Genomic DNA, 57472 nt, shown 5'->3' on the forward strand with positions numbered 1-57472 from the left:
AGAAATAGAAGCGGCTGTTGGGAAGATCGATCAGCACCGCCTGGCTTGGCGCGCCAAGGCCGCGGTTCCAGCGCACGAAGGGCAGCAAGTAATAGACGCCGAGGCAGAATGCCATCAGACCCCATTTGATGCGGCGGAAGGTGCCGGAAATACTTTGGGGATACACCTTCTTCTGGGCTACGTAGAGCGGCCCGCCGTCGTCGTCCGATGTGAGTTCGTTCGGGTTCACGGTCTTGTTCATCGCTCTAGAACTTCTCGACAAGGTGCGATTAAACCTAGACCCGACGCAGCTGCGTCAGTTGATCCAGCTCAAGCGGGGGCGGTTTTGTTCGCCCCCGCTTGTTGTCGTCAGGCTACTTTCCGCCGCCCAGCGAGTGGACATAGACCGCCATCGCCTTGATCGTGGCGGGGTCGAGCCGCCCTTCCCAGGCCGGCATCACCCCGGCGCGGCCCAGGCTGATGGTCTCGATCAGGGTGGCCTCGTCCGAACCGTAAAGCCAGATCTTGTCGGTCAGGTTGGGCGCGCCCATCTCCGGATTGCCCTTGCCGCCGTCGCCATGGCAGGCGACGCAATTCTCCGCAAAGATCTTCTCGCCCTTGGCGGCGTCATAGCCCTTGCGGGTCGGAAGGCCCGCCAACGCGCGGACATAATTGGCGACCGTGACGATCTCGTCGCTCTTCAGCACGCCGTCCTTGCCGAAGGCCAGCATCTGGCCCTCATGCGCCTTGGCGTGGCCCGAGCGGGCGCCGAACTGGATGGTCTGCATGATCTGCTCGAGCGTGCCGCCCCACAGCCAGTCGTCGTCGTTCAGGTTCGGAAAGCCCTTGGCGCCGGCGCCGCCGGAGCCGTGGCATGGCGCGCAATTGTCGCCGAACACGGTCTTGCCCTTGGCGCGGGCGAGCGCCAGCAAGGCCGGATCCTTCTCGATGTCGGCGAGCGGCGCCGCCGCCAGCGCCACCATCTTCTCGCCGCGGACAGAATCGAGATTGGCGAGCTCCACCGCGAGGCTGGCGCGCGTCGAGTAGCCGAACAGCCCGGTCGTATTGCCCGAGATCAGCGGCCAGGCCGGATAGACGATCCAGTAGCCGATCGCCCAGAGGATGGTGAGATAGAAGCAGATCACCCACCAGCGCGGCAGCGGCGTGTTGAGCTCCTTGATCCCGTCCCACTCATGCCCGGTCGTGGACCTGCCGGTGACGGAATCGATGTCGCTATGATGATCGGTCATGATCTCTTACTCCTCCCGCAACGGCAGGTGGGCTGCTTCGTCGAAGGCGGCCTTGTTGCGAGGCCAGAATGCGTAGGTGATGATCGCGAGAAAGATCGCGACGAAGACCGGCGTCCAGATCGTGGTGACGAGACCGGACGCGAGATTGTCGAGTGTCAGGATGGCTTTCATCGTTGATGCCTTCTCAGCGAAGATTGGCTTTCTCGTTGTAGATCTTGAAGTCGACCAGCGTGCCGAGCATCTGCAAATAGGCGATCAGCGCGTCCATCTCGGTCGGCGTTCCCGTTTTGCCGTCGAAATTGCGCACCACGGCCTTGGCGTAGCGCTTGCTGAAGGCATTGCTGCCGGCATTGTCGGGATCGGCCTGCGCCTTCATGTCCGCACCGGCGTTGGCGATCTGGTCGTCGGTGTAGGGCGTGCCGATGGCCTTGAGCGTCTTCATATGGTCGGCGATCGTATCGGGATCGACCTCCGTTGCGCTGAGGAACGGATAGCCGGGCATCACCGATTGCGGCACGATCGCGCGCGGGTTGGTCAGATGGGTGACGTGCCAATCGTCGGAATATTTTGCGCCGACGCGGGCAAGGTCCGGACCGGTACGCTTGGATCCCCATTGGAACGGGTGGTCGTACATGCTCTCGGCGGCGAGCGAGAAGTGGCCATAGCGCTCGACCTCGTCGCGCAGCGGCCGGATCATCTGGGAATGGCAGAGATAGCAGCCTTCGCGGACATAGACGTTGCGTCCCGCAAGCTCCAGCGGCGTGTACGGCCTGACGCCGTCGACCGCCTCGATCGTGCTCTTGAGGTAGAACAGCGGCGTGATCTCGACGAGACCGCCGATCGCGATCACCAGCAGGATGCCGACGATCAGGATGATCGAGTTCTTTTCGAAGATTTGGTGGCGTGTCCAGAACGACATGGAAAACTCCTCATTCCGCCGGCTGAAGCGCGACGGGCATCTGGACTTCCTGTTCGCCGACGCGAACGGTCATCCAGAGATTGTAGGCCATGATCAGCGCTCCGATCAGGAACAGCCCGCCGCCGGCGGCGCGGATGATGTAGAAGGGATGCATCGCCTCGACGGTCTCGATAAAGGAATATTCGAGGAAGCCGAGCGAGGTATAGGCGCGCCACATCAGGCCCTGGAGAATGCCGGACACCCACATCGCCGAGATGTAGAGCACGATGCCGAGCGTCGCGATCCAGAAGTGCCAGTTGACGAGTTTCAGGCTGTAGAGGCCCTTGCGATTCCACGCCCATGGCACCAGGCAATAGAGCGCGCCGAAGGAGACGAAGCCGACCCAGCCGAGCGCACCGGAATGCACATGGCCGATGGTCCAGTCGGTGTAGTGGCTGAGCGAGTTCACCACCTTGATCGACATCATCGGGCCCTCGAAGGTCGACATGCCGTAGAAGGCGACGGAGACCACCAGCATGCGCAGCACGGGATCGGTGCGCAGCTTGTCCCAGGCTCCCGACAGCGTCATCAGGCCGTTGATCATGCCGCCCCAGGAGGGCATCCACAGCATGATCGAGAAGGTCATGCCGAGCGTCTGCGTCCAGTCCGGCAGCGCCGTGTAGTGCAGATGATGGGGACCTGCCCAGATGTAGAGGAAGATCAGCGCCCAGAAATGGATGATCGAGAGGCGGTACGAATAGATCGGCCGCTCGGCGCGCTTCGGGATGAAGTAGTACATGATGGCGAGGAAGCCGGCGGTCAGGAAGAAGCCGACCGCGTTGTGGCCGTACCACCACTGGAACATCGCATCCTGGATGCCGCCCCAGGCGACGTAGGATTTCGAGCCGAACACCGAGACCGGCAGCGCCGGGTTGTTGCCGAGATGCAGGACCGCGATCGTCACGATGAAGGCGAGATAGAACCAGTTCGCGACGAAGATATGCGGCTCCTTGCGCTTGATGAGCGTGGCGAGGAAGACCAGCAGGTAAGTGACCCAGACAATGGTCAGCCAGAGATCGGCATACCATTCCGGCTCGGCATATTCCTTCGACTGGGTCACGCCGAGCAGATAGCCGGTGCCGGCGATCAGAATGAAGAAGTTGTAGCCGACCACGACGAACCAGGGCGCGAGATCGCCGGCGAGGCGAACGCGGCACGACTTCTGCACGACGTAGAACGACGTCGCGATCAGCACGTTGCCGCCGAAGGCGAAGATCACCGCCGAGGTGTGCAGCGGCCGCAGGCGGCCAAAACTGGTCCAGGGCAGATCGAAATTCAGCGCGGGCCAGGCCAGCTGCGAGGCGATGATGAGGCCGACCAGGAAGCCGGCAATGCCCCAGAACATCGCCATGAAGGAGGAGAACTTGATCGGGCCCATATTGTAGTTGGGCCGCCCGTTGATCTCGGCCTGCGGCAGCGCCGCCGGGCGATCGAAGTAGCGGTTGACGATGCAGAACACCGCAGCGAGGCTCGCCGCCGCGCTGAGCGCGGCATGGAAGGCGAAGGGCGTATCGACCGCCTTGGCCGCGGCGATCACGCAAAGGAAGGCGGTGACCGCGAACACGACAGCCAGGCCGCTTTCGCCTGTTGTCATCGATTTGGAGATGGAGGGTTGGCTCATCGCGGATTCTCTTTCGAAAGAACACGCCGCCAGAAACCACATTTACCCTCGCGGGGAATTGATTGAAATCAAGGGAGATGGATTTCTGTTAATGTGAGCAATGCAGCGCCAGTTGAAGTGCCCTCTCCCCTTGCGGGAGAGGGCAGCGAGGACGGTGCGGCAATCTCATTAGGGTGAGGGGTTGGCTCCGCAGCGAAGGTCTCTCCGCGGAGAGAGACCCCTCATCCGGCGCTTCGCGCCACCTTCTCCCACATGGGGAGAAAGGAAAAGTCAATCGGTCGCCGTCGCCTTCAGCGCCTTGATGACGTCCTCGCGGGCGATGATTCCGACCAGGTTCTGCGCGCCGTCGAGCACGATGATGCTCCGGATGCGGTGCTCGACCATGATCTGGAGCACGCGCGTCAGCCGCGTGTCGGGGCTGACATAAATGAACTCCGGGGTCATGACGTCGCCGATCTTGCGGCTCATCAAATCATGATAGCGCGGCAGCATCTGGCTCGGCGTGAAAGCAAAACACTTGAGGATGTCGAACTTGGTGACGATGCCGACCACCTGCCCGTCATCCTGGACCGGATAGGAGTTGAAATCGTCGCGCTCGAACATCTCGCTGAGCGCGAGCAGGTCCTGGTCCCGCGGCACTGTCCTGACATTGCGGGTCATGTAGCCGTCGACGGTCAGTTCGAGAAACTTGTACACGGCGCGTCCTCCTCGAATAGCTATTAGCCGGCCGTCAGTGCGACAGCAGCACGCTGCGCACCGGTTGCGTGACCAGATGCTGGGTGACGCCGCCCAGGATCAGCTCGCGAAACCTCGAATGACCATAGGCCCCCGCCACGATCAGGCCGGCGCCGACGTCGCCGGCAACCTTCTCCAATTGCGCCGCGGCGGTTTCGCTTCCGGAGGCCTCGCAGATGCGCGCGCTCGCGGTGACGCCGTGACGGGCGAGCCAGGCGGCGACGTCGGTGACGCCGGCCATCACGGCCGAGCGGTCGTCGCCCTGCTCCGGAATTTCGACGATGGTGATATCCCTCGCCTTGCGGAGCATCGGCAGCGCATCGGCCACCGCGCGCCGCGCCTCCGGCGTATCCTTCCACGCCACCAGCACGCTGCGCAGGTCGAGCCAGTTCACATTGTCAGGGACCACCAGAAGCGGCCGTCCCGCCTGTATCACCAAATCCTTGGGGCTTGCGAGCGCAAACGCGTCGGAGAAGGCCGGGCTCTGCCCGCCGCTGACGATGATGTCGGCGCAGCGCGCCTGCACCAGTGCGAATCGCGCCGGAAAATCCATGGCGCTGCGCCACTCCGCGCGCCCGCCACGAGTCTTGGTCGCAGCGCGGAACTGGGCCTCCAGATCGGCAAGGCGCCGCTTGACGGAGGCTTCGCCCTCGTCGATCAGCGACTGGGCCTCGGCGCCGTCGGTGAAATAGAGCGGCGGCGTGAACCGGGCCGCTGCGACACCCACAATAACAGCCTCGAATCGCTCGGCGAGCTCACCCGCGACTTGAAGACGCGCCTCGTTGGACTGATCGAGCGCCAGGCTGACCATCACGGTCGCGTATGTCATCGGGAGTCTCCGCACAGCAATGAACTGGCGTGAAATCTAGCCTCGCCGTGACAAGGCGAGATGAGGTAGATCAAATCGCCAGACGGCCCCAGCAGGAAATCCGCCAATGGAATCAGACATCCGAACTTGCCTCCGGCCCGGCCATGAGCGAAATTGCCGTCATGTTCGCGGCACCTGAGGACCGCAAGAGACGAGGAGCAATCGATTGTCGCCGACCCGTGTAACGCATCCGCCGGACGATGGCCGCGGTGAGCATTTCCGGGTCCGGATCGAAGGGTTCGGCGTCGGCACCTGGGATCTCGACCTCAAGACGCGCGAACTGGACTGGTCCGATACCGCAAGGGCCCTGCTCGGCATCGAGCCAAACCAGCCGGCCAGTTACGACCTGTTCCTGTCACGCCTGGAGCCAGGCGACCGCGAACGCGTCCAGAGCGCGATCAAGCGCGTCAGCGAAGGCGGCGGCGGCTTCGACGTGTCCTTCAAGGTGGCCGATGCGTCCGGCGGGGGACAGTGGATCCGCGCCCGGGCCGGACTCATTCGCGACGATTCCGGCGCCGCCCGTCATCTTAGCGGCATCTTCCTCGATATCGACGCGGAGAAGCAGGTCGAGGAGACGCTGCGCACGCGCGAGACCCACCTCCGCTCCATTCTCCACACCGTCCCCGATGCCATGATCGTCATCGACGGCCAAGGCATCATCCAGCTGTTCAGCACGGCGGCGGAGCGCCTGTTCGGCTTGTCCGAGCAGGAGGCGATCGGCCAGAACGTCAGCATCCTGATGCCGGAGCCTGACCGTGCCCGCCACGACAGCTACCTTGCGCGCTATCGCACGACCGGCGATCCGCACATCATCGGCATCGGCCGCATCGTGACCGGCAAGCGCCGCGACGGCACCACCTTCCCGATGCATCTGTCGATCGGCGAGATGCAGTCCGGCGGCGAGCCCTATTTCACCGGCTTCGTCCGCGACCTCACCGAACACCAGCAGACCCAGGCGCGGCTCCAGGAGTTGCAATCCGAGCTCGTCCACGTCTCGCGGCTGACCGCGATGGGCGAAATGGCGACCGCGCTCGCGCACGAGATCAACCAGCCGCTGGCGGCAATCAGCAATTACATGAAGGGCTCGCGGCGGCTGCTTGCCGGCAGCACCGATCCCAACACGCCGAAGATCGAAAGCGCGATGGATCGTGCGGCGGAGCAGGCCTTGCGCGCCGGCCAGATCATCCGGCGCCTGCGCGATTTCGTCTCCCGCGGCGAATCGGAGAAGCGGGTCGAGAGCCTGTCCAAGCTGATCGAGGAGGCCGGCGCGCTCGGCCTTGCGGGTGCACGCGAGCAGAACGTGCAGCTCCGCTTCAGCCTCGATCCGGACGCCGATCTCGTCCTCGCCGACCGCGTGCAGATCCAGCAGGTGCTGGTCAATCTGTTCCGCAACGCGCTCGAGGCGATGGCGCAATCGCCGCGGCGCGAACTCGTGGTCGCCAACAAACGCGTCAGTGACGACATGATCGAGGTGGAAGTCTCCGACACCGGCTCCGGCTTCCAGGACGGCGTCATTCCAAACCTGTTCCAGACCTTCTTCACCACCAAAGACGCCGGCATGGGCGTGGGACTGTCCATCAGCCGCTCGATCATCGAGGCTCACGGCGGCCGCATGTGGGCAGAGAGCAACGCATCGGGCGGCGCGACATTCCGCTTCACTCTTCCGGCAGCCGACGAGAACTGATCAATGGCGACCAAGGGACATGTCTACGTCATCGACGACGACGCCGCGATGCGGGACTCGCTGAACTTCCTGCTGGAGTCCTGCGGCTTCGGCGTCACGCTGTTCGACAACGCGCAAGGCTTCCTCGACGCCCTGCCCGGCCTCACCTTCGGCTGCGTCGTCTCCGACGTGCGTATGCCCGGCCTCGACGGCATCGAGCTGTTGAAGCGGATGAAAGCGCGGCAAAGCCCGTTCCCGATCCTGATCATGACAGGTCATGGCGACGTGCCGCTCGCGGTCGAGGCGATGAAGTTAGGCGCAGTCGACTTTCTCGAAAAGCCGTTCGAGGACGACCGCCTCACCGCCATGATCGAGAGCGCGATCCGACAGGCCGAGCCGGCAGCCAAGAACGAGGCCGTCACGCAGGATATCGCCGGCCGCGTCGCCTCCTTGAGTCCCAGGGAACGGCAGGTCATGGAAGGGCTCATCGCGGGCCTCTCCAACAAGCTGATCGCCAGGGAATACGACATCAGCCCGCGCACCATCGAAGTGTACCGGGCCAATGTCATGACCAAGATGCAGGCGGGCAGCCTCTCAGAACTGGTCCGGCTGGCGATGCGCGCCGGCATGCTGGGGGATTGAGGCAAGTCAAGTTCGCCGCTTTTGGCTGTGATAGCCAAGGCTGCATGATCGAGATTGGCTCGCACCCTCAGCGGCTCCCAATGGCGTCAGCGGCAAAGCCCACAATCTACGTGGTCGACGACGATGCCGCCGTGCTGGGCTCCCTGCAATTTCTGTTGGAAACCGACGGTTTTGCCGTGCGGACCTTCAGGAATGCGACGGCGCTGCTCAATGCCAGCGGCGCGCCGGGCGCCGATTGCTACGTGATCGACTACAAGATGCCCGACATCAATGGCATCGAGCTGGCCGGCCGGCTGCGCCAAGCCGACGGCGATATCCCGGTGATCCTGATCACCGGGTATCCGGACGGTAATATCTCGGCCCGTGCGGCGGCCGCGGGCGTCAAGGACGTCATCTTGAAGCCGCTTCTGGACGAAAACCTGGTCAAACGCATCCGCCACGCCATCCAGGGCCGTCGGCGAAATTGACCTACGGGGTTCTACGTAGGTAAACCTCCCTAAGATATCTCGCGAAATTTTCGAAGCATCTGTTACCGCGTACCAAAGCGTCATCACAACGGAGATGGCGCAGATGCTGACCCAGACGCTCAACACCCAGGCGATCAACACGCAAGTTCGTGGCAAGATCGCCCCTGCCCATCCCGTGTCCGACCAGTTCGGCGCGATCGCCGGCCATGCCGGACTTGTCGCCACCGAGTTCTCCTACCGCAAGGACGAGGAGATCTATGGTGAGGACGAGCCGGCCGAATATGTCTACCAGGTCGTGTCAGGCGCCGTGCGCAGCTACAAGCTTCTCTCCGACGGCCGCCGTCAGATCGGCGCCTTCCATCTTTCCGGCGACGTGTTCGGCCTCGAATCCGGCTCCACCCACCGCCTTGCCGCTGAAGCCATCATCGACACTAATGTACGCCTCGTGAAGCGCGCCAGCCTCGATAAGGCAGCCGGCACCGACGTGCTGGTCGCCCGCAAGCTATGGGCGATGACGGCTGGCGAGCTGCGCCACGCCGAAGACCACATGCTGCTCTTGGGCCGCAAGACCGCGATGGAGCGCGTCGCGACCTTCCTGCTCGAAATGGACCGTCGCCTTGCCGTTGCCGGCATGATGGCGCTGCCGATGTGCCGCCGCGACATCGGCGACTATCTCGGCCTTACCCTCGAAACCGTGTCGCGCGCGCTGTCGCAACTTCACGCCCAGGGCATTTTAGGTTTTTCCGGCGCCCGCCAGATCGTACTGCGCAACCGGGCGCGCCTGCACAATCTCGACGCCTGATTTTTCGATCTTCCCCCACTTACGGCCGGTTGAATGCGTTCAGCCGACCATTTCTTTCGTCGCGATCACGCCCCTGCGCCGCGTCTCCGGCATCACCAGCAAGATCAGAAGAAACCCCGTCGCAGCGATGCTCGACAGCCCGAAGAAGGCGGTGGCATTGCCGAACTTGTCGCTGACATAGCCGCCAAGCGCCGTGCTCAGCGCCGCGCCGATGCCCGTTGCCGTGCCGACGATGCCCTGCGCGAGATTGAAATGACCGCTGCCGAAGGCGACGTCGGCCACGATCAGCGGGATCATCACCGCGAATACCGCCGCGGTGAAGCCGTCGAACACCTGCACCGCCACCAGCAGATAGGGATCGCGCACGGTCGCGAACAACACGCCGCGAATCGTCAGCGCGGCGAACCCGATCAGCAGCAGCGGCCGGCGGCCCCAGAGTTGCGCCTTGCGTCCGACTGAAGGGGATAGCAGCGCCACGATCACCTGCGGCACGACGATGCAGAAGGCGACGAGCACCGTCGCCCACTGGCTCGACCGCGCCGTCACCGCGCTTGCCATCAGCGGCATCATCGCGGCGTTGGCCAGTTGCAACAGCAAGACACTCAGCGCAAAGACGATCAGCGGCTTTTGCCGGATCAAATGCCAGATATTGGTATCGCCACGATCCTCCGCCTCGCGCGGCATCGCGCCGTGACAGCGCGCGATGTCGACCTCCTCCTCGCGGATGCGCGACAGCGCGATCAGGGTCGGGATCGCCAGCAGGAAGGTGACCAGGAATACCGAGCGGCTCGACAGCAGATAACCGGCGGTGCCCATCACCGCGGCGGCGACGCCGTTGCCGAGCGATGCAAAGCGCGCATTGCGGCCGAGCCGCTCGCCGATCGCGAACGGACCGACGAGGCCAAGGCTGATCGCCGCGATCGCCGGGCCCAGCACGCAGCTTGCCGCGGCGTGCAGGGTGGCGGCTGCCACCACCACCGGGAAGATTGGCATTGCGGCATAGGCGAGTGCACAGCAGCCGATCGTCGCAATGGCAAGTCCCGCCACCAGCCGCTCCGATTTTGCGGCATCGATGATGGCGCCGCCCGGCATCTGGCCGATCAGCGCGACGATGCCGCCGATCGACAGCACGAGGCCGATCTCGACCTGGGTCCATTTTTGCGTCGTAAGATAAACCGCGATGAAGGGCCCGAACCCGGTCTGCACGTCGGCTAGGAAGAAGATGAACCAGTCGAGACCGCGCAGGCTTTGGCGCGACGGCGCCGGCATGCCCGCAGGCGGCCGCGCGACGACGTTGTCCTGTTCAACGCGCCCCTCGCGATCCGCACGGTTCGGCTTCGACAAAAGCACAGGCGATCAGCCCTCCCGGCGCCTCACTGAACAGCTTGCAGCGGTTGAAGGCTGCCGGACGCGCCGAGCACGACCATCGGCATGTCTTCCTTGTACTCAGGCGCGGCCGCGACCTGCGCCTTGGTCAATTCCAGCGTGATGCTGTCCTTCTTGTTGGCGATCTTGCCGAATCGCATGGCGTTCCAGTCCACCACGATCTTGCGGCTGCCGACGCCGAGAAAGCCGCCGAAATCGATCACGGCGGCGCGGACATGGCCGGTCCGGTCGACGACGACGTCGACGATGCGGCCCATGTCCTCGTCGGCAGCGCTGCGCACGTCCCGGCCGAGCACGCCATGAGCATCGCTCGCACCGATGATGGTCACCGACGGCGGCGGCGCGGCATCCTTCGGCGTGACGGTCACAGTGGATGCCGGCGGCTGCACCGTGGCCGGCGCATTCGCTTCACTCGGAGGCGTCGTGGGAGCCGCCGCAGGCGTCTCCTCAGCCGCACGCGATACGGCGCTCGTCAAGCCCGCGACGAAGGCCACGCTCAGGATCAACGCTCCGATCGTACGCATGGTCCCTCCTTGCGCGCCGCTAGCGCGCCAGCACGATCGACACCTGGATCTGGCCGCGCGTGCGCAGCACTTCCAGCGCCACGTCGTCGCCGTGGCGGCTGACGCGCAGATCCACGGCGGATTCGCCCAGCCGCAGATCCCGCAGGATGACCTCGTTCAAAAACGGCGGCAGATGCGGGTTGCGCAGGCGGATCTCGCCGCGCGCCACGTCGAACTCGATGCCGAGCGCCGCCTCCAGCAAGGTGAATGGCGTCGCGCTGGCCCAGGCCTGCGGGGCGCAGGCGACGGGATAGAGCGTCGGGCCGCGCCGCTTCTCGCGGCGGAAGCCGCAGAACAATTCGGGCAGCCGCCGCAAATCCATGTAGCTGGCGGCGTCGAACAGCCCCTTGAAGACATGCGCCACCGAATGCTTGAGGCCGTAGCGCGCAAGCCCGAGCGCGATCAGCGCGTTGTCGTGCGGCCAGATCGAGCCGTCATGATACGACATCGGGTTGTAGCGCACCTCGCCGACGGCGACGGTGCGGATGCCCCAGCCCGAGAAGAAATGCGGCTGCATCAAATCGGCGGCCACGAGGCGTGCGCGGTCCTCGCGGATCATGCCGCTGAACAGGACCTGTCCGGCGTTCGAGGTTCGCACCTTGCAGGGACGCTTCTTGCCGTCGAGGGCCAATGCATAAGTGCCGAGCTCCTCGCACCAGAACGCCTTCTCGAAGCGCTCGGCCAGCGACTTGGCTTCGGCCTCGAGCTTGCGCACGCGATCCGGCTTGCCGAGCCGCAGCGCGCAGCGCGCGGCCAGCTGCTTGGCCGCGTAGACGTAGCCCTGGACTTCGGCGAGCGCGATATTGCCTTCCGCTAGCTGGCCGTCGGCATGGAAGATCGCGTCATAGGAATCCTTCCAGCCCTGGTTGGCGAGCCCCTTCTCGGTGGCGCGCTGATATTCGACGAACCCGTCATTGTCAGGGTCGCCGGGGCCGTCGATCCACGCCAGCCCCGCCTCGATGGCAGGCCATAGCTCGATCAGTGTCTTTTCGTCGCCAGTCCGTTCGAAATAGCTTCCGGCGAGCAGCACGAACAATGCCGTGGAATCCACGCTGCCGTAATATTGCGAGAACGGCACTTCGTGCAGCGCCGCCATCTCGCCGCCGCGCATCTCGTGCAGGATCTTTCCGGGCGCAGCGTCAGCGAGCGGGTCGACCTCACTCGCCTGAAAATGGGCGAGTCGCCTGAGCACGCCCTTGGCGACGCGCGGATCGACCCACAGCATCTGGAGCGCAGTGATCAGCCCGTCGCGCCCGAACGTCGTCGAGTACCAGGGAATGCCGGCATAGGGATAGCGGCCTTGCGGCGTCTCCGTCGTCAGCATGTTGAGGTCGGCCATGGCCTGGCACAGCACCTCGTTGAAGATGTTGTTGGAGGTCTCGATGCTGGCCGCGCCCATCGTCGACTGCCGCATCTCGCGGCGATGGGCGAGCAGGCCGCGGAAGAAGCGCGCCGGCTTCTCCGCGATCGGCCGGTTGCAGGACGCAGCCACGAACAGCGATTTCGACTGATGCGGGTCCAGCTCGATCTCCCACGTCGCTGCGTTCACCGAGAGCCGCGTCGGGCGTGGATCAAAATGCAGCCCCGTGGTGCGCGCGGCATCGTCGAGACCGCGATATTCGAACAGCACGTCGGTCGGCCCGAGCAGCTTGCTGGTGCCGGTGCCGCGGCGCGGGCGGCGTTCGCCGCGGACCTCGAACAGATCGGCAAAATCATTGTCGAACAGCAGCGTCAGCCCGAAGCTCGTACGCCGGTCGCCGTGGTTCTGTACGCCGATGCGTTGATAGGCGGTGCCGCGCCACAAAAAGATCGTTCGCACGATGTGCAGCAGATCCTTTTGCAGCACGAGACTGCCGTCGCGGTAGATGTCGGGGTTGGTGAGATCGACGGTCAGCGCCGAATTGTCGTCGCGTAAGTTCGAGCCGAGCAGCAGCGGCTGGAGATCGTCGAGGACCAGCTCCAGCCGCGCCAGGTAGCGCGTGTCGTGGTGAAACAGGCCGTCCGGCCCGCCGGCCGATGCGCCGATGTCGCCATGGCTGTCGAGCACGATGAAGGTGTCGTCGTGCTTGAGCGAGCGCCGGGGCCGCGCCGACGGCCCCGTCATCGGGATATAGAACGGCTGCTCCGCGACCTGCTCCACGGTCCGCGCCACGGAGACGAGCTTGGTGACGACTTCGGCTGCCATGAGCGGCTCCCCTGCTCCTGTTTCGAGACGCGACCAACGCGAACGCGACTGTTGGGTTTACGCGGCGAATTTTGCGAGCCGGCTCATCTCCTGCGTGACGAGCTCACGATAGGGCCCGTGGCCCTGCATCAGGCGATCGGGCGCGCCGTCCTCGATGATCTTGCCATGCCTCAGCACGATGACCCGGTCGAAATTGCGCAGCGTCGCGAGCCGATGCGCAATCGCGATCACGGTTCGGCCGCGCATCAGGCGCGACAGCGCCTCGCGGATCGCTTCCTCGGATTCGCTGTCGAGCGCCGCGGTCGCCTCATCCAGCAACAGGATCGGCGCGTCCTTGAGGAAGGCGCGCGCGATCGCGATGCGCTGACGCTGGCCGCCTGACATCTTGACACCGCGGTCGCCGACCATGGTGTCGAGGCCGTCCGGCAGGCTGTCGATGAAATCGCAGCGCGCCGCGATTGCCGCGCGCAGCACCTCGTCGTCGGTGGCGTTCGGGCGGCCATAGCGGATGTTCTCGCGAATGGAGCGATGAAACAAGGAAATGTCCTGCGGCACGACCGAGATGGCCTCGCGCAGGCTCAGCTGGGTCACCATGGAAATGTCCTGGCCGTCGATGGTCACGCTGCCGTCGTCGACATCGTAGAAGCGCTGAAGCAGCGTGAACAGCGTCGACTTGCCGCCGCCGGACTGGCCGACCAGGCCGACGCGCTGGCCGGGCTGCAAGCGCAGGCTGAAGCGCTCAAAAATCTTCGCAGCGCCGGGATAGCCGAAGGTGACGTTGTTGAAGGCAATCGCGGCGCCGCTCTTGACCAGCGGTTCGGCCTCAGGGTGATCGCGCAGCTCGTGTGGAGTCAGGAGCGTCGCGATCGCCTCGGTCAGACGCGCGACATGCTGGGTGACGTCGACCAGCGCCACCGCGAGATCGCGCGTTGCACTCAGGATCGAAATGCCGAGCGTACAGACCAGAACGACGTCGCCGGTGGTCGCCTCGCCCTGCTGCCAGAGTGTGACCGCCCAGGCCATCAGCGCGATCGTCAAGAGCACGGTCACGGCGGCATGCATGAGCCGTAGCTTTTCGAGATAACGCAGGCTCCGTCCGCGCGCGTTGACTTCCCGGTTAACAGTGGCATCGAACCTTTCATGCTCGTGGCCGATCCCGCAGAAGGCACGAACCAGCGGCATGTTGCTGATGACGTCGATCATCTCGCCATCGACGGCGGCCGCCTTGTCGGCAAAGTCGTCGTGCAGCGGCTTGCCGGCGGCGGCGAGACGGAACATCGCGACCACCATGCCGCCGGCGACCACGATCAGGCCGAGTGCCATATAGGGACTGACGGTTCCAATCAGCGCGATCGCCGCAATTGTGGCGACGCACGGCGGCAACACATTCCAGACGAACATGTTCTCGACCGTGAACACGGCGTTGGATGTGGCGGTAATCCGGCTGGTCAGCATGCCCGGCATGCGGTCGGAGAAGTAGCTCGGCGAATGTCCCGTGAGATGACGAAATATGTCACGGCGTAAGTCACCCGTGACACGAACGAAGGTGAAGCTCGCGGTCCAGCTCGCGATCCGCCACAAAAAATTGTCGGCGGCGATCAGCGACATGAGCAGAATGAATGCCAGCCATACGCTGCCGCCGTGCGAGGTTCCCGCGGACAGACTGTCGACCAGCGACTTGACGCCGTACTGCGTGCCTACCGAGCAGGCAACCGCTGCAACGACAGCGGTCAGGATCACCAGATGCGATGCCAAACGCTTCCGAAGATAGCGCAAGACAAAGGCAAATGGCCTGCGCGCATATCCAGCAAGATGATCCATGTGACTGCAACCCCGTCGTGATGATTCAAATTGTTCTTGGCTGATCGACTGAACATCGACCGCTTCGCCTCGGTTCCCGGGCAAGGCCATCACGACATGCGGATGCGGACGATGTGGGAAGAGGAGATGGCATCATCGCGGCCAAGCTGACGTGTGTCGAAGAAGTAACGTTCACTAAAGGAACTTCGCAAATGCGAGAACGTTCCCCTCCCGGCATGCCGGTGCCGACATACGGCGGGGGCTTTTGACTTCCATGATCGCACAGAGGAGATGGTAAGATGCGCATCGCGCAGGTAGCTCCGTTGACCGAAGCTGTTCCACCCAAGCTGTATGGCGGCACCGAGCGGGTGGTGCACTGGTTGACGGAGGAGTTGGTTGCCCTTGGACACGACGTGACGCTGTTCGCCAGCGGCGACTCGCAGACGTCGGCGAAGCTCGATGCATTATGGCCGCGGGCACTTCGCCTCGACGGTTCCGTGCGCGATCCCAACGCGCTGCACATGGTGCTGCTGGAGCGCGTGCGGCAGAAATGTGACAACGAGGAGTTCGACTTCCTCCACTTCCATCTCGATTATTATCCGTGGTCGCTGTTCCACCGGCAGCCGACACCGTTTCTCACCACTCTGCACGGCCGGCTCGATCTGCCCGAGCATCAGCCGGTGTTCAACACCTTCTCGAAAATGCCCGTGATCTCGATCTCGAACGCGCAGCGGCGGCCGGTGCCGCAGGCGAACTGGGTGACGACGATCCATCATGGCCTGCCGGAGAAATTGCTGACGCCAAAGCCGGCGAAACAGGAATATCTCGCCGTGCTCGGCCGCATCGCACCCGAGAAAGGCGTCGACCGCGCCATCAAGATCGCCATGCATTGCGGCATTCCGCTCAAGATTGCAGCCAAGGTCGATCGCGCCGACCAGGATTATTACGACGAGCTGATCAAGCCGATGATCGCAGGCAATCCGCTGGTGGATTTCATCGGCGAGATCAGCGATCATGAGAAGTCCGATTTCCTCAGCGGCGCGCTCGGGCTGCTGCTGCCGATCGACTGGCCGGAGCCGTTCGGCCTCGTCATGATCGAGGCCATGGCCTGCGGCACGCCGGTGATCGCCTTCAACCGCGGCTCGGTGCCGGAGATCATCGACGAGGGCCTCACCGGCTTCGTGGTCGAAGACCTCCTCAGCGCCGCCGGCGTCGTCAAGCGACTGCCGCAACTGGACCGCGCGGCGATCCGCAAGCAGTTCGAGGAACGTTTTACCGCGCGGCGAATGGCCCTGGATTATCTCGCGGCGTATCGCAGTTTGCAGGAGGCGCAGGCACCGCGGATCAAGCTGGTGAGCAGCGCGGAGTAAGGCTTCTACATCGCTGCCAGTCGAAGTGCCCTCTCCCCTTGTGGGAGAGGGCTTCGAGGCGGAGCGGCAAACTCGCTCGGGTGAGGGGTTGCTGCCGCATATAAAAGCTTATCCCGGGAAAGAGACCCCTCATCCGGCGCTTCGCGCCACCTTCTCCCACAAGGAGAGAAGGGACGAAGCAGGAGCGGCAATGACGGAGGACGTGGTGCGCGACTTGCCTACACCACCACCGTCCGCTTCGGCTCCACGATCTCGAACATCCGCGGGAATTCGTCCATCAGGCCCATCAGCTCGGCGAGCCGCATCGGGTTGCCTGAAAGCTTGACCTTGCCGGCAGCGACCGCTTCCGGAAAGCTCGTCAGTTTTGCAATCACCTCGTCGAGCGTCGCGCGCGCCAGCGTAAAGCTGGCATCGGCGCCTTCGGCCTGCACGCCTTCGGTATAGGTCAGTGCGCAGTTCTCCAGATTGAGTACGAACGTCTCGCCGGTGTCCGAAAAGCTCCAGTTCAGCACGATGTGCTTTCCTTCGGCCTTCGGACCGTTGAGGCGAATGCCCAACACGTCCCACAGCTGTGAGGTGCGCAGTGCGGCCAGCGTCTCGCGCGGCATCGGCGGGCGCGGCGGGGTCTTTGGCATGCCCTGTCGCAATTCCTGCGCGCCGAACAGATAGGCGTTTCGCCAGGTCGAGCTCTCGGCGGCATAGCCGAGCTGCTCCAGCGTATCCGCCAGCAGGCTACGTGCCGCCGCATTGTCGGGCTCGGCGAAGACGAGATGGCCGAGTGCCTGCGCGACGAAACGAAACTCGCCCTTGCCAAAATCCACTCGCGCCCGCGTCAGGATCGCGTCAGCGCCGCCCATGTATTCGACATACTTCTTTCCGGACTCGACCGGCGGCAGTGGATCGAGATTGACCGGGTTGGCGTCGTACCAGCCGAGATATTTCTGGTAGATCGCCTTCACGTTATGGCGGATATGGCCGTAATAGCCGCGGCCGTGCCAGGCGCCGTCCAGGCTCTTCGGCAGCTGGATCGTCTCGGCGATCTCGGTGGCGGTGAGGCCGTGGTTCATCAGGCGGATGGTCTGGTCGTGCGCGAATTTGTAGAGGTCGCGCTGCTGGCGGATCATGGTGCCGATGCGCTCGCCGCCCCACACCGGCCAGTGATGCTGTCCGCACATCGCCTCAGCCTTGCCGTCCCAGAGCTGAAGCGCCTCATTGAGATATTTCGACCAGGCCAGCGCATCGCGCACGTCGGCGCCGCGGAACGGCAGCAGATTGTGGAAATTGTGGGTGCAGTTCTCGGCGAGGTTCAAAACCTTGTAGCGCGGAATGAAGAAATGCATCTCCGCCGGCGCTTCGCTGTTCGGCGCCATCTGGAATTCGAATTCGACGCCGTCGATCACGCGCCTGTCGCCGGTCGCCATGATCAGATCGGTCGGCCGCAGCAGCGCGACCGTGCCGGCCGCCATCGACTTGCCGAGCCCGTTGTCGACCTGCCCCCGCATGCCCTTGGCGAGGAACGGGCCGAATTGATATTGCGCCCGGCGCAGCATTGCCGGGCCCGCAATGATGTTCTCGGAGACGGCATGCTCCATGAACAGATTTGGCGCAATGATGGGCACGCTGGCATTGGCGAGCGCATCCTCCTCGAGCACGCCGCGCGCACCGCCCCAATGATCGGTGTGGGTGTGGGTGAAGATCACGGCCGCGACCGGCCGCGTGCCGCGGTGCTTGTAATAGAGATCGAGCGCGGCGCGCGCGCCTTCGATCGAGGTCAGCGTGTCCACGACGATGACGCCGCTATCGCCCTCGATCAGCGTCATGTTGGCGATGTCGAGCCCGCGCACCTGGTAGATTCCGGGCACAACCTCGAACAGCCCGTGCTGCATGTTGAGCCGAGCCTGCCGCCACAGGCTGGGATTGACCGTCGGCGGCGCCTGCTCGGCCGACAGAAAGCCATAGGGCCTCAGGCTCCAGACCGTCCGCCCTTGCGGGTTGGTAATCTCTGCGTTCTCGATCGTGCCGAGAAAGCCGCGCGCGGCATCGTCGAAATCCCGCATGTCGGAAAATGGCAGCGCGTTCAGCATCGCCGTCTGCTGCGCGATGACGGACGCCGATGCGTCCTTGGGCTCGCTGCTGGATGTGTCTGTCATCTCTGTATCCTCCCGGCTTGTTGCGGACATCTAACCGCATCTCGCCGCCGATTGCCATTGGAGGAGACGAAGCAAATAAAGCGAGGTGCCCTCTTGCCTTCTCCCCCTGTGGGAGAAGGTGGCGCGAAGCGCCGGATGAGGGGTATGTCTCCGCTCGAAAAACTGTTCGCGAGGATAGAGACCCCTCACCCGGCTTCGATGCTTTGCATCGAAGCCACCCTCTCCCACAACGGGCGAGGGTGCACCGTCTTCGCCGCGCTAATGCATCCCCAGCACCCTCGGCAGCCACAGCGTCAAATCGGGCCAATAGGTCACGATGACGAGGAAGCCGAGCATGGTGATCAGCCATGGCATCACCGCGACCGCGAGATCGGTGATCCGCATTCGCGCGATCATCGATGCGACATAGAGGTTCAAGCCGACAGGCGGATGGCAGAGGCCGACCTCCATGTTGACGTCCATGACGATGCCGAAATGCACGAGGTCGATACCGAGCTTCTTGGCCGCGGGCGCCAGGATCGGCGCCATGATCAGGATGATCGAGTTCGGCTCCATGAAATTGCCGGCGAGCAGCAACAGGATGTTGACCACCAGCAGGAAGCCGACCCAGCCGAGATTCTGCGCCGCGATCCAGTCGGCAAGGACCATCGGCAGGTTCTCGTTGGCGAGCACGAAGGAGAACAGCACCGCGTTGGTGACGATGTAGAGCAGCATCGCGCTGGTGTTGGCGGCGCGGAGCAGCACCCGCGGCACGTCCTTCAGGCCGATCGCCTTGTAGACGAACACCGCAATGATGAAGGAATAGACCGCGGCCATTGCGGCCGCCTCGGTCGCCGTGAACAGGCCGCTGTAGATGCCGCCGATGATGATGACGACCAGCATCAAGCCCCAGATGCTCTCGCGGAAGGCGTGAAGCGTTTCACCCCAGCTCGCCTTGGCCATCCGCGGATAGTCGCGCTTGCGTGCGAGCCACCACGTGACGATGCAGAGCATCGTCGTCAGCAGCATGCCGGGCAGCAGGCCGGCGACGAACAGCGCCCCGATCGAGGTATTGGTCGAGACCGCGTAGACGATCTTCGGGATCGACGGCAGCATCAAGATGCCGAGCGAGCCCGCGACCGTGATGATGCCGGCGCCGAAGCGCATCGGATAGCCGTGGCGGACCATCTCGGGCAGCACGATGGCGCCGATCGCCGCAACGGTCGCGACGCTCGAGCCGCACACCAGCGCGAACATCGCGCAGGCGACGATGCCGGCAAGGCCAAGGCCGCCGTGCCAGTGCCCGATCAGCGAGGTCGCGAAATTGATCATGCGGCGCGCGACGCCGCCATGGGTGAGGAAGTTGCCGGCGAGAATGAAGAACGGGATCGCCATGATCTCGAAGCCTTCGATGCCCGTGAAGAGCTTCATCGAGACGGCTTCGATCGGCACCGTGGTCAGCGTGAACAGGAACGTCATCACGGTCAGACCAAGCGCGATCGAGACCGGGATGCCCGTCAGCATCAGCGCGATCAACAGCGCGAACACGGTCGCGGCGCGCATCCAGTGCGGCAGCACCACCACGCCGAATTTTTCGGCAAGACACATGGCGAAAATCAGGATCGGCGCCATGATCAGGATCACGCCGAGCGGCGAAACTTTTCGCGCGGCAGCTTTCGTTGCGGCGCCAGCCGGCTGCGGATGCAGCGCCGGCGAGCCGTCGGCCTCCACGCCCTCGACATGGCTCTCGTCGTGATGCGGCAGATGGCCGGTCCAGTAGTAGGACCAGCAGACCTGGAGGAAGCGGAAGCACATCAGGCCGGAGCCGAGCGGGATCGCGAGATACACGAACCACATCGGCGCTTCCAGATCGTTCGACTGCTGGCCGGTCTTGAACATCTCGGCGACGAAGGAGGCGCCGAAGGCGGCAATCATGCCGGTGAACAGCGCGCCGCACAGCAGCGAGAACATGATCACGTGCTTGCGCGAATGTTCGGGCAGGCGGTTGACGAGCAGATCGACGCCGACATGGATGCCGGTGCGCACGCCATAGGCCGCGCCGAATTTCGCCATCCAGATGAACATGTAGATGCAGAGTTCCTGCGCCCAGGACAGATCGAGCTCGGACAGGAAAGTGAACACCGCCATCGACAGCGTCGCGAGCCAATTCATTCCGTGCGCGGCCGCCCATCTCGACAGGACGATCGATTCGCCGGCGCCGTAACGGTGCACCACGGCGATGAAGATCAAACCGGTTGCAGCCGCAATGAGCGTCGCGATCAACCACTCCTCGAGGTGATTGAGCGCCGAATTGAGCACGCGAAGCAAATCAAAGTCCCCCTATCGATGCGAAACGGTCGGGAGTGCGCACACTCCCGACCGTTGGTATTACGCTCCCGGAAAACGCGTCAGTTCATCTTGACGTCGAGTTCCTTGGCGACGAGATCGAGCACTTCCTGCCCGACCCTGCCTTTTGCCCACGTATATGTCGGCCGCATCGCCTCCTGCCACGCCTTGCGATCGGCGTCCGTCAGATAATGCAGCGTGGTCTTACCTGCCTTTTTGATCTCGGCCAGCGCGTCCTCGTTCTCCTGATGCGCGATCTGGTTGGTGTATTCGGTTGCGTCCGCCATCGCCTTCTCGACCTGGGTGCGGATGTCGGGCGGCAGGCCGGACCAGAATTTGGAATTGACGATGACGGCATATTGCAGATGGGCGTGATAGGACACGGTGATGTCCTTCTGCACCTCGTAGAACTTCTGCGTCAGATAGTTGGACGCGGTATTCTCGCAGCCGTCGACCACGCCGGTCTGGAGCGCCTGGTAGACTTCCGAGAACGCCATGATCTGCGGGATCGAGCCCATCAGGCGGAAATACTGATCGGCGATCTTCGATCCTGATATCCGGAATTTCAGGCCCTTGAAATCCTCCGGCTTCATCAGCGCGCGGTTCGAGGACACCATGTGGAAGCCGTTGTCCCAATAAGCGAGCCCGGTGATGCCCTTGGCCTCCAGCTTCTGGAACAGCCACTTGCCGATGGTGCCCTTCATCGCGCTGGAATAGGTCGCGTCGTCCTTGAACAGCCAGGGCAGGTCGAGCGCCTCGAATTCCCGGATCCCGAGCGGCGCGAACTTCGCGGTCGAAGGCGCCAGCATCTGCACCGAGCCGAGCTGAAGCGCCTCGATCTCCTCCTTGTCCTTGTAGAGCGAGGAGTTCGGATAGACTTCGATCTTGACCTTGCCGTCGGTGTACTTCTCGGCGAGCTCCTTGAACTTCAGCGCGCCCTTCCCCTTCGGGGTATCGTTGGCGACGACGTGGCTGAATTTGATGACGATCGGGGCTTGGGCCTGGGCCAGATCAGGAACTAAGGCAGGAGCCACGAAAATAGCTGCGGCCGCGACCGCGAGAGCCAGCTTGCGCATGAAACAACCTCCCAACAACCTTTAAAACCGGGTCTTTTTTGTTTTACGGTTTCAGTAGTGGCAGCAATCCGCCACCCGAACAACTAGACCTAAGCCCAATTTGCCGCAGGCAAGCTATCTTGACGGCTGCTCTCGACGCAACCCGGCACCCGCTCCCTTCCCGGAAGCGAGCGCTTATGTCGCATTGCGAAGGTCGCATTAGCCCTTGCGCTGGGCGACCATGAACAGCCGTCGGAACGGGAACAGCGTCTGCCCCGCGGCATTCTTCGGGTACGCCTTGGCGACGCGCTCGCCATAGGCCGCTTCGAAAGCCGCCTTTTCGTCGCCCTGCAAAATGTCGAGATAGCGCGTCAGCCAGGTCCCCTTGGTCCATTCCTTCACGGGGTTGTCGCCTTCGAGCACCTGGAGATATTCGGTCTCCCAGATGTCGACGTTCTCCGACAGCGGCGCCAGAAGATCATGATAGAAGGCCGGCCCCTCGACCGGCGGCGGCGTGACGAGGTGCTCGACCTTGGACCGCCACGGTCCGTTCAGCGCCGTCTCGCCGATCAGCACATGCGACGGGGCCAGGAAGTTGCGCGGCATCTGCACCGCCAGCATGCCGCCGGGCGCCACCTTCTCCATGACCGACGGAAACAGTGCCGCATGATTGGGCAGCCAGTGCAGTGCGGCATTGGAATAGACCACATCGTATTGCTTGGTCGGGCGCCAATGGCCGAGGTCTTCGTGCGACCATTCCACGTCCGGCGCCGCCTTGCGGCCGGCAGCAACCATCTCGGCCGAGCCCTCGACGCCTGTTACGGCCGCATCCGGCCAGCGCTCCTTGATCAGTTTTGTCACGTTGCCCGCGCCCGCCCCGAGATCGGCGATCGTGCGCGGACCAACATCCGGTATCCGCATCAGCAGGTCGACGGCGGGCCGGAGCCGGTGGCCGGAGAATTTTAGATATTGCTGCGGATCCCAGACCATCGTTCGACGCCTTTTCTTTTTCGTGTTTCCTTCGCGGCGGCTCTTGGTTACCACTGCTCGTCCCGCTCAGGCAATTCGCAAAGCCCGCGGGACGGGCAGGAAACGAACACCAAAAATCAAAAGCCAGAACAAGAAAGCGTGTGACCATGGACCTCGGGCTCAAATCGAAAACCGCTGTTGTCACCGGCGCGAGCATCGGCATCGGCCGCGCCATCGCCAAGGGCCTTGCGGCCGAAGGCGTGCGCATCGTCGGCGTGGCCCGGCGCACCGATCTGCTTGCAGAGCTGGTGAAAGAGGTCGGCGGCGGCCTGATCACGCCGCTCGAGCAGGACGTGATGGCCAAGGATGCCGCCGAAAACATCGCGGCCTTCGCGGTGAGGGAGCTCGGCCATGTCGACATCCTCATCAACAATGCCGGCGGCAGCCGCCCCCTCCCCGTCGATGCGCCCGACAGCAAATGGGACGAGGCGATCGCGCTGAACTTCACCAGCTACCGCCGCATCGCGCATGCGCTGCTGCCGCAGATGATCGAGCGCAAATGGGGCCGCATCGTCAACATCACGGGCAAGTCCGAGCCCGAAGGCCTCAACGCCGCGTTCGCCGCCAAGGCCGCCGTGCACGCCTGGGCCAAAGGCCTGTCGCGCGAGATCGGCGAGCACGGCATCACCATCAACTGCATCCCGCCCGGCCGCATCATGAGCGAGCAGATCCGCCGCAACTATGCCCCGGATTATCGCGAGCGTTTTGCGGAGGAAGAGATTCCGGTCGGCTACTGGGGCGAGCCGGAGGACCTGGCCGCGCTCGCGGTGTTTCTGGCCTCGCCTGTGGCAAGGTACATCACAGGGACGGTGATCCCGGTGGATGGCGGGTTGCGGCGGTATCAGTTCTAACTTCCCGCACATCTCTCGTGTCCCGGACGCGGTGCAGCACGAAGTGCTGCTCCGCTGAGCCGGGACCCAGTCATGCCGCCAGGGAATTCAGCCCGTAGGATGGGTTTCGCTTCAGCGAAACCCATCTCTCGACGTGAAGCATGATGGGTTTCGCAAGTGCTCTACCCATCCTACGCGCTACGAGAAAGACGATGCCACGCCCACTTACTCCTAAAGAGCGTGATTTGATCGCCTTTATTCTAGGTCAGCATTCGCCTTTGCAGGACCATTTTGGTCTCGTGGAGGAAATGAACGACGGTGGCATGGGTAGCCTTCGCTTTGTCGGCAGGGCAGACCGGCGTTTCGGCAGATGTATTGGCGAAGCCGAATTTGACGATGCCGATGGAGTGCCGGTGTCGGTAGCACTGAACGCCGATCAGCGCGGAGATCTGTTTGAACTCGATCTTTGGAAAGTCGATTTTTCGCCGCTACAAAGGATCGCAGCCCTAGTGAACTCCGATCCCCTAACGTTGGCCGCCACAGCCCGTAGGATCGGTAGAGCGAAGAGACTTGGCAAGAATCCTAGCCGTTTACGCGGACGAGTGTACGATTCGGCATGACGAATCGTACGTTCAAGACCGGGCTAAGCCGTGATCAGGTAAGACTTCTGCCTGCGCGGGTCGAAGATTATGTGGATCGCGAGAATCCCGTTCGCGCGATCGATAGGGCACGGCACGATTAACCGGGCAAACGATCGGGGCACTTCTGATCACATTGCTGTTCGCCGTCACATCGGCCGATTTGGCACCCCGGATCGGCATCAGCATGGCAGCCGCGCTGGCGCTGGTCGCCGGCTGGGTGAGCCTCACCCGCCTGGCACGACGGCAGCGGACAAGCCAATGACAGGCGTCAGCAGCAAGTGCTCTACTTGAAATAAGAAGGGTAGGTCCAGTACTGGCCTTTCTCCTCTACCGGATGTGCCCGCATGATCGCTTTTTGGCCGGCGCGGAGGTCTTCATCGACAATCATCGCCGTGCCCACGGGAAAGGTGCGGCACTCTCCCGAACCCTTCTGCTCGCGCCAGAATGGCGCGAAGCGAGCGGGGTCACCCATCAGTTCGCCGAGCGTTTTCAACGTCGGCCATGACTTGCATGCAACGGCTGCAGCCGTTGCGATCACCCTCTGGCCCGGGCTGTGGGCCTGCACAGCACCACAGGTGGTCAGGGCAACGATGATGACGACGATGAGCTTCACGCCCGGTCCCCATGCTTGACCGCATTTGATGTCGCGCGGCCTCATTTCTGCAGCACCTGCACTTGCCGTAGCACGGCCAGCAGCTCGGCTCGCAGTTTGGTGGACGGGATCGTGGCGCGGGCGACGGTGGACAGGTGCAAGTCGATCCACGTCCCTGCCTCGATCCGCTCGGCCCGCAGATTAGACTGAATGGCGCTCGGCAGGGACACGTCGAATGCGACCACCTCCCATGCGCCCTCCCGCAGCGTTTCGACCCGAGTTGGCGCGCGGGCGCGCGCGTAAACCGGAGATCGCGATTCACCCTCCCAGAACGCGTTGAGCCCCTTGTATTGTTGTGCCGGCTCCAGCCAGCCGCTGACGATCAGCAGCGGCTCCTGTCGGGTCAGCTTGAAGTAGTTGGGTTTGGCGGCCGCCGCATCAGGCAGCAGCGAGGGGTCAGAAACCTTCACGACGACCCGGCTCTGCGGCATTGTAAATGTGAACGGTACTTCGGACCGGGCAACGCCGCTCAAAGCGGTCAGTGCGATGATACAAAAGGTGCACAACAGCGCAAATCCGTGCCCGGCGTGAGATCGCATCACTCCCCCTCGACAAAATCAACCGGGATCATAGCTAGCGCGAGATGCACGCATAGCCAGTCGTCTGCTCGAGCTCGCCTCATCGACCTTCACCAATATGAACCAGCAATTCCGGGGATCGTCTGATGTCATCTGTAGCAACCACGTTCGTGCAATCATTCTTCCACGGCACACGGGCCGATTTGAAACCCGGCGACCTGATTGCCGTCGGCCACCCATCCAACTTCACCGACATCAAGCCGCTATCCTGGGTCTATTTCGCGGCCACGCTGGATGCGGCGATCTGGGGCGCCGAGCTGGCCGCAGGCACCGCACGCGGACGCATTTACGTCGTGGAGCCGACCGGGCCGATCGTGGACGATCCCAACGTGACGGATAAGAAGTTTCCCGGCAATCCGACGCTGTCATATCGCTCCCGCGATCCGTTGAGGGTCATCGCAGAAGTAACGCAATGGCAAGGCCATACGCCTGAACGGCTGCAGCAGATGAAAGACAACATCGCTCGCCTCAAGGCGGAGGGTAATAACAACATCATCGACTAGATCTACGAGGATCAGGCAGCGAAACCCATCGGCGGCATGCGACGTGACGCGCCGCAGCCCCGAAGGGCTCAGAAGCCGCCCCCTTATGCGGAACGCGCGGAAGGTCGGCCACAGGCCAATGGCTAAAGACCTGCCGCCTATTGATGGAGAAGTGTTTGCCAGTCTGAAGGCACCGCGTCGGCGGGTCCGGGCACCGGCTGATCCAACGGACGCGAGTGAGGACCCTGAAGCTTCGGGCCGGCGAAACTCTCACCTGTCCGATAGTCGTAAAACCATCGTTCACCCGGCTCGAAGCTCGTGATGATCGGGTGACCTGTCGCCGCGTTATGTCTCGACGCATGCTGATTTGGTGAAGTATCACAGCAGCCGATGTGACCGCATTCGACACATCTGCGAAGATGCAGCCACCACCCACCCGCAGCCGAGCATTCCACGCAACCCGTGCCGGTCGGCTTGGCCGCGAGGTTGATGCCATCCCTCTCAGACTTCATCGGTCAACTCACTGGAAGTGCTCGTGGTCACCACAGATGCATTCACGCTGCGATCTCGTCCCCGATCCCTGCCATCGTCGCATTTTGCCAGTGTTCTGCCCGACGCGTCAACGTCGCCGCAGCACAGAGCTTCTCGCGGGACAATTGGGGCGCCTTCACACAAAATTGCGGTGTGATGCGAAGGCGTGACATCGCTCGGCGACGAAAAAACGGCACATTCCAATCCCCAACAATCACGGCCGGCGCCGCAGCCGCACCGCGGACTGCAAATGGACGAAACGTCTCGCCGATGGATGCACCACAGGCCCTGTCCTTGCCAATTCGTTACGGGAGACCCGCAACATGAACATTTGGGATCGGAAATCCGGAAGGCATCACGCCTGCCCCACCTGTTACAGCCCGTCCGCGTCGCGCCGCGGCTTTCTCGCGGGGGTCGGTGCACTTGGCCTCGCCTCGGCCATCCCGGCCGTTGCGGTGCACGGACAAACCAAGCCGGCGCTGATCGATACCCACCTTCATTTCTATCCGCCTGAATATCAGAAGCTTTGGCTTGGCTACGAAGACGCACACAAGCAACCGCACTTTCCCGGTCAGGTGGCCTGGACCCGCGAGAAGCTGATCGAGGACATGGATCGCAATGGCATACGCACAGGCATCCTGTCGGTCGCCTCCACGCCAGGCGTGTGGTTTGACGTTGGACCGGCGGAAGCTGGCCGGCTCGCTCGCGCCTGCAATGAGTATGCAGCGGACATGATGCGCAACCATCCGGGCCGTTTCGGCTTGTTCGCGACCTTGTCGATGCTGGACATCGATGCCACGCTCAAGGAGATCGACTATGCGTTCGACACGCTGAAGGCGGACGGGATCGGGCTGCAAACCAGCTACGGCGACAAATGGCTGGGCAATGCCGCCTACAGGCCGGTGTTGGAAGAACTGAACCGTCGCAAGGCGGTGGTTTACGTGCATCCGCTGGTCGCGAGTTGCTGTAATGCGCTCAGCGTCGGTACGTTTCCGGCGGTGATCGAAGTCCCGCACGACACCACACGCAGCGTGACGAGCCTTCTGCTCAGCGGCGCATTTGCCCGCCACCGCGACATCAAATGGCTGTTCTCGCACGCCGGCGGCACGATTCCGATGATGGCCGGGCGCATCGATTCGTTCTATGGGGCGCGGCCCGACCTGAAGGAGTTTGCACCGGAGGGGATCGAAGGCGAGCTACGCCGGCTTCACTACGACACCGCGAACGCGACCTTCGCGCCGTCCATGGCCGCGCTGCTCAAGCTGGTACCCGCCTCCCAGATCACCTACGGCACCGACTATCCGTATTTCGGCCTTGGCCAGTTCGCGCAGTTGCAGAAGCTTGGCCTCTCGACAGGGGATCTCGATGCGATTGGCCATGAGAACGCGATACGTCTCGTTCCGCGGCTGCGGGCCTAGAGCATCATCGGGAAAAGTGCGGCGCGGCTTCGGCAGGGCATCATCCCGATGGCTGCGACGGCCTGTGAGATGGGTAGAGCGCAGCGATACCCATCGACAGCATCCAACGTGACACGTGATGGGTTCGCAAGTGCTCCATCTTACGGGCTTTCGCAAAGCCGCTGTGCACGCCTGGGACAAGCGCCGGTCGCGCGAGATCGGCGAGGACGGCATCATCATCAACTGCATCTGCCATAAGCGGTCTTGTTAAGCGGCCGCTGAATCGCGCGCGAAACCGAGAAAGAACCGCTGCATTTCCTGATCTACCTTAGTCCGCGCCGCGGCCACCGCATTCGGCCCCGATCCTTCAACGGAGAAAAACGTCAGATCATGCAGTCCGATGGTACCGAGGATGGCCTTTAGATAGGGCGTGAGAAAATCAGGCTGATGCGTGCGCTCGCGGGAAAATCTTCCGCCCGAGGACACTGCGACAAAAACCGGACGGTCGCGTAACGCCCCGAGTTTTCCTTGAGCAGTTACGTTGAACGTTCGACGGACTCGAACGACGTGATCTATCCAGAATTTGAGAGCGACAGGTACTGTGAAGTTATGCATTGGAGTTGCGATGACCACGAAGTCCGCGCTCTCCAGTTCCTGGATCAGTTCTTCGGACCGGGACATAGAACCTTCGGCAAACAGTTCCGCGAAAGATCGCTCCGTTCCACCGAGAGCAGTTGCATAACTTTCATCGAGGTTGGCGACGGCGCCGCCGATCGGTCGAACGATGACCGTTGCTGTGGGCTGGCTATCCAGCAAGTGGCCGAGGATTTTTTGGGATAACCTGTAACTCTCCGAGGCCTGCCCGCGGGGACTGCAAATCAAATGCAATATTTTCTTCATCCGCTTTCCAATCGCTGCTGTGTGAACCCTGATCATCAACGATAAGCAATCGCGGCCTGCATCCAAGGACCATGAATGAGCTTTGCGACTGGTCCATGATTTGTCGCTCGCAAGCTCGACGGCTATAGCGCCCCGAGAAGTGGAGACCAGTTCGAGCCGTTGTGGCATACTGGGTTTTCGTTCATCGAAAGATCGGATCGGGCCATGCCTGCCGTGAAGCCCGAAAACATCCCGCCGCTCGATCCGACGGCAGCCGCACCGTTCTACCGGCAGATCTACGATCGGTTTCGCGACGCCATCGCTAGTGGAATGTTAAAGCCTGGTGACCGCATTCCCTCGGCAAGGGCGCTGACCAAGGAATTGGGTCTGGCAAGAGGAACCATCGAAACCGCTTATTCCTTGCTGGCCGCAGAGGGGTATATCCAGGCGCACGGGCAGGCAGGGACCGTTGTGAGCCCGAACCTCACGCCGCGAATGTCCATTGCCAGCCTGACGCCACAGCCGGAGCTCCTCCGGAAGGACGCAGTCAGTTTTCGTCCGGATTCCATCCTGCCATTCCAGATGGGGTTGCCTGCCCTGGATGCGTTTCCCCGGAAGATTTGGGCGCGTCTTGGCGCGCGCTGTGCGAGAGCCATGCAGCCCTCCGACATGATCCATCCTCCCGTATACGGTTTGCCTTCGCTGCGTACTGAAATCGCGAGATATCTCCAGGTGTCGCGTGGGATCAACTGCTCCCCGTCCCAGGTGTTCGTCACCTCGGGTTATCGCCAAACCATGGAGTGGATTGGTCATGCCCTGCTGAAGGCGGGTGATCGCGTCTGGCTTGAGGACCCGGGATACCCGCCCACGCGCGAAATATTCGAGTATATGCACATTGAAGGCGTTTCGGTGCCGGTCGACGGGGAAGGCATGGTTGTTTCCGACGCCGTCAAGCTCGCGCCCCGGGCGCGCGCAGCATTGGTCACGCCTGCGCATCAGAGCCCGCTCTGCATGTCCTTGTCGTTAACCCGGCGTCTGGCGCTGTTGGACTGGGCCGCACGAAACAAGGCATGGATCATCGAAGACGACTACGATGGCGAATACCGCTATGTCAGCCGCCCGCTCCCCGCATTGAAGAGCCTCGATCGTGATGGGCGCGCGCTCTATGCGGGCACTTTCAGCAAGGTACTTTTTCCGGGCATGCGACTGGCCTATCTCGTCGTGCCGGAGGCGCAGGTCGAGCGATTTGAGCGGGTCACCGAAAGCCTTTCGGCTGGCTCTCCGGGGCTCACGCAAACCATCGTCGCCGCATTCATCGCCGAAGGACATTTTGCGCGCCACATCCAGCGGATGCGGAAGCTCTACGCCGAGCGCCGGGCAGCCACCGCGGCAGGCCTCGAAAGCGTGCTGGGAAAATATGTGCGTACTGATTCTCAGCCGGGCGGCATGCACCTGATCTTGCGCTTGCGGGGCAACCGTTCAGATCGCCGACTCGCTGCCAGCATGCGAGAACAGGGCTTGTACGCGGAAGCACTTACGAATTGGACCACGCGCGGCGATGGAGCTTCCGCCCTCCTTTTGAATTTCACGAACATCGACTCTCGGCACACTGCCGAAAATTTCGGACGGCGCATTTTGAGATTGATGTGACTACAGATTGATCGGAGCGGGAGATCATGGACCAGCTCAAAATGCCAATCATGGACCTTCTGGAATAGGCCAAGATGCAAGACGATGGAATCCTTCAACCAGATGAGGATTCAATCATGAACAAGCGCATCGATTACGCCAAGGTTTCACCGGAAGGCTTCAAGGCTTTCGGAGGCGTCTACGCCTACCTTCAAAAAAGCGACCTTTCGAAGCAATTGGTCTATCTCGTGTATCTGCGGGTTTCGCAGATCAACGGCTGTGCCTACTGTATCGATATGCACTCCCGCGATCTGCTCAAGTCCGGCATCGCCGTCGACAAGCTCTTGCTGGTGCCTGTGTGGCGCGACGCCGGCGAAGTCTTCAATGCGCGCGAGCGCTCTGCGCTCGCCTGGGCGGAAACCGTGACGCGGGTAGCCGAGACCGGCGTTCCCGATGCCGACTACGAGGCCGCGGCGAGCGAATTCAGCGACAAAGAGCTCGCTGACCTCACCTATGCCATCGGCTTGATGAATGCGTTCAATCGATTTGGAATTTCGTTCCGCTCGATTCCCACTGCCGTCGCCAAGGCTTGAGACACCCATCAGCGTGTCGCGCATGGACATTCGTCCATGCGCATCCTGCTCCTCACGAGCGCCGCCAGCCGAAGTGTCCGGCGGCCAGCGAATGGATTGACCCAGATGGAATGGATGATGTTGGCCTCGGCAGGCCTTCTCGAGATCGGCTTTGCCTTCGGCATGAAGTGGTCAGCGGGTTTCACGCGGCTGATACCCGCGCTGTTTACGGTCGGCACCGGCTTGTCGAGCGTCTTTCTTCTCTCACTGGCGCTCCGCACGCTTCCTGTCGGAACGGGGTACGCGATCTGGACCGGCATCGGCGCCGCGGGTACTGCCATTCTGGGGATCGCTGTGCTGGGCGACTCCGCGTCGCCGGCGCGGTTGCTTTGCATTGTTCTGATTGTGGCAGGCGTGATCGGACTGAAACTTGTCTCGGTAAGCTGAGCATGCCGCTCGAGGCGTTTGGATGGTGACTACGATCTTACGGCAGCAGGCTCAGTGCCGCTTATGGTCACAAGCAGAAGAGTCCGTTGCCTGCGTAGGTCTGCTGCTCATCGAGGGGCGGATGACCCGTACTCACGAGCACACGGCATCGCCTCCGGCCGGATCGTCGCCACGATGACATCATGCCAGTGTTTTGCCCGACGGGTCAACATCGCAGTGGCTAGGCATGTCTCCGCGGAGCAGATCAAAAATCCCTTGTCGGTCAAAGGGCCTTCTACTGTGCATGGGGTTGTTTTTCGATTTTTTGTTTTGGGCGAACAAAAAAGCACTCAGCGACCCCTCACTCCGCCTGCAGGATCTCCGCGATCGCCGCCCCCGCCGCGATCGTGCCGAGCTTGCCGCCGACATCGCGCGTCGCCCTGCCCTCACGAAGCGCCTTCGCCACCGCCGCCTCGATCGCTTGCGCGGCCTCCTCGTAACGGACGGCGCCGGTCTCCTCGCCGTGCCAGGCCAGCAGCAGGGCAGTCGACAGGATCAGCGAGACCGGATTGGCGACGTCCTGCCCCGCGATATCAGGCGCCGAGCCGTGCGCGGCCTGCGCCATGGCGTAGCGGTCACCGACATTGAGCGAGCCGCCAAGGCCGAGGCTGCCTGACAGCTCCGCGGTGAGATCGGACAGGATGTCGCCGAACATGTTGGTGGCGACGATGACGTCGAAGCGATCGGGGTTGCGCACCACATGCGCCATCATGGCATCGACCAAGATGTCGTCGACCCCTAGACCGGGATAGTCCTTTGCTGCCGCGCGGCAGATGTCCAAAAACATGCCGTCGCCGATTTTCAGCACATTGGCCTTGTGCACGATGGTGAGATGCTTGCGGCGCTTCATCGCCAGGCGGCACGCGGCATGCGCGATGCGCTCGCAGCAGAGGCGCGTGATCCGGCGCAGCGAGATCACGACGTCTGGCGTGACCAGCATCTCGCCATTGCCCTGCTCCATGTTGCGGTCGGCGTAAAAACCCTCGGTGTTCTCACGGACGACAACGAGGTCGAAATCGCCAAGCCGGCCGGGCCGCCCTACATAGGTGCGTGCCGGCCTGACATTGGCGTAGAGGTCGAGGTTTTTGCGAAAGTGCCTGGACGGGTTGATCTCGCCATGCGCCTCGTCCTTGAAGTCGAAGGTCGCCGTCGGCCCGAGGATCAGGCCGTCGGCGGCGCGGACGATGTCGAGCAACTCGGGGCGCACCGTCGTGCCGAACTGTTTTAGGCTCGCATGCCCGACCGCATGCTCCTCCAGCCGCAGATTGAGCTGGAAGCGCTCGGAGGCCGCGCGCAGCACGCCTGACGTCGCGGTCGTGATCTCGGGTCCAATGCCGTCACCGGGCAGAACGACGATTTGCATGGCGCTTCCCCTGAATTGCAGCTGCTGCCCCGATCATACGCCGGGGCGTGGCGGCTTCGCCCAGCCTTCGCGCATACAATGCATGCGTGCTTGTAGCTGTGGAAGCGGGCCCCGGCGTAGTACATGCCAAAAGTCCTCTTTAGCCCCGCCGCCGGAGCAACGCGCCAACGCAATGACAATCACGTTACCCGCCGCCGCGCGCGAGCCCGACCATACGATGTCCGATGGCCTGCCCGCCGCGCAGCGGCGCTGGGCGATCGCTGCGATCTTCACCGCGCTGGCGATGGCCTCGCTCGACACCGCGATCGCCAATATCGCGTTGCCGGCGATTGCCGCCGACCTGCACGTCTCGCCGGAGCAGTCGGTCTGGGTCGTCAACGTCTACCAGATCGCGCTGGTGGCGACGCTGCTGCCGCTCGGCGCGCTCGGCGAGATCGTCGGGCACCAGCGCATCTATCTCGGCGGCCTGATCCTGTTCACCATCGCCTCGCTGTTCTGCGCGGTGGCGTGGTCGCTGGACAGCCTGCTGGTCGCGCGCACGCTGCAGGGCCTCGGGGCCAGCGGCATCATGAGCGTCAACACGGCGCTTGTCCGCTTCGTCTATCCGGGACGAATGCTCGGCCGCGGTTTTGGCCACAACGCGCTGGTGGTCGCGACCGCCTTCACCTTCGGCCCGTCCGTCGCCTCCGCGATTCTGGCACTCGGGCCGTGGCCTTGGCTGTTCGCGGTCAACATCCCGTTCGGCCTGGTCGCGACCGGCATCGGCTTTGCGATGCTGCCGAAGACGCCGCGCGCCGATCACGGCTTTGACTTTTTCGGCGCGGTCCTGGCGTCCGCCTGCCTCGGCCTGTTCATCACCGGCATCGGCAGCGCCGCGCACAATCTGTCGCCCGTTGTCGTCGGCATCGAGCTGATCACCGGCCTCGCGCTCGGTTTCATCCTGATGCGCCGCCATGCCGATCATCCGGCGCCGATGCTGCCGATCGATTTGTTCAACCGTCCCATGTTCGCCCTGTCAGCGGCGACCGCAGTCTGCTCCTTCGCGGTCCAGGGCCTCGCCTTCGTCTCGCTGCCGTTCTACTTCGAGGACGTGCTGGGACGATCGCAGGTCGAGACCGGATTCTTCATGACGCCATGGCCGATGGTGGTCGGCATCATGGCGCCGATCGCGGGCCGCCTGTCCGATCGCTACGCCGTGGGATTGCTCGGCGGCATCGGTCTCGTGCTGCTCGGCCTCGGCATGGCGCTGCTCGCGATGCTTCCGGCCAATCCTGCCATTCCCGACATTATCTGGCGGATGGTGATCTGCGGCATGGGTTTTGGTTTCTTCCAGGCGCCGAACATGAAAGCCGTAATGTCGAGCGCACCGCCCCATCGCAGCGGCAGCGCTTCCGGCATCGTCGCGACAGCACGGCTGACCGGGCAGACGACGGGCGCGGCGCTCGCGGCTCTCTGCTTCGCGCTTGCCGGCCACAGCGGTGCGACCGTCGCGCTTGCGCTCGGCGCAGGCTTTGCCGCACTCGGCAGTGTGATGAGCTTCTTGCGGCTGGCGGTGAAGTAAGATCTCAGGCGAGGTGCCGGGCTGCCGTCACGTCGATCGGGGCCGCAGGGATGACGGTCTCGTCGTCGAGCGCCGCAAGGCGCACATCGATGGCATCGATGACCTTGCGCGAGAACGGCCCGAGATGGGCATAAGCCGCGATCATCTGCACCGCGATCCGCGCCGATGACGTGTCGCGCTTGGCGCAGTTCATGAAAGTCTGCCACAGCGGACGCCCGTTCGGAATCGCGGTGACCACGCGATGCACCGTCTCCATCGCACCGACCCTGGCGCGGATGTCGCCTTCGGCGAGCTCGGGGCGCTGCCTGGAGCGGTCGAGCAGCGTCATCAACTTGTCGATGCGGCCAGCATAGGCCGCCGGACTATAGACGCGCTCGAGCACTGTCTTGTAGTCCATCAGGATATCGCGCAACGGACGGACCGGGTCGAAGTTGATGCCGCCGGTGCACTGGTCGCCGCCTGTGGTCGACGCCAGATCGTGGTCCGCGTGCAGCCGGCCTTCCTTGGCGAGACGCCGCGTCAGCTGCGTGTTCGGTAACGCGTAGAGCAGACCGACCATGGCGACGGGGATGGCGGCCTCCTCGATGAAGTCGACCATGGCATCCGCCATCGCGACCTTCTCGTTGTCGAAGCCGACGATGAAGCCGGCGGTGACGAGCATGCCGGCGCCGTAGATCTTGTGGATGCTCTCGGCGATGTTGCGTCTTGTGTTCTGCTTCTTCCGCATCGCGACCAGCGTCGCGGGATCCGGACTCTCGATGCCGACGAAGATGGCAAAGAAATTGGCCGCACCCATCAGGTCGAGCAATTCAGCATCGTCGGCGAGATTGACCGAGGCCTCGGTCGACAATTCGAAGGGATAGCCGTGCGCACGCTGCCATTCGGCGAGCTTGGGCAGGAACTGCCGCAGCGATTTCTTGTTGCCGATAAAGTTGTCGTCGACGAAATCGAGATGGCCGCGATAGCCCATCTGGTAGAGCGTCTCGAGCTCGACGAACATCTGCTCGATCGTCTTGGTCCGCGGCACCCGCCCGTAGAGCTCGATGATGTCGCAGAACTCGCAGGTGAACGGACAGCCGCGCGAGTACTGCACACCGAGATAGAGATAGTCCTCGAACTTCAGCAGGTCGAAACGCGGCACCGGCGTGCTGGTGACATCGGCCTGGAATTTCGGCGCGGTGAAGACGCCGGAGCGATTCCCACTCTCCCATGCCGCAATGAATTCGTCGATAATGCTCTCGGCCTCGCCGAGCACCCGGAAGTCGGCCCTCTCATAGATGTGTGGGCTGGAGGTGGGATCGGGACCGCCGACGACCACCGGCTTGCCTGCCGCGCGGCACATGTCGATCAGGCGCAGCGTATCGGCCTGTTGCGGCAGCATGCCGCCGGTGAACACGACGTCGGCCCAGGCAAGATCCTCGTCACCGAAAGCTTGGGTGTTGCAGTCGATCAGCCGGACGGTCCAGTTCTTCGGCAACATCGCGGCGACGGTGATGAGGCCAAGGGGGGCGGCGGGGCGCCGCACACCCATCAGCTTGCAGGACTCGCCAAAGCTCCAGAACGACTCCGCCGTGAACAGCGGATAGAGCATCAGCACGTTGCAAGGGCTCGCCACGTTTATGGAACTCCTTCTGAATCGGGTGCAGTGTAGCAAAGCGTTTCCGTCTTGCACCCCTCCAAAAGGGACAAACTGTCGCTGCAGCGCAGTGATGATCGGACCTGGAACCGCCGTTCACGTCGCCTCAAGCTGCGCACTGGCGCCGGGGGAGGTGTCGCCAAGCCGCCCGGTCCTGAGCAGGCGCCGACAGCCGCATGTAACACCACCCTCCCCACGATCATCCCGCGGCCGGTAAAATCTTCGCGGCACCCCTCGGACTATTGATTTGAACAGTTCCAATTTGCCAGACACATTGTTTCCTGAGTCCAATCGGTGGATTGGGCCAATCAGGGGACTTGCGATGGCAAACCTAACAATCAACGGAAAAACCTTCACGCTCGATGTCGAGCCGGATACGCCGCTGCTCTGGGCGATCCGCGAGAACGTCGGCTTAACCGGCACCAAATATGGCTGCGGCATTGCACAATGCGGCGCCTGCACCGTTCACATGGACGGCGTCGCCATGCGCTCCTGCGGCGTTTCGGTCAGCGAGGCCGAGGGCAAGAAGATCACCACGATCGAGGGGCTCGCCTCCGGCGACACGCTGCACAAGGTGCAGGCAGCCTGGATTGCGAAAGACGTTCCGCAATGCGGGTATTGCCAGAGCGGCATGATCATGGCGGTGGCGGCGTTGCTCGCCGAGAAGCCGAAGCCGACTGACGCCGACATCGACGAGGCCATCACCAATATCTGCCGCTGCGGCACCTTCCAGCAGGTGCGCGAAGCGATCCACACGATCGCAAGCGCCTAAGGAGCTGCCCCATGAACAAGCACGTCTCTCCCAAGATGAACCGCCGCGCCTTCGTCGTCGGCACCGCCGCTGTCGGCGCCGGCCTTGCGATCGGCCTCGACCTTCCCTTCGGCGGCCCCGCAATGGTGCGCGCCGCCGACGGCTCGCCCGAGGTCAATGCCTGGGTCGTGGTGAAGCCCGATGACACCGTGGTGATCCGCATCGCGCGCTCCGAGATGGGCCAGGGCTCGCTCACCGGCCTCGCCCAGCTCGTCGCTGAGGAACTCGAATGCGACTGGTCGAAGGTCACGACCGAATATCCGACACCCGGCCAGAGTGTCGCCCGCAAGCGCGCCTGGGGCGATTTCTCGACCGGCGGCAGCCGCGGCATCCGCTCCTCGCAGGACTACGTCCGCAAGGGCGGCGCCACCGCGCGCGTGATGCTGATCGAGGCCGCCGCCAACGAGTGGAAGGTGCCGGCCTCCGAATGCACCGTCGCCAAGGGCGTCATCACCCATAAGGCATCGGGCAAGACCACGACTTACGGCAAGGTCGCCGAGGCCGCGGCGAAGCTGACGCCGCCGGCCGACGTCAAGCTCAAGGACCCGAAGGACTGGACCATCGCGGGCAAGGGCTTGCTGCGGCTCGACACGGCCGAAAAGACCAATGGCAAGATGATCTACGGCATCGACGTCAAGCTGCCGGGCATGCTGAACGCCGCAATCAAGGATTGCCCGGTGTTCGGCGGCAAGCTGAAGAGCTATGACGAAGCCAAAATCACCGGCATGAAAGGCGTCAAGAAGGTCGTCAAGGTCGGCGATACCGCGGTCGCCGTCGTTGCCGACACCTGGTGGCACGCCAAGACCGCGCTTGAAGCGTTGCCGATCGTCTGGGACGAGGGCGAGAACGCAAAAGTCTCCAGCGAATCAATTGCGAAGTGGTTGGCTGAGGGCCTCGACGACGCGCAACCCGCCTATGTCGGGAACAAGAACGGCGACGTCAAAGCGGCGATTGCAGGTGCTGCGAAGAAGCTCGAAGCCGTCTACAACTACCCCTACCAGAACCACGCCACGATGGAGCCGATGAACGCCACCGCGCTCTACACGGCCGACAAATGCGAGGTCTGGTGCGGCACGCAGAACGGCGAAGCCGTCTTCGCGGCGGTGCTGGAGGCCTCCGGCCTGTCGGCGGAGAAGTGCGACATGTACAAGGTGATGCCCGGCGGCGGCTTCGGCCGGCGCGGCCAGACCGACTATGTCCGCCAGGCAGTTCTGATCGCCAAGGAGATGCCGGGCACGCCGGTCAAGCTGCTGTGGTCGCGCGAAGAGGACATGGCGCACGGCCGGTATCACCCGATCACCCAGTGCAAGATGACCGGCGCGTTCGATGCCAACAACAACCTGGTCGCATTGCATTACCGCCTGTCCGGGCAATCGATCCTGTTCTCGTTGCGCCCCGAAGCGCTGCAGAACGGCATGGATCCGGCGGCATTCCAGGGCGTCGCCCAATCCGGCGAGGCCGCGATCGGCTATTCGGTGCCCAACCTGCTGGTCGAGCATGCGATGCGCAATCCGCACGTTCCGCCGGGCTTCTGGCGCGGCGTCAACGTCAATCACAACGCGATCTACATGGAATGCTTCATGGACGAGCTCGCCCATGCTGCGGGCCAGGACCCGCTCGAGTTCCGCCGCAAGCTGATGGGCAATCATCCCAAGCATCTGGCGGTGCTCAATGCCGTGGCGGAGAAGATCGGCTGGGACAAGCCGGCGCCGCAAGGCATCTACCGCGGCATCGCGCAGGTCATGGGCTATGGCAGCTACGTCGCCGGCGCCGCCGAGATTTCGGTGACCGAAGGCAACAAGATCAAGGTGCATCGCATCGTCGCCTCCACTGACCCCGGCTACGTCGTCAATCCGGCGCAGGTGGAGCGGCAGATCGCGGGGTCCTTCGTCTATGGCCTCTCCGCGCTTTTCTACGGTGGCTGCACGGTCAAGGACGGCAAGATCGAGCAAACCAACTTCGACACCTTCAACTCGATGCGCATCAACGAGATGCCGAAGGTGGAATCGGTGATGGTGCCGAGCGGCGGATTCTGGGGCGGTGTCGGCGAGCCGACCATCGGCGTCGCAGCGCCGGCGGTGCTCAACGCCTATTTCGCGGCGACGGGAAAACGCATCCGCTCGGTGCCGCTGCGCGACCAGAACATCACCTTCGCGTAAAAGACGCGCTGCGGCGGCCACAACGGCCGCCGCAGTATTTTGCCTGGATGATCCCGATGACCACGCGCCCGGTGACACGGCGGAATGCCGTACTCGGCATCACCGCGGCAGCCGCAGTGCTGGCGCGACCATCGATCCTGCGCGCGCAATCCACAGCGCGTGTCGTCGTGGTCGGCGGCGGTTTCGGCGGCGCGACGTGCGCCCGCGCGCTGAAGCGTGCGCAGGCCGACTTGCAAGTCATCCTGATCGAACCCAATGCGGTCTTCACCTCCTGCCCTTTCAGCAACGAGGTCATCGCTGGCCTGCGCGACATCGAAGTTCAGCAATTCGGCTACGACGGGCTCGCCGCCGGGGGCGTCACCGTCATCGGCCAGGCCGTGACCACAATCGAGCCGCAGCGGCGCAGCGTCATGACGACTGAGGGCGTCGCGCTGCCCTATGACCGCCTCGTACTCTCGCCCGGCATCGATTTCCACTTCGAAGCCCTGCCCGGCTATGACGAGGCCGCGTCGGACAAAATGCCGCACGCCTGGAAGGCCGGCACGCAAACGCTGTTGCTGCGCAAGCAGTTGGAAGCAATGGCGGACGGCGGTGTCGTCGCGATCGCAATCCCCGCCAATCCCTCGCGCTGTCCGCCGGCGCCTTATGAGCGCGCCAGCCTGATCGCGCATTATTTGAAGACGAGGAAGCCGCGCTCGAAGGTGCTGATCCTTGATGCCAAAGACAGTTTCTCCCAACAGCGGCTGTTCGAGAGAGCGTGGAAGGAGCTCTACGGCGACATGATCGAGCGCGTGGCGCTGTCGCAAGGCGGCCGCGTGACGTCTGTGGATGCTTCGACCGGCACCATCATCACCGAGTTCGGCAACTACACCCCAGATGTCGCCAACGTCATCCCGGCGCAGCGCGCCGGGCACATTGCCGAGATCGCGGGCGCGACTGATGCGACCGGCTGGTGCCCGATCGATCCTGTGACGTTCGAGTCGAAACTGACGCCCAACATTCATGTCATCGGCGATGCCTGTCTCGGCGGCGGCATCCCCAAATCGGCCTCCGCCGCAGGCGCGCAAGGTAAGGCCTGCGCGAGCGCGATCGTCAACCTGATCGCAGGCCGTGCGCCGGAGACGCCGCGCCTGACCGGAATCTGCTACAACACCGTCGCGCCGGGTTACGGCTTCTCGCTCGCCGGCAATTACCAGCCCAGGGGCGACATCTTCGCCGAAGTCGAGGGCGGCGCGACCAGCCCGGTCGATGCCCCGCGCGAGCTGCGCGCCCGCGAGGCGGCTGAGGCCGAGCGCTGGTTTCAAACCATCACGGCGGACACCTTTGGCTAGGACATGATGAGACCAAGCCGTCGCCACGAACGCGGTGCGCTCCCTCCCCCGCCTGCGGGGGAGGGTTGGGAAGAGGGTGTCTCCACGCGCGAGAACCCCCAAGAGGAAAGAACCCTCACCCGCGCCTTCGGCGCGACCTCCCCCGCAAGCGGGAGATGCAAGAGGAGTTCGCGGCGACCGCAATCAGCCCATCCAATAGCTGCGATTGCGGCGCTCGTCATAATGAGCCTCGCCATCTCCTCGCCTGCTACGGCAGACGAGCTCGTGCCTTACAAGATCATCGGTGACACCATCCCGCAGTCCCTCACGGGTACGCCGGGCGATCCCGCGCGTGGACGCGCGCTGGTGTTGGCGCGCACCACGACCTGCATCCTCTGCCATTCCGGTCCGTTCCCGGAAGTACGGTTCCAGGGTGACCTCGCGCCCGATCTCAAAGGTACCGGGAACTGGTGGTCGGCGGGCCAGCTGCGGCTGCGGCTGGTCGATGCGTCGCGCTTCAACCCGCAGACCATCATGCCGTCCTATTATCGCAATAACGGACTCGTCCGGGTCGGGCGCAATTTCGCGAGCAAGCCGATATTATCCGCCACGGAGATCGAGGACATCGTCGCCTATCTTGCAACGCTTCAGAACTAGGACTGTTCATGCCGACCACACGACGACAATTCCTAAGCCTGGCCGGAGGCGTCACGATCGCCGGGACGATCCCGATCGTGACGGTGCGGACGCTTCAAGCGACGCCGGCGATGCTCAACACCGCGATCCGCAACATCGTCGGCGAAGCGCAGATTCGCACCGGCAAGGTCAAGCTCGACATTCCGCCGCTGGTCGAGAACGGCAACACGGTGCCGATGACGGTGAGCGTCGCAAGCCCGATGACGGCGAACGACTACGTCAAGAGCATCCACGTCTTCAACGAGAAGAACCCGCAGCCGAACATCGGCAATTTCTATCTCACTGCATCCTCCGGCCGCGCCCAGGTCTCGACAAGGGTCCGGCTCGCCGATACCCAGAAAGTGGTCGCGGTCGCGCGTCTTTCCGATGATACGTTCTGGCAGGTCACCGCCGAAATCGTCGTGACGCTCGCGGCCTGCACCGAGGAGATGAACTGATGGCTGCGCTGATCAACGTTCCGGCCAAGGCCAGGCGCGGCGACATCATCGAGATCCGCACGCTGACCTCGCACATTATGGAAACCGGCTTCCGCCACACCGCCGACGGCGCGCTGGTGCCGCGCGACATCATCACGAGCTTTACGTGCCGCTACAACGGCGCCGAGATCTTTCGTGCCGATCTGTTTCCGGCGATTGCCGCGAATCCCTACCTTTCGTTCTTCACCGTCGCAAAGGAGAGCGGCAAGTTCGAGTTCGCGTGGATTGGCGACAACGGCTATACGTCCACCGCCTCGGCGCCGATCACGGTCGAATGAGTTTTTGGCGCGCGATAGCGGTGGGAGCGCTTGTCGCCGCGGCCCCTGCGCTGCTCGCCGGTGAAATCCCGTCCGATGCGCGCCGGTCCGGCTACGCCTTCATGGGGCCGGACACCCGCGCCATGCAGGATGACGACACCGCCAATCCGGGCATGCTGTTCGTGCTCGACGGCGAGGCGCTCTGGACGAAGAAAACAGGCAGCGCCGAAAAAGCCTGCGCGGATTGCCACGGCGATGCGCGCAGCAGCATGAAAGGCGTCGCGGCGCGCTATCCCGCCTTCGACAAGGCGCTGGCGCGCCCTTTCACGCTCGACCAGCGCATCAATCTCTGCCGCGCCAACCATCAGCGGGCAGCCCCGCTCCCTTATGAGAGCCGTGACCTGCTGGCACTGTCCGCCTTCGTCGCCCACCAGTCGCGCGGCGTCGCGATCACCGCTGGCGACGATCCGGAGCTGAAGCCGTTCGTTGCGCAGGGCCGCGACCTCTTCATGCAGCGCGAAGGCCAGCTCAACCTCGCCTGCACCAACTGCCATGACGACAACTTTGACAAGCGTCTTGCCGGCGCGCCGATCACGCAAGCGCAGCCGACCGGCTATCCGCTGTATCGGCTGGAATGGCAGACGTTGGGATCGCTGGAGCGGCGCTTGCGCAGCTGCATGAGTGGCGTTCGCGCCCAGGCCTATGATTACGGCGCGCCGGAGCTGGTCGCGCTCGAGCTCTATCTGATGTCGCGGGCGCGCGGGCTGCCGATGGAAACACCGGCGGTTCGGCCCTGATCGGCGTGAATTAGGACTAGGCAGACGCGGCGCGGTCGCTAGTATCCGCCCCCAAAGACGATGAGTCACAGGGAGGACTAGAAGTGGTCGACTACAGAATCTCGCGCCGTACACTTTTGACCGGGACCGCAGCGGCTGGCGCGCTCAGCCTGACGGGACTACCGGCGCGCGCCGAGGTCAACTGGAAGAAATATGCCGGGACCAAGCTGGAGGTGATCCTCGCCAAGGGTCCGCGCGGCGACAATCTGCAAAAGAATCTCAAGGAATTCACCGACCTCACCGGCATCCAGGTCGAGGCGGAGCAAATCCCCGAGCAGCAGCAGCGCCAGAAGGTCGTGATCGAGTTCACCTCTGGCCGGCCGAGCTTCGACGTCGTCCACCTCAGCTATCACGTGCAGAAGCGGCAGTTCGAGAAGGCCGGCTGGCTCGCCGACCTGACGCCCTACATGAAGGACCCCAATCTGACCGCGCCCGATCTCGTCGAAAGCGATTTCTCGGCCGCCGGCCTGCAATACGCCAAGAACGACAAGGGCCAGATGCTGTCGCTGCCTTGGTCGGTCGACTATTTCATCCTTTATTACAACAAGGAACTGTTCGAGAAGAAGGGCGTCGCCGTCCCGAAAACCCTCGACGAGATGCTCGCGGCGGCCGAGAAGCTCACCGATCCCAAGGAAGGCATTTACGGCTTCGTCGGACGGGGCTTGCGCAATGCCAACATGGCGATGTGGAGCAACTTCTTCCTCGATTATGGCGGCGAATTCCTCGATGCCAAGGGCAACATCCTGACCGATGGTCCGGAAGCCATTGCCGCGACCAAGCTGTATCAGACGCTGCTGACGAAGGCCGCCCCTCCCGGCGTCGCCGGCTTCAACTGGATGGAGTCGATGGCCTCGTTCACGCAAGGGCGGTCCGCGATGTGGATCGACGGCGTCGGCTGGGCGCCGCCGCTGGAGGATCCGGCTGCCTCGCGCATCGTCGGCAAGGTCGGCTACACCGTCGTGCCCGCCGGGCCCAAGGGACAATATTCCTCGACCTATGGTGACGGCATCGGCGTTGCCGCCGCGAGCAAGAACAAGGAAGCGGCCTACCTGCTCTGCCAGTGGGCGGTCTCGAAGCAGCAGGGCGCGCGGCTGCTCCAGGCCGGCGGCGGTGTGCCGTTCCGCAACTCGATCCTTGGCGACCCCGAGGTCCAGAAGGGCGTAAAGACCAAGGAGTGGCTGCAGTCGGTGATCGAGTCCGGCAAGATCAGCAAGCTTGGCCTTCCCGTCGTGATCCCGGTCGCCGAATTCCGCGACATCGTCGGCGCGGCGCTCACCGCCACGCTATCAGGCGCCGATCCCGCAGCCGAGCTGAAGAAGGCGAACGACCAGTACCGGCCGATCCTGGAGCGTAGCGAAAAGACGTGAGTGCGTTGAGAAAATCGACTCCGGCCGCGGCACAGTCCGATGCCGCGCCGGAGAAGGAATTGCGGCCGCCGTCCTACTGGCCGTTCGTGGTGCCGGCGCTGGTCGTCGTGCTCGCGATCATCATCTTCCCCTGGGTTTTCACCATCTGGATGAGCCTGAACGAGTGGAAGGTCGGCTCATCGACCACCTTCGTCGGGTTCTCCAACTATCTCAGGCTGACCAGCGATCCGCGCTTCCTCGAGTCTGTGGTCCACACCATCGCCTACACCGCGCTTTCGGTGCTGCTGCCGCTGGTGTTCGGCACGTTCGCGGCCGTGGTGTTCCACCAGAAATTCGCCGGCCGCGGTTTTCTGCGCGGTGTCTTCATCATGCCCATGATGGCGACACCCGTCGCGATCGCGCTGGTCTGGACCATGATGTTCCACCCGCAGCTCGGCGTGCTGAATTATTTTCTGTCGCTGGTCGGAATCCCCCCGCAGCTCTGGGTGTTTCATCCCGCCACCGTCATTCCCTCGCTGGTGCTGGTCGAGACGTGGCAATGGACGCCACTGGTCATGTTGATCGTGCTCGGTGGCCTCGCCGCCATCCCGGCCGAACCCTATGAGAGCGCGCAGATCGACGGCGCCAATCTCTGGCAGGTGTTCCGCTTCATCACGCTGCCGCTGATCATGCCGTTCCTGTTCATCGCCGGCATGATCCGCATGATCGACGCCGTAAAGAGCTTTGACATCATCTTCGCGATCACGCAGGGCGGACCGGGCTCGGCGTCGGAGACGATCAACATCTACCTCTACAGCGTCGCCTTCACCTATTACGACCTCGGCTACGGCTCGGCGATCGCGGTGGTGTTCTTCCTCCTCATCGTCGCCCTCGCAGCTGTGATGCTCTACGCCCGCCAGCGCATGGTGTGGACAGAAATCGCGAGCGACGCATGACACCCCGTCAGATCATCGGCAAAATCGGCCTGTGGCTTTCGGTGTTCGTCATCGTATCGCCGGCAATCCTGTTCTTCCTCTGGATGCTGTCGCTGTCGCTCAAATTCGAGATCGACAACGCTGCCTACCCGCCGGTGTTCTTCCCCGAGCATATTGCCTGGAAGAACTATGCCGACGTGCTCGCCTCCAATCGCTTCCTGACCTATTTCATCAACAGCCTGATTGTCACCGGCAGCGCGACCGCGCTGGCGCTGATGGTCGGCGTCCCCGCCGGCTACGGCATCGCGCGGATGGCCGCGCACAAATCCGCCATCGTGATCCTGATCGCGCGCATCACGCCCGGCCTGTCCTATCTGATCCCGTTGTTCCTGCTGTTCCAGTGGCTCGGTCTACTCGGCACGCTGGTGCCGCAGATCATCATCCACCTCGTGGTGACTGTGCCGATCGTGATCTGGATCATGATCGGCTATTTCGAGACCACTCCGATGGAGCTGGAAGAGGCCGCCTTGATCGACGGCGCCACGCGTTGGCAGGTCTTTCGTCACGTCGCGCTGCCGATCGCCAAGCCGGGCATCGCAGTCGCCTTCATCCTCGCGGTGATCTTCTCCTGGAACAATTTTGTGTTCGGCATCGTGCTGGCGGGACGCGAGACGCGCACCCTGCCCGTTGCGGTCTACAACATGATCTCGTTCGACCAGTTGAGCTGGGGCCCGCTTGCGGCTGCCGCGCTGATCGTAACGCTCCCGGTGCTGCTGCTGACAGTGTTCGCCCAGCGGCAGATCGTGGCTGGCCTGACGGCGGGGGCAGTGAAGGGCGGCTGAGAAAGGAATCGACCGGGCGACATCACGCCGCCCAGCCGCTTTTCATTCTCTCTGTCCTACTCTGCCGGTGCCGCGTGCATGTCCGCATGTGCAATGTAGTGCTCGCTGGTGCGCCGGCTGAGGACGTACAGTCCGGCCGCCACCACGGCGTAGGCGAAGGCGACGGACGGCGTCACGCCGAAGCCGCCACCGATGCCGACGGACTCACCGTGCATGAAGCCGAAATAGGTGAGGACCGCACCGACCAGCGCGAAGGCCGAGGCCTTCTCGAAGTCACGCTCGATGATGAAGACACCGATCGCGCCGAGGATAAGGCCGCCGAGGATGGAGCCACCGCCCATGATCTCGAGCCCGTGGTAGAACACGCCCTGCTGCGGGAGTGCTGCGATCGCAGCGGCCTTGACTGCGTCGGCCTTGTCGGCGGCCATGCCGCCGACGGTCGCCGCCGCATTCATGGTCGAGCCCAGCATGGTGTCGATCTGGAGCTTGGCCCACGCCGCCAGATGCGGCGTCAGCGCCAGCACGATCGCGGGCGCGTGCTTGACAGGCGTGGTCTGGAACGCCTGCGCGCCGATGAGCATGCCGATATAGAGCAGGATCGGCGAGATCGCGACGACCGGCACCAGCGCCAGCAGCACCGGGATGATGCCGAACCAGGCCAGCACGACCACCATGATGCCGGTCGCAGCCGAGTAGCCGATGCGGCCGCCCATCGCCTTCCAGCCGGGATGGCCGATATAGACGGCGTTGATGAAGGGGTTCCCCATCAGGCAGCCGATCAGGCTGACGACGCCGTCGGCGGTCAGAACCCGCGTGGTCGGATATTCGTCGCCGGCCGCTTCCGCGCTCTCGACATTGTCCATGGCCTCGACGAGGTCATAGATGCCGAACGGAATGGCGGTGACCAGGATGACGCCGAGGAATTCGAAGCCGGAAAACACCTGACCGACCGCCGGGATCGGCACGGAGAAGCCAAAGCTGGCAAAGGCATCGCCGACGCCCTTGATGCTCAGTCCGCCGAGATTGAGCCCAAACAGGTTCGAGCCCCAGGCGATAATCATGCCGACCGCGATCGCGATCAGGCCCGCCGGGATGCTCTTCGGGTACTTCACGCCACCAAACCAGCTGACCAGGATGATGGCGAAACACACGAGACCGATCTGCGGCGTCATGTACATCTCAAGTGCCGGACGCATCGAGATGAAGGTGACGGAGACGCCGGCCAACGTGCCGAGCAGTGCCGCGCGCGGCGTAATCTTGCGGATGAACGGAGCGATGAAGCCGCCGATCATCAGGATAAAGCTCTGGAAGAATACCCAGACCAGACCCGCCGACCAGCCCTTGAGCGGATCGCCGGTCTTGATCGTGATCGGCAGCATGATCACGAAGGTGACGATGAACATGTGGGGTACGCTGACGCCGGATGGCAGCGCGCAGACGTCGCTGCGACCGGTCTTCTGCGCCAGACGATAGGCGAGGTATGCGTAGTAGAAGGTCGACAGACACATCATCAGCCCAAGCGCGGGCAGGATGCGGCCGAACACAAGACTGTCCGGCATCTTCAAGACGAAGCGCAACAGCCCCGTGAGCACCAGCATGTTGACGAGGATGTTGGTACCGAAGCCGAAAAACGCGTTCCAGTCGCCTGGTGTCCATAGTGCCGGCTTGAACTCGGACGTATTGCCCTCAGATTTGCCGGCCGTCCCCGTCGCTGTGCTCATGGTATTACCCCCTATGTGGTCGAAATCTTCAACGCCTCCAAGACTGCGGCTGAGCTTGCGACCCAGCCGAAGATGCCGCCCTGGGCCTTGATCATCTTCAGGCCCATCTCGTGAAACTCGGGGAAGTAGGATGCGCAGCCGTCCGAGATGACGACGCAGCGATAGCCGCGGTCATTGGCCTCGCGCACGGTGGTGTTGACGCACACTTCGGTGGTGACGCCGCACACCAGAAGATTCTCGATACCGTATTTCTCCAGCACGTCGGTGAGCTCGGTGGCGTAGAACGCACCCTTGCCCGGCTTGTCGATTACCACCTCGCTGTCGAGGGGATAGAGCTCGGGGATGATGTCGTGCCCGGCTTCGCCACGGATGAGAATGCGGCCCATCGGGCCGGGATCGCCGATGCGAAGGCTCGGCGCGCCACGCTCGACCTTCGCAGGCGGCGCGTCGGAGAGATCCGGCAGATGACCCTCGCGGGTGTGCACCACCAGCATGCCGGTGTCGCGCGCCGCCTGCAGCAGCGCACCGATCGGCTTCACTGCGCGCGCAAGCTGGCCGACGTCGTTGCCGAGCGTCTCGCCGAAGCCGCCGGGCTCCATGAAATCGCGCTGCATGTCGATGATCACGAGCGCGGTCGACGACCAGTCGAGCTTGATCGGCTCGGGCTCGGCGCTGATGACGCCCAGTGTCGGCTTGGTTGAGTTCAACATGACGCAAGGCCCCCGCGAGAACTCTCTTTGCCGGGAGTTCTGCAAGCGCCGTGCCATTGTGTACAATAGAGATCGGGCGGACAGCGTGGGAAAATTTGCTGCACTGTCATAATGTTATCGGAAGAGCGCGGGTCTGCTTATTCGCTGTGCGGCGACTTTGCGACGGGCATTTGCTTAAAGGATGAGCGACAGTGAAGCCTGCTTTCTAGCGGGCAGCGTCTCCGTACAGCCGCCGATACTCTTCCTCATACGGCGCATAGGAATCCTTCAGCGTGGCCATGTTGAGCAGCATGGTCGCGACCAGCGCGCCCGCGCTGTCGAACACGCGCGACTTCACCCAGGCGCTCTCGGTGCGGCGGCTGCCGGAGAGCGCGACGACCTCGCGCTCGATCTCGTACTCCTCGTCGACGAACAGCGGCCCCTTGATCAGCCTGATCTCCTGATCGGCGAACAAGCCGACGGCCGGTCCCTTCGTCGGCAATGGATGGTCCTTGGAGCGATACTGCAATAGCACGCTCAGCATCTCCATCGGGATGATCGCCCTGCCCCAAGGATTCGAAGAAGGATTGTCTGCCCCGGAATAGTAGGGCGAGTTCTCCGTGATGACCGCGAGCTTCTGCCTGAGGGAGAACGGATAGAGGTCGCCCATGATCTGGTCGAACGCCATCCGCACCGTCTGTCGCCTGCTCGTCTGTGCCACCTTCACGTCGCGCAGGATGACGGGATCGGTGAGCGGCTTGAGCTCGCCAAGGCGCGTCTCGAGCGCGGTCGCGGCTTGCAGTTCGCCGACCGAGGCCGTCCCGCGCAGCACCTCGGTGCCGTCGCGCTTCACCATCTGGATCTGACACTGGTGGGTAGCAGGCAGCGGCTTCGACAGGATCGCCTGCACCTCCTCGCCCTCGTAGCAGACGCTGCGGTAATGCGCGGAGAGGCAGCCGCTCTCGAACCACGCCTGTCCCCACAACTTCGCGCCGAGCGGTGCAAACTGGCTGAAATGCGTCGGGCCCTCGATGGTGCCGCCCTTGAAGCCGAGCTTCTGTGCGGTCGCATCATCATGGATGGAGGCATGCGCGTCGTAAGTTTGAGACTGAAGCATCTGCCGCGGCTGGCGCCACGGGCCGACCAGCGCGTCGGCGGTCTCTGTGATCTCGGTATTGAATGCTTGTGTCGTCATGCTGTCCTCCGCGCACAAGCCATGACTAGCAGGAGCGCCACGGATGCGGCTAGCCGTATTGACTTCGCCGGCCCATGCTCTTGACTGGTAACACCCGCTTCGCAGGCCGCACCTTTTTCCGCGGCGCAAAAATCCCGCCGGACCAAGAAGAACAAGGACTGCCGACATGACGCTGATGCAGGTCGAGCTGGACGACAAATACCGGCTCGAATCGAAGCGGATCTTCTTGTCCGGCACGCAGGCGCTGGTCCGTCTGCCCATGTTGCAGCGCGAACGAGACCGCCTCCAGGGGCTCAACACCGGCGGCTTCATCTCCGGCTATCGTGGCTCCCCGCTTGGCATGTACGACCACGCGCTCTGGCGCGCGAAGTCGCACCTTCAGGAGCACGACATCGCCTTCGTTCCCGGCCTGAACGAGGATCTGGCCGCGACCGCAGTCTGGGGCAGCCAGCAGGTCGGCCTGTTTCCCGGCGCCAAGGTCGATGGTGTGTTCGGCATCTGGTACGGCAAGGGCCCCGGCGTCGACCGCTCGGTCGATGCGCTCAAGCATGCCAACGCCGCCGGCACCTCGCGCAATGGCGGCGTGCTCGCGCTGGCCGGCGACGACCATGGCTGCCAGTCCTCGACGCTGGCGCATCAGAGCGAGCAGGTGTTCGCGGCGGCAATGATCCCCGTGATCAATCCCGCCACGCTGCAGGACTATCTCGACCTCGGCCTTTATGGTTTCGCGCTGTCGCGCTTCTCCGGTTGCTGGGTCGGTTTCAAGGCGATCAGCGAAACCGTGGAGAGTTCGGCCTCGATTGACAGCGACCCTGAACGCATCAAGATCGTACTCCCCGACGATTTCGAGATCCCGCCCGGCGGCCTCAACATCCGCTGGCCCGATCCGCCGCTGGACGCGGAGCGGCGCCTGTTCGGCCCGAAGATGGCCGCCGTGCAGGCCTTTGCCCGCGCCAACCAGCTCGACCGCATCGTGCTCGATTCCAGGCCGGCCCGGCTCGGCATCGTCGCGACCGGCAAGGCCTATCTCGACCTGCGCCAGGCGCTCGCCGACTTGGGGATTACCGACAAGGACGCGCAGGATCTTGGTTTGCGCATCTACAAGGTCGCGTTGACGTGGCCGCTGGAAGAAAGCGGCGCAAAACGTTTCGCCGAAGGTCTTCAGGACGTGCTGGTGATCGAAGAGAAGCGCGGCTTCATCGAAGACCAGCTCATGCGCATCCTCTACAACATCGATGCGTCCAGGCGCCCGACCGTCACGGGCAAGCGTGACGAGAGCGGCGCGCCGCTGCTGCCGAGCGAGGGCGAGCTGACGCCGACCATCGTCGCGGGCGCGTTGGTGGCGCGCTTGCGCAAGCTCGGCCACCACAGCCCGGTGCTGGAGCAGCGCCTCGCGCGCCTCGAGGCCTTCGACAACCCTGTTACCGCCACCACGCAGATCAAGCTCGCGCGCACCCCGTTTTTCTGCTCGGGCTGTCCGCACAATACCTCGACCCGCGTGCCCGAAGGCAGCCGCGCCATGGCCGGCATCGGCTGCCACGGCATGGCCCTGAGCATGCCGACCCGCCGCACCGATCTGATCTCGCATATGGGCGCCGAGGGCGTGAACTGGATCGGGCAAGCGCCCTTCACCACCGAGAAGCACATCTTCCAAAACCTCGGCGACGGCACCTACACCCATTCGGGGCTTCTCGCCCTGCGCGCGGCATCGGCCGCCGGCATCAGCATCACCTACAAGATCCTCTATAACGACGCGGTGGCGATGACCGGCGGCCAGCCGGCCGAAGGCGGCTTCAACGTGGCGCAGATCGCGCACCAGGTCTGGGCGGAAGGCGTGAAGCGGCTCGCGATCGTCTCGGACGATCCGAGCAAGTACCCTGAAGGCAATTACTTCCCGCAAGGCGCGACTATCCATCACCGTCGCGAACTCGATGCCGTCCAGCGCGAGCTGCGCGACATCAAGGGCCTCACCGTTGTTATTTACGACCAGACCTGCGCCGCCGAAAAGCGCCGCCGCCGCAAGCGCGGGCTCTATCCCGATCCCGCCAAGCGCGCTTTCATCAACGAGCTCGTTTGCGAGGGCTGCGGCGATTGCTCGCAGGCCTCCAACTGCGTCTCGGTACGGCCGCTGGAGACCGAGTTCGGCCGCAAGCGCCAGATCGACCAGTCGAACTGCAACAAGGATTTTTCCTGCGTCGAAGGCTTTTGCCCGAGCTTTGTCACCGTGCATGGCGGCAGCCTGAAACGCATGAAGACCTCGGCGGTCGATTCCGGCCAGCTGTTCGCCGACCTGCCGCTGCCGCCTGCCCGTGAGCTCGACGCCCCCTACAACATCCTTGTCACCGGCATCGGCGGCACCGGCGTCATCACCATCGGTGCGCTGCTCGGCATGGCCGCCCATGTCGACGGCCGCGGCTGCTCGGCGCTCGACTTCACCGGCCTGTCGCAGAAGAACGGCGCGGTGATGAGCCATGTCCGCATCGCCTCGAAGCCGGAGGACATTTCCGCGGTCCGTATCACCACGGGCGGCGCCGACGTCATCCTCGGTTGCGACATGATCGTCTCGGCCGGTCCCAGCGCGCTGAGCCGCGCCGAGCGCGGCGTGACCAAGGCCTACATCAACGCCGATCTGCAGCCGACTGCGAGCTTCGTGCAAAACCCCGACCTCGATTTCGAGATGGGCACGATGCAGACCGTGCTGCGCGACGCCGTCGGCGACAACAACCTCGATATCATCGACGCCACCGGAATTGCGTCGGCGTTGATGGGCGACTCGATCGCCACCAATCCCTTCATGCTAGGCTTCGCCTTCCAGAAGGGCGCGATCCCGCTGTCGCTCGAAGCGTTGCTCCGGGCCATCGAGATCAATGGCGCCGCGATCGAGATGAACAAGCTCGCCTTCACCTGGGGCCGCCTCGCCGCCCACGACATGTCGCGGGTGCGCAGCGTGCTCCAGTTCAAGAGCCGGGCATCCGCGCCGACCAAGTCGCTCGACGACGTCATCGCGACCCGCGCCGAATTCCTGACCGGCTATCAGGACAAGGCTTACGCGGATCGCTATCTCGCAGCTGTTAGCAAGGTGCGGAAGGCGGAGAGTGCGGCTTCGCCCGCATCCACCGAGCTGACCGAGGCGGTGGCAAAGAACCTGTTCAAGCTGATGTCCTACAAGGACGAGTACGAGGTCGCGCGACTCTACACCGACGGTAGCTTCGCGAACAAAGTGTCAGAGAAGTTCGATGGCGACTTCACGCTGAAGTACCATCTTGCTCCGCCGATCTTCGCGCAGCGCGACAAGACGACGGGTCATCTCCAGAAGAAGGAGTTCGGCGGCTGGATGGTCCACGCCTTCCGCGTTCTCGCCAAGCTGAAATTTTTGCGCGGCGGCGCGTTCGACCCGTTCGGCCGCACTGAGGAGCGCCGGACCGAGCGGAAGCTGGTCGCGGATTATCTGGCGATGATCGACCTGCGGATGGCCGGGCTGAAGGCGGAGCAGCTTCCGCTACTGGCGGGGCTTGCCCGCGTGCCCGAGAAGATCCGCGGCTTCGGGCATGTCAAGGAAGCCAATATCAAGCTGGCAGCGGCCGAGAGGTCGCGGCTGGAAGCGGAGCTCGAGAACAGCCGCTTTGCCGCGGCTGCGGAGTGAAGGCAAGCCTACGCCACATCCTCAGTGTCATCGCCCGCGAAGGCGGGCGATCCAGTACTCCGAGACAGTTGTGATTGAGCCGATAGGCCGCGGCGTACTGGTTGCCCGGCCTTCGCGGGGTATGACAGCGGTGGGGTTGGCTAGACCGGCGCTGACACACCAGCAGCAGGCGCCGTCACCCCGCCCTCCGCCAGATGCCGCCCCGCGATGTACCCGAACGTCAGCGCCGGGCCCAGCGTGATGCCAGGCCCCGGATAATTACCGTTCATGATCGAGCCCATGTCGTTGCCGCAGGCGTAGAGGCCCGCGACCGGCGTGCCGTCCTCGCGCAGCACGCGCGCCTGGGCATCGACCTTCATGCCGATCGCCGTGCCAAGATCGGCCGGATAGATGCGCATCGCAAAGAACGGCGCACGCAGGATTGGCGCGACGCAGGGATTGGGCTTGTGAGCAGCATCGCCGAGATGGCGCTGGTAGATGGTGCTGCCGCGACCGAATTCGGGATCGCGCCCTTCCTTCGCATCGGAATTGTAGCCCGCAATCGTCGCCGTGAGCACAGACGGCTTGATACCGATCTTCACCGCAAGCTGTGCGATGTCAGGCGCCTCGATCAACTCACCGTTCGCCACATAACGCCGAACGTTGCGCGCAAATGGTTTGATGCGGCCGAGACCGTAGCTCCACAGGAACGGGCGGTCGCAGATCAGGTAGAACGGCCGGTCCGGCTCACCATTGCCATCGCGCAGCATGGCGAGCACGAATTCATGGTATGAGAGCGCCTCGTTGACGAAGCGTCGGCCCGCCGCATTCACGGCGATCACACCGGGCTTGGCGCGGTCGGTGACTGTATGCGGGAACACGCCACGGCTGCCGTCGGAGCGGCGGAACAAAGAGGCCGGCACCCAATAGGCCGGGCTCGTCGCTTCGATATTAAGCGCAGCACCGGCCGTGGTCGCTAGCCGCAGCCCGTCGCCTGTGCCTGATGTGTTAGTCGCTGAGACAAATCCGGCCGCAGGCGGAAAGAACCGTTTGCGTAAAGCTGCATCGTGCGAGAAGCCGCCGGTTGCGACCACCACACCGCGGAGCGCGGCGATCGGGCGATCGCGCGAGCCATGGCGGATCACCACGCCGCTGACGCGATCGTCCTGCATCGACAAATCCTCAAGGTCAGCGCTGAAGAGGATTTCGACTTGCCGCGCCAGCAGCGAGGCATACAGCCGTGCCGCGAGCGCGTTGCCGAGATGCAGCGTCGTGCCGCGCGGCGAGCGAAGCCGTTGCAGCGCATACTCGAAAACAAGCCTCGCGGAACGCAATGTCGAACGCAGCGATTTTCCGGCCTTGCGCAGATGCGGGATGTCGAGCCGGTTGACCATCATCCCGCCGAACAGCGTGAACTCCGGCAGCGGCGCGCGCAGCCGCGCGAAATGCCCACCCAGCCTTGTGCCGTCGAACACGACCGGTTCCAGCACACGCCCGCCTGATGTCGCGCCCAGCAGCTCCGGATAATAGTCTGGATATGCTTTTACGGGCTGAAGGCGCACGACCGTGTTGGCTTCGAGATAGGTGACCGCCTCCGGCCCGCGCGCAAGGAAGGCGGCGCGCAAGCCCGCATTGGCGGGCTCCGGCACCGTACCCGAAAGATAGCGGACGGCATCGGTGATGCTGTCGGAGAGACCCGCCTCTTTCATTTTGGCGTTGGCGGGGATCCAGACCATGCCGCCGGACCAGGCCGTGGTGCCGCCGACGAAGGCGGTCTTCTCGATCACCAGCACCCGCAGCCCTTCGGCGGCAGCCACCGCCGCAGCCGTCATGCCGCCGGCACCGGCGCCTATGACAATGACGTCGTAGGTCTCATGTGCCGGCATCATGCGGCAGGTTTCCGAAGACGAGGCATGACACCGTCATACCTCGCCTCGCCAGCCCAATGCTAGCGCGCCGGCTTGCGCTCGATCGGATCGATATCGATCGCCCGCAGGCGGCCGAGCCGCAGCACGTCCATGGCGAGCCGCCGGCCGATCCGGTCGCGGTCGAGCACGCGGATCAGATCGTCGACGCCGTTGATCTCGACGCCGTCGAGCCTGATCACGACGTCACCGGGCAGCAGGCCCGCCTTAGCCGCCGGGCCGTTGGGCTCGATCTGCATCAAGAGTGCGCCCATCTTGTTCTCGACACTGGCGAGCACCGCATGCCGGCGCGGAACCGGCGCGGTCTGCCCGGCGACGCCGACATAGGCGCGGCGGACGTAACCGTGGCGGATGATCTCCGACAGCACGAACTGCGCAGTGTTGCTGGCGACCGCAAAGCAGATGCCCTGCGCGCCGTTGATGATGGCGGTGTTGATGCCGATCACCTCGGCATTCGACGACACCAGCGGCCCGCCGGAATTGCCGGGATTGAGCGCGGCGTCGGTCTGGATCACGTCCTCGATGGTGCGTCCGCTGACCGAGCGGATCGAGCGCCCCAGCGCCGAGACCACGCCGGCCGTGACGGTCGATTCAAAGCCGAGCGGATTGCCAATCGCGATCACGAGCTGGCCCCGCCGCAAATTCTTGGAATTGCCGAGCGCGGCATAGGGCAAGTCGCGCACGCCGTCGGCACGCAGCAGCGCGAGGTCTGTATCGGGATCGACGCCGAGCACCCGGGCATCGCCAACGTTGCCCTCGACGTCGCGCAGCCGGATCTCCTTCGACGAGCCGACCACGTGGCTGTTGGTGAGAACGAGCCCATCCGGCGAGATCACGATGCCGGAGCCGAGCCCGCCGCGTTCGCGGCCGTTCGGGACCTTTGGCCCGGTCTCGATCCGCACGACGGCAGGGCCGACACGGTCGGTCACGTCGATCACGGCATTGGAATAGGCGTCCAGCAGCGCCCGGTCATTGACCGGACCAGCCACTGTCGTTCGCGATGACGTGGCGTCATCGACGATGTCTGAAGTGAAATCCAGCATGGCAAAAGTCCTTGAGGCTCACACAGATGGTGGCCTGTTCCCTCCCGCGCAAGTGACCCGCCCGGGGCGCAAGGCTGGGCTGCCAGCGCTTGACTGCCCAAGTGGCTAGGGCGCCCGCCGCAGCGTGCCAGACCTCGCCTTGACCGGATCGAGCAGCGACCAGTCGCCGTCTGGAAGCACATAGCCATTGGGGAACGGAGCGCGCAGCTCGAGCCCGAGCGAGCGCAGCACGCGGTCGTCGCGGTAGTAGCATTGCAGCACCACACGGACGAGCGTCGCCGCGGCCGCGCCGCCGTGCTTGCGAAACTCCTGCGCCACCGCATCGCGCCTGACGACATCGAGCCCGGCGAGCGGCTGACCTGCCAGCCGCGCCAGATGGTCCAGCGCCGCCACCACCAATTTGGTATCGCGGCCGAGCGTCGCAAGGATATCGGCCTGGATCACGGCATCGTCGGCGCCGGGCACCTCGTACGCGTCGCTGGCGGGAACGATCATCGCAGCGATAGCACGGAGGTCGTCGCGCTGGACGCGCGTGAGTTGATTGTCGGCGGACATAGCGGCCTCAGTCGAACAAGTTTGCAAGGCGCTGCTTCATCTGATCGGCGATGTAGAGCGCGAGGGCCTGGATGGTGGATGTCGGGTTCACGCCGCCCGAGGTGACGAAGATGCTGCCGTCGACGATGAAGAGGTTCTTCACGTCATGGGTGCGGCCCCATTCGTTGACGACGGAACGCGAGGGGTCGGTGCCCATCCGTGCGGTGCCGAGCAGATGCCAGCCGCCCCACGGGATCGGCGAATTGACGCAGATGTCGGTCGCCCCCGCCATTTCCAGAACCTCGCGACCGCGGTTGAGCGCATGCTCCATCATCTTCCGGCTGTTCTCGCTGATCGTGTAATCGATCTTCGGCGCGGGAATGCCGTGGCTGTCCTTCAGCACGGGATCGAGCGTGACCTGGTTATGCTCCTCCGGCAGGTCCTCGCAGATCGCAGAGAAACCCAGCCGATGGCCGTTGAGCTTGCGGAAGATGCGGTGATGATCCTCGCCCCAGGGCAGAATACCCTTCTGCTCGCTGACGACCGCCTCGAACACCGGCCCGGCGCCGCGCACGAACTGCACACCGTAGCCGCGCACGAAGCCGCGCGACAAATCCGTGTCGTACCACTCCTTGCTCCACAGGCAGGTCGGCGGCGCGCGGTTTGAGTCCGTCGGCTCCTTCACATAGCCGTAGATCTGCGCATAGGGATGGAACATCAAATTCTTGCCTACGAGGCCCGACGAATTGGCAAGGCCGTTCGGAAAGCGATTGGATTTCGAGTTGAGCAGCAGGCGCGGCGTGCCGACGCCGTTGCAGGCGATGATGACGACATGCGCCGGCTGAAACTGCTCGACACCGTCCTTGTCGTAATAGACCACGCCCGTGGCCATGCCGCTCTCGTCGGTGGTGATCTCGCGCACCCGGCAATGGGTACGGAGCTCGACACCGGCGCGGACCGCGTGCGGCCAATAAGTGATGTCGGTCGAGG

The 57472-nt window shown here is 63.6% G+C and carries 52 protein-coding genes and 1 pseudogene (2 of these 53 only partly in view); 24 read left to right on the top strand and 29 right to left on the bottom strand.

From position 1 onward, the window contains the following. From ccoG to IVB29_RS06490, 7 genes are all read right to left on the bottom strand, one after another. Positions 1–241 carry the 5' end (the start) of a cytochrome c oxidase accessory protein CcoG gene (gene ccoG / locus IVB29_RS06460; RefSeq protein ID WP_247502562.1) on the bottom strand. 1223 nt of this gene lie to the left of the window's left edge, so only the first 241 of its 1464 coding nucleotides appear in the window; its start codon is at positions 239–241; the stop codon falls past the left edge of the window. Positions 242–353: 112 nt separating this feature from the next. Beyond that, positions 354–1229, bottom strand: a complete 876-nt coding sequence (ccoP, locus tag IVB29_RS06465) for a cytochrome-c oxidase, cbb3-type subunit III (RefSeq protein WP_247502563.1) — start codon at positions 1227–1229, stop codon at positions 354–356. 6 nt (positions 1230–1235) lie between these two features. Further along, entirely contained in the window at positions 1236–1400 is a 165-nt protein-coding gene (locus IVB29_RS06470) for a cbb3-type cytochrome c oxidase subunit 3 (RefSeq protein WP_247502564.1), read from the bottom strand. A gap of 13 nt (positions 1401–1413) precedes the next feature. Beyond that, complete coding sequence (gene ccoO / locus IVB29_RS06475) at positions 1414–2148, bottom strand: cytochrome-c oxidase, cbb3-type subunit II (protein WP_247502565.1); 735 nt, start codon at positions 2146–2148, stop codon at positions 1414–1416. 10 nt (positions 2149–2158) lie between these two features. Beyond that, positions 2159–3808: a cytochrome-c oxidase, cbb3-type subunit I gene (ccoN, locus tag IVB29_RS06480; RefSeq protein WP_247502566.1), complete on the bottom strand. Its 1650-nt coding sequence runs from the start codon at positions 3806–3808 to the stop codon at positions 2159–2161. A 270-nt stretch (positions 3809–4078) separates the two neighbouring features. Then, entirely contained in the window at positions 4079–4504 is a 426-nt protein-coding gene (locus IVB29_RS06485) for a CBS domain-containing protein (RefSeq protein WP_247502567.1), read from the bottom strand. A 34-nt stretch (positions 4505–4538) separates the two neighbouring features. Then, the gene (locus IVB29_RS06490) at positions 4539–5372 is read right to left on the bottom strand and encodes a universal stress protein (RefSeq protein WP_247502568.1); all 834 of its coding nucleotides are present in this window, start codon (positions 5370–5372) and stop codon (positions 4539–4541) included. A gap of 205 nt (positions 5373–5577) precedes the next feature. Here IVB29_RS06490 and fixL point away from each other — a divergent pair, with 205 nt between their 5' ends. From fixL to IVB29_RS06510, 4 genes are all read left to right on the top strand, one after another. After that, positions 5578–7095, top strand: coding sequence for a sensor protein FixL (gene fixL, locus IVB29_RS06495; protein ID WP_247502569.1), 1518 nt, complete (start codon positions 5578–5580; stop codon positions 7093–7095). Between the two features lie 3 nt (positions 7096–7098). Then, positions 7099–7716 carry a response regulator FixJ gene (fixJ, locus tag IVB29_RS06500; protein ID WP_247502570.1) on the top strand — a complete coding sequence of 206 codons (618 nt, stop codon included), beginning with the start codon at positions 7099–7101 and terminating at the stop codon, positions 7714–7716. A gap of 44 nt (positions 7717–7760) precedes the next feature. After that, positions 7761–8183 (top strand): response regulator, encoded by a 423-nt coding sequence (locus IVB29_RS06505; protein WP_247502571.1) that lies wholly within the window; start codon positions 7761–7763, stop codon positions 8181–8183. A gap of 103 nt (positions 8184–8286) precedes the next feature. Continuing rightward, positions 8287–8985: a helix-turn-helix domain-containing protein gene (locus tag IVB29_RS06510; protein WP_247502572.1), complete on the top strand. Its 699-nt coding sequence runs from the start codon at positions 8287–8289 to the stop codon at positions 8983–8985. Between the two features lie 39 nt (positions 8986–9024). Here the strand turns inward: IVB29_RS06510 and IVB29_RS06515 are convergent, their stop codons facing one another. Genes IVB29_RS06515 through IVB29_RS06530 form a run of 4 tightly spaced genes read right to left on the bottom strand, consistent with a single transcriptional unit; the run spans position 9025 to position 14940 of the window. Then, positions 9025–10335: an MFS transporter gene (locus IVB29_RS06515; RefSeq protein ID WP_247502573.1), complete on the bottom strand. Its 1311-nt coding sequence runs from the start codon at positions 10333–10335 to the stop codon at positions 9025–9027. 23 nt (positions 10336–10358) lie between these two features. Continuing rightward, positions 10359–10895, bottom strand: a complete 537-nt coding sequence (locus IVB29_RS06520; protein WP_247502574.1) for a PRC-barrel domain-containing protein — start codon at positions 10893–10895, stop codon at positions 10359–10361. A gap of 19 nt (positions 10896–10914) precedes the next feature. After that, positions 10915–13119 carry an amylo-alpha-1,6-glucosidase gene (locus IVB29_RS06525; RefSeq protein WP_247502575.1) on the bottom strand — a complete coding sequence of 735 codons (2205 nt, stop codon included), beginning with the start codon at positions 13117–13119 and terminating at the stop codon, positions 10915–10917. A 57-nt stretch (positions 13120–13176) separates the two neighbouring features. Beyond that, entirely contained in the window at positions 13177–14940 is a 1764-nt protein-coding gene (locus IVB29_RS06530; RefSeq protein ID WP_247502576.1) for an ABC transporter ATP-binding protein, read from the bottom strand. 278 nt (positions 14941–15218) lie between these two features. On the opposite strand from IVB29_RS06530, the gene IVB29_RS06535 reads away from it, so the two are divergent. Beyond that, entirely contained in the window at positions 15219–16289 is a 1071-nt protein-coding gene (locus IVB29_RS06535; RefSeq protein WP_247502577.1) for a glycosyltransferase family 4 protein, read from the top strand. Between the two features lie 218 nt (positions 16290–16507). On the opposite strand, the gene IVB29_RS06540 is transcribed toward IVB29_RS06535, so the two are convergent. From IVB29_RS06540 to IVB29_RS06560, 5 genes and pseudogenes are all read right to left on the bottom strand, one after another. Then, positions 16508–18439 carry an alkyl sulfatase dimerization domain-containing protein gene (locus IVB29_RS06540; RefSeq protein WP_247502578.1) on the bottom strand — a complete coding sequence of 644 codons (1932 nt, stop codon included), beginning with the start codon at positions 18437–18439 and terminating at the stop codon, positions 16508–16510. Positions 18440–18697: 258 nt separating this feature from the next. Beyond that, positions 18698–19981, bottom strand: coding sequence for a TRAP transporter large permease subunit (locus IVB29_RS38525; protein WP_247502960.1), 1284 nt, complete (start codon positions 19979–19981; stop codon positions 18698–18700). A 234-nt stretch (positions 19982–20215) separates the two neighbouring features. After that, positions 20216–20590: pseudogene (locus IVB29_RS38530) on the bottom strand (TRAP transporter small permease); the annotation flags it as partial. A 236-nt stretch (positions 20591–20826) separates the two neighbouring features. Next, a complete protein-coding gene (locus IVB29_RS06555) occupies positions 20827–21840 on the bottom strand; it encodes a DctP family TRAP transporter solute-binding subunit (RefSeq protein WP_247502579.1) in 1014 nt (337 codons plus the stop codon). A gap of 198 nt (positions 21841–22038) precedes the next feature. After that, a complete protein-coding gene (locus IVB29_RS06560; RefSeq protein ID WP_247502580.1) occupies positions 22039–22809 on the bottom strand; it encodes a methyltransferase domain-containing protein in 771 nt (256 codons plus the stop codon). A 146-nt stretch (positions 22810–22955) separates the two neighbouring features. On the opposite strand from IVB29_RS06560, the gene IVB29_RS06565 reads away from it, so the two are divergent. Both IVB29_RS06565 and IVB29_RS06570 read left to right on the top strand, forming a co-directional pair. Beyond that, entirely contained in the window at positions 22956–23699 is a 744-nt protein-coding gene (locus IVB29_RS06565; RefSeq protein WP_247502961.1) for an SDR family oxidoreductase, read from the top strand. 191 nt (positions 23700–23890) lie between these two features. Beyond that, positions 23891–24298, top strand: a complete 408-nt coding sequence (locus IVB29_RS06570; RefSeq protein WP_247502581.1) for a hypothetical protein — start codon at positions 23891–23893, stop codon at positions 24296–24298. Between the two features lie 304 nt (positions 24299–24602). Here the strand turns inward: IVB29_RS06570 and IVB29_RS06575 are convergent, their stop codons facing one another. Together IVB29_RS06575 and IVB29_RS06580 are read right to left on the bottom strand one after the other, a co-directional pair. After that, a complete protein-coding gene (locus tag IVB29_RS06575; RefSeq protein WP_247502582.1) occupies positions 24603–24932 on the bottom strand; it encodes a hypothetical protein in 330 nt (109 codons plus the stop codon). A 41-nt stretch (positions 24933–24973) separates the two neighbouring features. Beyond that, positions 24974–25510 (bottom strand): hypothetical protein, encoded by a 537-nt coding sequence (locus IVB29_RS06580; protein ID WP_247502583.1) that lies wholly within the window; start codon positions 25508–25510, stop codon positions 24974–24976. Between the two features lie 125 nt (positions 25511–25635). Between IVB29_RS06580 and arr the strand changes: the two genes are divergently transcribed. Beyond that, positions 25636–26052: an NAD(+)--rifampin ADP-ribosyltransferase gene (arr, locus tag IVB29_RS06585; RefSeq protein ID WP_247502584.1), complete on the top strand. Its 417-nt coding sequence runs from the start codon at positions 25636–25638 to the stop codon at positions 26050–26052. Between the two features lie 137 nt (positions 26053–26189). On the opposite strand, the gene IVB29_RS06590 is transcribed toward arr, so the two are convergent. Then, the gene (locus IVB29_RS06590; RefSeq protein ID WP_247502585.1) at positions 26190–26543 is read right to left on the bottom strand and encodes a UBP-type zinc finger domain-containing protein; all 354 of its coding nucleotides are present in this window, start codon (positions 26541–26543) and stop codon (positions 26190–26192) included. Between the two features lie 342 nt (positions 26544–26885). Here IVB29_RS06590 and IVB29_RS06595 point away from each other — a divergent pair, with 342 nt between their 5' ends. After that, complete coding sequence (locus tag IVB29_RS06595; protein WP_247502586.1) at positions 26886–27980, top strand: amidohydrolase family protein; 1095 nt, start codon at positions 26886–26888, stop codon at positions 27978–27980. 246 nt (positions 27981–28226) lie between these two features. Here the strand turns inward: IVB29_RS06595 and IVB29_RS06600 are convergent, their stop codons facing one another. Then, positions 28227–28859, bottom strand: coding sequence for an NAD(P)H-dependent oxidoreductase (locus tag IVB29_RS06600; protein ID WP_247502587.1), 633 nt, complete (start codon positions 28857–28859; stop codon positions 28227–28229). Positions 28860–29063: 204 nt separating this feature from the next. On the opposite strand from IVB29_RS06600, the gene IVB29_RS06605 reads away from it, so the two are divergent. The 3 genes from IVB29_RS06605 (at position 29064) to IVB29_RS06615 (ending at position 31486) form a co-directional block, all read left to right on the top strand. Next, a complete protein-coding gene (locus IVB29_RS06605; protein WP_247502588.1) occupies positions 29064–30488 on the top strand; it encodes a PLP-dependent aminotransferase family protein in 1425 nt (474 codons plus the stop codon). Positions 30489–30604: 116 nt separating this feature from the next. After that, positions 30605–31060 (top strand): carboxymuconolactone decarboxylase family protein, encoded by a 456-nt coding sequence (locus tag IVB29_RS06610; RefSeq protein ID WP_247502589.1) that lies wholly within the window; start codon positions 30605–30607, stop codon positions 31058–31060. Between the two features lie 105 nt (positions 31061–31165). After that, positions 31166–31486 carry an SMR family transporter gene (locus tag IVB29_RS06615; RefSeq protein ID WP_247502962.1) on the top strand — a complete coding sequence of 107 codons (321 nt, stop codon included), beginning with the start codon at positions 31166–31168 and terminating at the stop codon, positions 31484–31486. A gap of 340 nt (positions 31487–31826) precedes the next feature. Here the strand turns inward: IVB29_RS06615 and IVB29_RS06620 are convergent, their stop codons facing one another. After that, complete coding sequence (locus IVB29_RS06620; RefSeq protein WP_247502590.1) at positions 31827–32888, bottom strand: isocitrate/isopropylmalate family dehydrogenase; 1062 nt, start codon at positions 32886–32888, stop codon at positions 31827–31829. A 172-nt stretch (positions 32889–33060) separates the two neighbouring features. On the opposite strand from IVB29_RS06620, the gene IVB29_RS06625 reads away from it, so the two are divergent. Then, on the top strand, positions 33061–34449 hold the full coding sequence (locus tag IVB29_RS06625; RefSeq protein WP_247502591.1) for an MFS transporter: 1389 nt from the start codon (positions 33061–33063) through the stop codon (positions 34447–34449). 4 nt (positions 34450–34453) lie between these two features. Here the strand turns inward: IVB29_RS06625 and IVB29_RS06630 are convergent, their stop codons facing one another. Continuing rightward, a complete protein-coding gene (locus IVB29_RS06630; protein ID WP_247502963.1) occupies positions 34454–36070 on the bottom strand; it encodes a B12-binding domain-containing radical SAM protein in 1617 nt (538 codons plus the stop codon). 337 nt (positions 36071–36407) lie between these two features. Here IVB29_RS06630 and IVB29_RS06635 point away from each other — a divergent pair, with 337 nt between their 5' ends. The 10 genes from IVB29_RS06635 (at position 36408) to IVB29_RS06680 (ending at position 45753) form a co-directional block, all read left to right on the top strand. Then, entirely contained in the window at positions 36408–36857 is a 450-nt protein-coding gene (locus IVB29_RS06635) for a (2Fe-2S)-binding protein (protein WP_247502592.1), read from the top strand. 11 nt (positions 36858–36868) lie between these two features. Further along, positions 36869–39055 (top strand): molybdopterin cofactor-binding domain-containing protein, encoded by a 2187-nt coding sequence (locus IVB29_RS06640; protein ID WP_247502593.1) that lies wholly within the window; start codon positions 36869–36871, stop codon positions 39053–39055. A 47-nt stretch (positions 39056–39102) separates the two neighbouring features. Continuing rightward, a complete protein-coding gene (locus tag IVB29_RS06645) occupies positions 39103–40386 on the top strand; it encodes an NAD(P)/FAD-dependent oxidoreductase (RefSeq protein WP_247502594.1) in 1284 nt (427 codons plus the stop codon). A 222-nt stretch (positions 40387–40608) separates the two neighbouring features. After that, on the top strand, positions 40609–41022 hold the full coding sequence (soxX, locus tag IVB29_RS06650) for a sulfur oxidation c-type cytochrome SoxX (protein WP_247502595.1): 414 nt from the start codon (positions 40609–40611) through the stop codon (positions 41020–41022). A gap of 8 nt (positions 41023–41030) precedes the next feature. Next, the gene (locus tag IVB29_RS06655) at positions 41031–41498 is read left to right on the top strand and encodes a SoxY-related AACIE arm protein (RefSeq protein ID WP_247502596.1); all 468 of its coding nucleotides are present in this window, start codon (positions 41031–41033) and stop codon (positions 41496–41498) included. Further along, a complete protein-coding gene (soxZ, locus tag IVB29_RS06660; protein WP_247502597.1) occupies positions 41498–41815 on the top strand; it encodes a thiosulfate oxidation carrier complex protein SoxZ in 318 nt (105 codons plus the stop codon). The genes IVB29_RS06655 and soxZ overlap by 1 nt, the downstream gene beginning before the upstream one ends. After that, the gene (gene soxA / locus IVB29_RS06665) at positions 41812–42591 is read left to right on the top strand and encodes a sulfur oxidation c-type cytochrome SoxA (RefSeq protein WP_247502598.1); all 780 of its coding nucleotides are present in this window, start codon (positions 41812–41814) and stop codon (positions 42589–42591) included. Before soxZ ends, soxA begins: the two co-directional genes overlap by 4 nt. An 83-nt stretch (positions 42592–42674) precedes the next feature. Then, complete coding sequence (locus IVB29_RS06670; RefSeq protein ID WP_247502599.1) at positions 42675–43997, top strand: sugar ABC transporter substrate-binding protein; 1323 nt, start codon at positions 42675–42677, stop codon at positions 43995–43997. Continuing rightward, entirely contained in the window at positions 43994–44932 is a 939-nt protein-coding gene (locus IVB29_RS06675; RefSeq protein WP_247502600.1) for a sugar ABC transporter permease, read from the top strand. The genes IVB29_RS06670 and IVB29_RS06675 overlap by 4 nt, the downstream gene beginning before the upstream one ends. Next, entirely contained in the window at positions 44929–45753 is an 825-nt protein-coding gene (locus IVB29_RS06680) for a carbohydrate ABC transporter permease (RefSeq protein ID WP_247502601.1), read from the top strand. The genes IVB29_RS06675 and IVB29_RS06680 overlap by 4 nt, the downstream gene beginning before the upstream one ends. A 56-nt stretch (positions 45754–45809) precedes the next feature. On the opposite strand, the gene IVB29_RS06685 is transcribed toward IVB29_RS06680, so the two are convergent. From IVB29_RS06685 to IVB29_RS06695, 3 genes are all read right to left on the bottom strand, one after another. Further along, positions 45810–47474, bottom strand: coding sequence for a regulator (locus IVB29_RS06685; RefSeq protein ID WP_247502602.1), 1665 nt, complete (start codon positions 47472–47474; stop codon positions 45810–45812). Positions 47475–47485: 11 nt separating this feature from the next. Then, positions 47486–48184, bottom strand: a complete 699-nt coding sequence (locus IVB29_RS06690) for an isochorismatase family cysteine hydrolase (protein WP_247502603.1) — start codon at positions 48182–48184, stop codon at positions 47486–47488. A 205-nt stretch (positions 48185–48389) separates the two neighbouring features. Further along, positions 48390–49358, bottom strand: a complete 969-nt coding sequence (locus IVB29_RS06695; protein WP_247502604.1) for a hypothetical protein — start codon at positions 49356–49358, stop codon at positions 48390–48392. 166 nt (positions 49359–49524) lie between these two features. Here IVB29_RS06695 and IVB29_RS06700 point away from each other — a divergent pair, with 166 nt between their 5' ends. After that, positions 49525–53001: an indolepyruvate ferredoxin oxidoreductase family protein gene (locus tag IVB29_RS06700; protein WP_247502605.1), complete on the top strand. Its 3477-nt coding sequence runs from the start codon at positions 49525–49527 to the stop codon at positions 52999–53001. A gap of 140 nt (positions 53002–53141) precedes the next feature. On the opposite strand, the gene IVB29_RS06705 is transcribed toward IVB29_RS06700, so the two are convergent. The 4 genes from IVB29_RS06705 to IVB29_RS06720 all read right to left on the bottom strand — a co-directional run. Further along, positions 53142–54869 (bottom strand): FAD-dependent oxidoreductase, encoded by a 1728-nt coding sequence (locus IVB29_RS06705; protein ID WP_247502606.1) that lies wholly within the window; start codon positions 54867–54869, stop codon positions 53142–53144. A 59-nt stretch (positions 54870–54928) separates the two neighbouring features. Then, on the bottom strand, positions 54929–55948 hold the full coding sequence (locus tag IVB29_RS06710) for a trypsin-like peptidase domain-containing protein (protein ID WP_247502607.1): 1020 nt from the start codon (positions 55946–55948) through the stop codon (positions 54929–54931). Between the two features lie 105 nt (positions 55949–56053). Then, the gene (locus IVB29_RS06715; RefSeq protein WP_247502608.1) at positions 56054–56503 is read right to left on the bottom strand and encodes a hypothetical protein; all 450 of its coding nucleotides are present in this window, start codon (positions 56501–56503) and stop codon (positions 56054–56056) included. Positions 56504–56510: 7 nt separating this feature from the next. Beyond that, a protein-coding gene (locus IVB29_RS06720) for a GMC family oxidoreductase (protein ID WP_247502609.1) crosses the window boundary here: on the bottom strand, positions 56511–57472 show its 3' portion. 637 nt of this gene lie beyond the right edge of the window; the window shows 962 of its 1599 coding nt (coding positions 638–1599); the start codon falls outside the window, past its right edge; the stop codon is at positions 56511–56513.

Origin of the sequence: Bradyrhizobium sp. 1 (genome assembly GCF_023073315.1) — a bacterium.
In the GTDB taxonomy this organism is placed as follows: domain Bacteria; phylum Pseudomonadota; class Alphaproteobacteria; order Rhizobiales; family Xanthobacteraceae; genus Bradyrhizobium.

Bases quoted from the DNA above. Each gene is read 5' to 3' on its own strand.
- ccoP (WP_247502563.1), bottom strand. From the start codon at position 1,229: ATGACCGATCATCATAGCGACATCGATTCCGTCACCGGCAGGTCCACG.
- IVB29_RS06470 (WP_247502564.1), bottom strand. From the start codon at position 1,400: ATGAAAGCCATCCTGACACTCGACAATCTCGCGTCCGGTCTCGTCACC.
- ccoO (WP_247502565.1), bottom strand. From the start codon at position 2,148: ATGTCGTTCTGGACACGCCACCAAATCTTCGAAAAGAACTCGATCATC.
- ccoN (WP_247502566.1), bottom strand. From the start codon at position 3,808: ATGAGCCAACCCTCCATCTCCAAATCGATGACAACAGGCGAAAGCGGC.
- IVB29_RS06490 (WP_247502568.1), bottom strand. From the start codon at position 5,372: ATGACATACGCGACCGTGATGGTCAGCCTGGCGCTCGATCAGTCCAAC.
- fixJ (WP_247502570.1), top strand. From the start codon at position 7,099: ATGGCGACCAAGGGACATGTCTACGTCATCGACGACGACGCCGCGATG.
- IVB29_RS06505 (WP_247502571.1), top strand. From the start codon at position 7,761: ATGATCGAGATTGGCTCGCACCCTCAGCGGCTCCCAATGGCGTCAGCG.
- IVB29_RS06510 (WP_247502572.1), top strand. From the start codon at position 8,287: ATGCTGACCCAGACGCTCAACACCCAGGCGATCAACACGCAAGTTCGT.
- IVB29_RS06520 (WP_247502574.1), bottom strand. From the start codon at position 10,895: ATGCGTACGATCGGAGCGTTGATCCTGAGCGTGGCCTTCGTCGCGGGC.
- IVB29_RS06525 (WP_247502575.1), bottom strand. From the start codon at position 13,119: ATGGCAGCCGAAGTCGTCACCAAGCTCGTCTCCGTGGCGCGGACCGTG.
- IVB29_RS06530 (WP_247502576.1), bottom strand. From the start codon at position 14,940: ATGGATCATCTTGCTGGATATGCGCGCAGGCCATTTGCCTTTGTCTTG.
- IVB29_RS06535 (WP_247502577.1), top strand. From the start codon at position 15,219: ATGCGCATCGCGCAGGTAGCTCCGTTGACCGAAGCTGTTCCACCCAAG.
- IVB29_RS06540 (WP_247502578.1), bottom strand. From the start codon at position 18,439: ATGACAGACACATCCAGCAGCGAGCCCAAGGACGCATCGGCGTCCGTC.
- IVB29_RS38525 (WP_247502960.1), bottom strand. From the start codon at position 19,981: ATGCGCGCCGCGACCGTGTTCGCGCTGTTGATCGCGCTGATGCTGACG.
- IVB29_RS06555 (WP_247502579.1), bottom strand. From the start codon at position 21,840: ATGCGCAAGCTGGCTCTCGCGGTCGCGGCCGCAGCTATTTTCGTGGCT.
- IVB29_RS06560 (WP_247502580.1), bottom strand. From the start codon at position 22,809: ATGGTCTGGGATCCGCAGCAATATCTAAAATTCTCCGGCCACCGGCTC.
- IVB29_RS06565 (WP_247502961.1), top strand. From the start codon at position 22,956: ATGGACCTCGGGCTCAAATCGAAAACCGCTGTTGTCACCGGCGCGAGC.
- IVB29_RS06570 (WP_247502581.1), top strand. From the start codon at position 23,891: ATGCCACGCCCACTTACTCCTAAAGAGCGTGATTTGATCGCCTTTATT.
- IVB29_RS06580 (WP_247502583.1), bottom strand. From the start codon at position 25,510: ATGCGATCTCACGCCGGGCACGGATTTGCGCTGTTGTGCACCTTTTGT.
- arr (WP_247502584.1), top strand. From the start codon at position 25,636: ATGTCATCTGTAGCAACCACGTTCGTGCAATCATTCTTCCACGGCACA.
- IVB29_RS06590 (WP_247502585.1), bottom strand. From the start codon at position 26,543: ATGAAGTCTGAGAGGGATGGCATCAACCTCGCGGCCAAGCCGACCGGC.
- IVB29_RS06595 (WP_247502586.1), top strand. From the start codon at position 26,886: ATGAACATTTGGGATCGGAAATCCGGAAGGCATCACGCCTGCCCCACC.
- IVB29_RS06600 (WP_247502587.1), bottom strand. From the start codon at position 28,859: ATGAAGAAAATATTGCATTTGATTTGCAGTCCCCGCGGGCAGGCCTCG.
- IVB29_RS06605 (WP_247502588.1), top strand. From the start codon at position 29,064: ATGCCTGCCGTGAAGCCCGAAAACATCCCGCCGCTCGATCCGACGGCA.
- IVB29_RS06610 (WP_247502589.1), top strand. From the start codon at position 30,605: ATGAACAAGCGCATCGATTACGCCAAGGTTTCACCGGAAGGCTTCAAG.
- IVB29_RS06615 (WP_247502962.1), top strand. From the start codon at position 31,166: ATGGAATGGATGATGTTGGCCTCGGCAGGCCTTCTCGAGATCGGCTTT.
- IVB29_RS06620 (WP_247502590.1), bottom strand. From the start codon at position 32,888: ATGCAAATCGTCGTTCTGCCCGGTGACGGCATTGGACCCGAGATCACG.
- IVB29_RS06625 (WP_247502591.1), top strand. From the start codon at position 33,061: ATGACAATCACGTTACCCGCCGCCGCGCGCGAGCCCGACCATACGATG.
- IVB29_RS06635 (WP_247502592.1), top strand. From the start codon at position 36,408: ATGGCAAACCTAACAATCAACGGAAAAACCTTCACGCTCGATGTCGAG.
- IVB29_RS06640 (WP_247502593.1), top strand. From the start codon at position 36,869: ATGAACAAGCACGTCTCTCCCAAGATGAACCGCCGCGCCTTCGTCGTC.
- IVB29_RS06645 (WP_247502594.1), top strand. From the start codon at position 39,103: ATGATCCCGATGACCACGCGCCCGGTGACACGGCGGAATGCCGTACTC.
- soxX (WP_247502595.1), top strand. From the start codon at position 40,609: ATGAGCCTCGCCATCTCCTCGCCTGCTACGGCAGACGAGCTCGTGCCT.
- IVB29_RS06655 (WP_247502596.1), top strand. From the start codon at position 41,031: ATGCCGACCACACGACGACAATTCCTAAGCCTGGCCGGAGGCGTCACG.
- soxZ (WP_247502597.1), top strand. From the start codon at position 41,498: ATGGCTGCGCTGATCAACGTTCCGGCCAAGGCCAGGCGCGGCGACATC.
- soxA (WP_247502598.1), top strand. From the start codon at position 41,812: ATGAGTTTTTGGCGCGCGATAGCGGTGGGAGCGCTTGTCGCCGCGGCC.
- IVB29_RS06680 (WP_247502601.1), top strand. From the start codon at position 44,929: ATGACACCCCGTCAGATCATCGGCAAAATCGGCCTGTGGCTTTCGGTG.
- IVB29_RS06685 (WP_247502602.1), bottom strand. From the start codon at position 47,474: ATGAGCACAGCGACGGGGACGGCCGGCAAATCTGAGGGCAATACGTCC.
- IVB29_RS06690 (WP_247502603.1), bottom strand. From the start codon at position 48,184: ATGTTGAACTCAACCAAGCCGACACTGGGCGTCATCAGCGCCGAGCCC.
- IVB29_RS06695 (WP_247502604.1), bottom strand. From the start codon at position 49,358: ATGACGACACAAGCATTCAATACCGAGATCACAGAGACCGCCGACGCG.
- IVB29_RS06700 (WP_247502605.1), top strand. From the start codon at position 49,525: ATGACGCTGATGCAGGTCGAGCTGGACGACAAATACCGGCTCGAATCG.
- IVB29_RS06705 (WP_247502606.1), bottom strand. From the start codon at position 54,869: ATGATGCCGGCACATGAGACCTACGACGTCATTGTCATAGGCGCCGGT.
- IVB29_RS06710 (WP_247502607.1), bottom strand. From the start codon at position 55,948: ATGCTGGATTTCACTTCAGACATCGTCGATGACGCCACGTCATCGCGA.
- IVB29_RS06715 (WP_247502608.1), bottom strand. From the start codon at position 56,503: ATGTCCGCCGACAATCAACTCACGCGCGTCCAGCGCGACGACCTCCGT.